The 56,557-nt window shown below is 72.5% G+C and carries 53 protein-coding genes (1 of these 53 cut by a window edge); 24 read left to right on the forward strand and 29 right to left on the reverse strand.

The window, feature by feature from the left end:
• Positions 1-86: 86 nt before the first annotated feature.
• Positions 87-854 carry an NAD(P)H-dependent oxidoreductase gene (locus FCN18_RS14410; protein ID WP_112267280.1) on the reverse strand — a complete coding sequence of 256 codons (768 nt, stop codon included), beginning with the start codon at positions 852-854 and terminating at the stop codon, positions 87-89.
• A 44-nt stretch (positions 855-898) separates the two neighbouring features.
• On the opposite strand from FCN18_RS14410, the gene FCN18_RS14415 reads away from it, so the two are divergent.
• The 5 genes from FCN18_RS14415 to FCN18_RS14435 all read left to right on the forward strand — a co-directional run bounded on the left by FCN18_RS14415 (position 899) and on the right by FCN18_RS14435 (position 6,262).
• Positions 899-1,894 carry a GlxA family transcriptional regulator gene (locus tag FCN18_RS14415; protein ID WP_112267282.1) on the forward strand — a complete coding sequence of 332 codons (996 nt, stop codon included), beginning with the start codon at positions 899-901 and terminating at the stop codon, positions 1,892-1,894.
• A gap of 56 nt (positions 1,895-1,950) precedes the next feature.
• Entirely contained in the window at positions 1,951-2,907 is a 957-nt protein-coding gene (locus FCN18_RS14420; protein ID WP_113643929.1) for a sigma-70 family RNA polymerase sigma factor, read from the forward strand.
• 128 nt (positions 2,908-3,035) lie between these two features.
• On the forward strand, positions 3,036-4,115 hold the full coding sequence (locus FCN18_RS14425) for an ATP-dependent DNA ligase (RefSeq protein WP_137095336.1): 1,080 nt from the start codon (positions 3,036-3,038) through the stop codon (positions 4,113-4,115).
• Positions 4,112-5,116 (forward strand): non-homologous end-joining DNA ligase, encoded by a 1,005-nt coding sequence (gene ligD, locus FCN18_RS14430; RefSeq protein ID WP_137095337.1) that lies wholly within the window; start codon positions 4,112-4,114, stop codon positions 5,114-5,116. Before FCN18_RS14425 ends, ligD begins: the two co-directional genes overlap by 4 nt.
• A gap of 45 nt (positions 5,117-5,161) precedes the next feature.
• Positions 5,162-6,262 (forward strand): FUSC family protein, encoded by a 1,101-nt coding sequence (locus FCN18_RS14435; protein WP_158303100.1) that lies wholly within the window; start codon positions 5,162-5,164, stop codon positions 6,260-6,262.
• Positions 6,263-6,395: 133 nt separating this feature from the next.
• On the opposite strand, the gene FCN18_RS14440 is transcribed toward FCN18_RS14435, so the two are convergent.
• From FCN18_RS14440 to FCN18_RS14450, 3 genes are all read right to left on the reverse strand, one after another.
• The gene (locus tag FCN18_RS14440) at positions 6,396-6,803 is read right to left on the reverse strand and encodes a ChaB family protein (RefSeq protein WP_112267292.1); all 408 of its coding nucleotides are present in this window, start codon (positions 6,801-6,803) and stop codon (positions 6,396-6,398) included.
• Positions 6,804-6,875: 72 nt separating this feature from the next.
• Positions 6,876-8,219: a phosphotransferase family protein gene (locus FCN18_RS14445; RefSeq protein WP_137095339.1), complete on the reverse strand. Its 1,344-nt coding sequence runs from the start codon at positions 8,217-8,219 to the stop codon at positions 6,876-6,878.
• Positions 8,219-9,496: an acyl-CoA dehydrogenase family protein gene (locus tag FCN18_RS14450; protein ID WP_137095340.1), complete on the reverse strand. Its 1,278-nt coding sequence runs from the start codon at positions 9,494-9,496 to the stop codon at positions 8,219-8,221. Before FCN18_RS14450 ends, FCN18_RS14445 begins: the two co-directional genes overlap by 1 nt.
• Positions 9,497-9,607: 111 nt before the next feature.
• Here FCN18_RS14450 and FCN18_RS14455 point away from each other — a divergent pair, with 111 nt between their 5' ends.
• Both FCN18_RS14455 and FCN18_RS14460 read left to right on the forward strand, forming a co-directional pair.
• Positions 9,608-10,444, forward strand: coding sequence for a crotonase/enoyl-CoA hydratase family protein (locus FCN18_RS14455; protein WP_228713951.1), 837 nt, complete (start codon positions 9,608-9,610; stop codon positions 10,442-10,444).
• Positions 10,441-11,205, forward strand: coding sequence for an SDR family NAD(P)-dependent oxidoreductase (locus FCN18_RS14460; RefSeq protein ID WP_228713953.1), 765 nt, complete (start codon positions 10,441-10,443; stop codon positions 11,203-11,205). The genes FCN18_RS14455 and FCN18_RS14460 overlap by 4 nt, the downstream gene beginning before the upstream one ends.
• A gap of 5 nt (positions 11,206-11,210) precedes the next feature.
• Here the strand turns inward: FCN18_RS14460 and FCN18_RS14465 are convergent, their stop codons facing one another.
• From FCN18_RS14465 to FCN18_RS14480, 4 genes are read right to left on the reverse strand one after another with little or no spacing between them, the layout of a single operon-like run.
• The gene (locus FCN18_RS14465; RefSeq protein ID WP_137095341.1) at positions 11,211-12,092 is read right to left on the reverse strand and encodes a crotonase/enoyl-CoA hydratase family protein; all 882 of its coding nucleotides are present in this window, start codon (positions 12,090-12,092) and stop codon (positions 11,211-11,213) included.
• Positions 12,093-12,107: 15 nt separating this feature from the next.
• Complete coding sequence (locus FCN18_RS14470; RefSeq protein ID WP_113643921.1) at positions 12,108-13,217, reverse strand: acyl-CoA dehydrogenase family protein; 1,110 nt, start codon at positions 13,215-13,217, stop codon at positions 12,108-12,110.
• A gap of 11 nt (positions 13,218-13,228) precedes the next feature.
• The gene (locus FCN18_RS14475; RefSeq protein ID WP_137095342.1) at positions 13,229-14,413 is read right to left on the reverse strand and encodes an acyl-CoA dehydrogenase family protein; all 1,185 of its coding nucleotides are present in this window, start codon (positions 14,411-14,413) and stop codon (positions 13,229-13,231) included.
• Between the two features lie 12 nt (positions 14,414-14,425).
• Positions 14,426-15,970, reverse strand: coding sequence for an acyl-CoA synthetase (locus FCN18_RS14480; RefSeq protein WP_137095343.1), 1,545 nt, complete (start codon positions 15,968-15,970; stop codon positions 14,426-14,428).
• 106 nt (positions 15,971-16,076) lie between these two features.
• Between FCN18_RS14480 and FCN18_RS14485 the strand changes: the two genes are divergently transcribed.
• From FCN18_RS14485 to FCN18_RS14500, 4 genes are all read left to right on the forward strand, one after another.
• Positions 16,077-16,715: a TetR/AcrR family transcriptional regulator gene (locus FCN18_RS14485; protein WP_112267309.1), complete on the forward strand. Its 639-nt coding sequence runs from the start codon at positions 16,077-16,079 to the stop codon at positions 16,713-16,715.
• A 141-nt stretch (positions 16,716-16,856) separates the two neighbouring features.
• Entirely contained in the window at positions 16,857-18,419 is a 1,563-nt protein-coding gene (locus FCN18_RS14490; protein WP_407675779.1) for a long-chain-fatty-acid--CoA ligase, read from the forward strand.
• Entirely contained in the window at positions 18,416-19,231 is an 816-nt protein-coding gene (locus tag FCN18_RS14495; RefSeq protein WP_137095345.1) for a thioesterase family protein, read from the forward strand. The genes FCN18_RS14490 and FCN18_RS14495 overlap by 4 nt, the downstream gene beginning before the upstream one ends.
• Positions 19,232-19,283: 52 nt before the next feature.
• Positions 19,284-20,051 (forward strand): tyrosine-protein phosphatase, encoded by a 768-nt coding sequence (locus FCN18_RS14500; protein ID WP_137095346.1) that lies wholly within the window; start codon positions 19,284-19,286, stop codon positions 20,049-20,051.
• Between the two features lie 114 nt (positions 20,052-20,165).
• Here FCN18_RS14500 and FCN18_RS14510 read toward each other — a convergent pair whose 3' ends face one another.
• The 3 genes from FCN18_RS14510 to FCN18_RS14520 are packed head-to-tail and all read right to left on the reverse strand — an operon-like array spanning position 20,166 to position 21,864.
• Positions 20,166-20,948, reverse strand: coding sequence for a 2-keto-4-pentenoate hydratase (locus tag FCN18_RS14510; protein ID WP_112267317.1), 783 nt, complete (start codon positions 20,946-20,948; stop codon positions 20,166-20,168).
• Entirely contained in the window at positions 20,945-21,502 is a 558-nt protein-coding gene (locus FCN18_RS14515; RefSeq protein ID WP_137095347.1) for a class I SAM-dependent methyltransferase, read from the reverse strand. The genes FCN18_RS14510 and FCN18_RS14515 overlap by 4 nt, the downstream gene beginning before the upstream one ends.
• Entirely contained in the window at positions 21,499-21,864 is a 366-nt protein-coding gene (locus FCN18_RS14520; RefSeq protein WP_113643914.1) for a VOC family protein, read from the reverse strand. Before FCN18_RS14520 ends, FCN18_RS14515 begins: the two co-directional genes overlap by 4 nt.
• A 197-nt stretch (positions 21,865-22,061) precedes the next feature.
• On the opposite strand from FCN18_RS14520, the gene FCN18_RS14525 reads away from it, so the two are divergent.
• On the forward strand, positions 22,062-23,240 hold the full coding sequence (locus tag FCN18_RS14525) for an HNH endonuclease signature motif containing protein (protein ID WP_137095348.1): 1,179 nt from the start codon (positions 22,062-22,064) through the stop codon (positions 23,238-23,240).
• A 140-nt stretch (positions 23,241-23,380) separates the two neighbouring features.
• Here FCN18_RS14525 and FCN18_RS14530 read toward each other — a convergent pair whose 3' ends face one another.
• Entirely contained in the window at positions 23,381-23,995 is a 615-nt protein-coding gene (locus FCN18_RS14530; protein WP_112267325.1) for a vitamin K epoxide reductase family protein, read from the reverse strand.
• A 207-nt stretch (positions 23,996-24,202) separates the two neighbouring features.
• Between FCN18_RS14530 and FCN18_RS14535 the strand changes: the two genes are divergently transcribed.
• Genes FCN18_RS14535 through FCN18_RS14545 form a run of 3 tightly spaced genes read left to right on the forward strand, consistent with a single transcriptional unit; the run spans position 24,203 to position 28,265 of the window.
• Positions 24,203-25,300, forward strand: a complete 1,098-nt coding sequence (locus tag FCN18_RS14535) for an MBL fold metallo-hydrolase (protein WP_137095349.1) — start codon at positions 24,203-24,205, stop codon at positions 25,298-25,300.
• Entirely contained in the window at positions 25,297-27,660 is a 2,364-nt protein-coding gene (locus tag FCN18_RS14540) for an acetyl-CoA acetyltransferase (protein WP_170200558.1), read from the forward strand. Before FCN18_RS14535 ends, FCN18_RS14540 begins: the two co-directional genes overlap by 4 nt.
• Positions 27,657-28,265 (forward strand): TetR/AcrR family transcriptional regulator, encoded by a 609-nt coding sequence (locus FCN18_RS14545; protein ID WP_137095351.1) that lies wholly within the window; start codon positions 27,657-27,659, stop codon positions 28,263-28,265. Before FCN18_RS14540 ends, FCN18_RS14545 begins: the two co-directional genes overlap by 4 nt.
• Here FCN18_RS14545 and FCN18_RS14550 read toward each other — a convergent pair.
• A complete protein-coding gene (locus tag FCN18_RS14550; RefSeq protein WP_112267333.1) occupies positions 28,252-29,472 on the reverse strand; it encodes an MFS transporter in 1,221 nt (406 codons plus the stop codon). The genes FCN18_RS14545 and FCN18_RS14550 overlap by 14 nt on opposite strands.
• Positions 29,473-29,599: 127 nt before the next feature.
• On the opposite strand from FCN18_RS14550, the gene FCN18_RS14555 reads away from it, so the two are divergent.
• From FCN18_RS14555 to FCN18_RS14575, 4 genes are all read left to right on the forward strand, one after another.
• Positions 29,600-30,679, forward strand: coding sequence for a FecCD family ABC transporter permease (locus FCN18_RS14555; RefSeq protein ID WP_369973621.1), 1,080 nt, complete (start codon positions 29,600-29,602; stop codon positions 30,677-30,679).
• Between the two features lies 1 nt (position 30,680).
• Positions 30,681-31,442 carry an ABC transporter ATP-binding protein gene (locus FCN18_RS14560; RefSeq protein ID WP_113643910.1) on the forward strand — a complete coding sequence of 254 codons (762 nt, stop codon included), beginning with the start codon at positions 30,681-30,683 and terminating at the stop codon, positions 31,440-31,442.
• 24 nt (positions 31,443-31,466) lie between these two features.
• Positions 31,467-32,459 carry an ABC transporter substrate-binding protein gene (locus tag FCN18_RS14565; RefSeq protein ID WP_228713955.1) on the forward strand — a complete coding sequence of 331 codons (993 nt, stop codon included), beginning with the start codon at positions 31,467-31,469 and terminating at the stop codon, positions 32,457-32,459.
• Positions 32,460-32,845: 386 nt separating this feature from the next.
• Complete coding sequence (locus FCN18_RS14575; protein ID WP_137095352.1) at positions 32,846-33,496, forward strand: winged helix-turn-helix domain-containing protein; 651 nt, start codon at positions 32,846-32,848, stop codon at positions 33,494-33,496.
• Positions 33,497-33,624: 128 nt separating this feature from the next.
• On the opposite strand, the gene FCN18_RS14580 is transcribed toward FCN18_RS14575, so the two are convergent.
• The 4 genes from FCN18_RS14580 to fdh form a co-directional block, all read right to left on the reverse strand.
• A complete protein-coding gene (locus FCN18_RS14580) occupies positions 33,625-34,056 on the reverse strand; it encodes a hypothetical protein (protein WP_137095353.1) in 432 nt (143 codons plus the stop codon).
• Between the two features lie 90 nt (positions 34,057-34,146).
• Positions 34,147-35,079: an NrfD/PsrC family molybdoenzyme membrane anchor subunit gene (gene nrfD / locus FCN18_RS14585; RefSeq protein ID WP_112267341.1), complete on the reverse strand. Its 933-nt coding sequence runs from the start codon at positions 35,077-35,079 to the stop codon at positions 34,147-34,149.
• Entirely contained in the window at positions 35,076-35,978 is a 903-nt protein-coding gene (locus FCN18_RS14590) for a 4Fe-4S dicluster domain-containing protein (RefSeq protein ID WP_137095355.1), read from the reverse strand. The genes nrfD and FCN18_RS14590 overlap by 4 nt, the downstream gene beginning before the upstream one ends.
• Positions 35,975-39,250 carry a formate dehydrogenase gene (fdh, locus tag FCN18_RS14595; RefSeq protein ID WP_137095356.1) on the reverse strand — a complete coding sequence of 1,092 codons (3,276 nt, stop codon included), beginning with the start codon at positions 39,248-39,250 and terminating at the stop codon, positions 35,975-35,977. Before fdh ends, FCN18_RS14590 begins: the two co-directional genes overlap by 4 nt.
• Before the next feature lie 93 nt (positions 39,251-39,343).
• Here fdh and FCN18_RS14600 point away from each other — a divergent pair, with 93 nt between their 5' ends.
• Together FCN18_RS14600 and FCN18_RS14605 are read left to right on the forward strand one after the other, a co-directional pair.
• Positions 39,344-40,975: a RecQ family ATP-dependent DNA helicase gene (locus tag FCN18_RS14600; RefSeq protein ID WP_137095357.1), complete on the forward strand. Its 1,632-nt coding sequence runs from the start codon at positions 39,344-39,346 to the stop codon at positions 40,973-40,975.
• Between the two features lie 40 nt (positions 40,976-41,015).
• Entirely contained in the window at positions 41,016-41,366 is a 351-nt protein-coding gene (locus FCN18_RS14605) for a hypothetical protein (RefSeq protein ID WP_199543221.1), read from the forward strand.
• Between the two features lie 23 nt (positions 41,367-41,389).
• On the opposite strand, the gene FCN18_RS14610 is transcribed toward FCN18_RS14605, so the two are convergent.
• On the reverse strand, positions 41,390-42,457 hold the full coding sequence (locus FCN18_RS14610; protein ID WP_137095358.1) for an enoyl-CoA hydratase/isomerase family protein: 1,068 nt from the start codon (positions 42,455-42,457) through the stop codon (positions 41,390-41,392).
• A 46-nt stretch (positions 42,458-42,503) separates the two neighbouring features.
• On the opposite strand from FCN18_RS14610, the gene FCN18_RS14615 reads away from it, so the two are divergent.
• The gene (locus FCN18_RS14615; RefSeq protein WP_112267351.1) at positions 42,504-43,106 is read left to right on the forward strand and encodes a TetR/AcrR family transcriptional regulator; all 603 of its coding nucleotides are present in this window, start codon (positions 42,504-42,506) and stop codon (positions 43,104-43,106) included.
• Here FCN18_RS14615 and FCN18_RS14620 read toward each other — a convergent pair.
• The 10 genes from FCN18_RS14620 to paaZ form a co-directional block, all read right to left on the reverse strand.
• Positions 43,091-44,461 carry an amidohydrolase family protein gene (locus tag FCN18_RS14620; RefSeq protein WP_170200559.1) on the reverse strand — a complete coding sequence of 457 codons (1,371 nt, stop codon included), beginning with the start codon at positions 44,459-44,461 and terminating at the stop codon, positions 43,091-43,093. The genes FCN18_RS14615 and FCN18_RS14620 overlap by 16 nt on opposite strands.
• Complete coding sequence (locus FCN18_RS14625) at positions 44,458-45,930, reverse strand: CoA transferase (protein ID WP_228713957.1); 1,473 nt, start codon at positions 45,928-45,930, stop codon at positions 44,458-44,460. The genes FCN18_RS14620 and FCN18_RS14625 overlap by 4 nt, the downstream gene beginning before the upstream one ends.
• A gap of 17 nt (positions 45,931-45,947) precedes the next feature.
• The gene (gene folP / locus FCN18_RS14630) at positions 45,948-46,784 is read right to left on the reverse strand and encodes a dihydropteroate synthase (RefSeq protein WP_137095479.1); all 837 of its coding nucleotides are present in this window, start codon (positions 46,782-46,784) and stop codon (positions 45,948-45,950) included.
• A gap of 413 nt (positions 46,785-47,197) precedes the next feature.
• Positions 47,198-48,139, reverse strand: coding sequence for a sensor histidine kinase (locus tag FCN18_RS14640; RefSeq protein ID WP_113643901.1), 942 nt, complete (start codon positions 48,137-48,139; stop codon positions 47,198-47,200).
• Positions 48,140-48,202: 63 nt separating this feature from the next.
• A complete protein-coding gene (paaE, locus tag FCN18_RS14645) occupies positions 48,203-49,285 on the reverse strand; it encodes a 1,2-phenylacetyl-CoA epoxidase subunit PaaE (protein ID WP_137095360.1) in 1,083 nt (360 codons plus the stop codon).
• Position 49,286: 1 nt separating this feature from the next.
• Positions 49,287-49,775, reverse strand: a complete 489-nt coding sequence (gene paaD / locus FCN18_RS14650; RefSeq protein WP_137095361.1) for a 1,2-phenylacetyl-CoA epoxidase subunit PaaD — start codon at positions 49,773-49,775, stop codon at positions 49,287-49,289.
• On the reverse strand, positions 49,769-50,650 hold the full coding sequence (gene paaC / locus FCN18_RS14655) for a 1,2-phenylacetyl-CoA epoxidase subunit PaaC (protein ID WP_112267361.1): 882 nt from the start codon (positions 50,648-50,650) through the stop codon (positions 49,769-49,771). Before paaC ends, paaD begins: the two co-directional genes overlap by 7 nt.
• A gap of 7 nt (positions 50,651-50,657) precedes the next feature.
• A complete protein-coding gene (paaB, locus tag FCN18_RS14660) occupies positions 50,658-50,942 on the reverse strand; it encodes a 1,2-phenylacetyl-CoA epoxidase subunit PaaB (protein ID WP_112267363.1) in 285 nt (94 codons plus the stop codon).
• Positions 50,939-51,874: a 1,2-phenylacetyl-CoA epoxidase subunit PaaA gene (gene paaA, locus FCN18_RS14665; protein ID WP_113643898.1), complete on the reverse strand. Its 936-nt coding sequence runs from the start codon at positions 51,872-51,874 to the stop codon at positions 50,939-50,941. Before paaA ends, paaB begins: the two co-directional genes overlap by 4 nt.
• Positions 51,871-53,919, reverse strand: a complete 2,049-nt coding sequence (paaZ, locus tag FCN18_RS14670) for a phenylacetic acid degradation bifunctional protein PaaZ (RefSeq protein WP_137095362.1) — start codon at positions 53,917-53,919, stop codon at positions 51,871-51,873. Before paaZ ends, paaA begins: the two co-directional genes overlap by 4 nt.
• Before the next feature lie 55 nt (positions 53,920-53,974).
• On the opposite strand from paaZ, the gene FCN18_RS14675 reads away from it, so the two are divergent.
• Entirely contained in the window at positions 53,975-54,760 is a 786-nt protein-coding gene (locus FCN18_RS14675) for an enoyl-CoA hydratase/isomerase family protein (RefSeq protein ID WP_112267368.1), read from the forward strand.
• On the opposite strand, the gene FCN18_RS14680 is transcribed toward FCN18_RS14675, so the two are convergent.
• Entirely contained in the window at positions 54,757-55,977 is a 1,221-nt protein-coding gene (locus FCN18_RS14680; RefSeq protein ID WP_113643896.1) for a thiolase family protein, read from the reverse strand. The genes FCN18_RS14675 and FCN18_RS14680 overlap by 4 nt on opposite strands.
• A 136-nt stretch (positions 55,978-56,113) precedes the next feature.
• Between FCN18_RS14680 and paaK the strand changes: the two genes are divergently transcribed.
• A protein-coding gene (paaK, locus tag FCN18_RS14685) for a phenylacetate--CoA ligase PaaK (RefSeq protein WP_113643895.1) crosses the window boundary here: on the forward strand, positions 56,114-56,557 show its start. It continues 903 nt past the right edge of the window; 444 of the gene's 1,347 nt are visible here — the first part of the coding sequence; the start codon lies at positions 56,114-56,116; its stop codon lies beyond the right edge, outside the window.

The raw sequence follows: 56,557 nt of genomic DNA on the forward strand, positions 1-56,557 counted from the left end.
TCGGTGGCCTTCCGAGTCAGGAGTGCCGGGATCCCGCCCACACACATCATCACTGTGGCCTTCACTGCGGGCGGACGGGTCGGAGGTCAGGCGTAGTGCACCCCGATGCCGCCCCGGCCGGGAGCGAAGCGGGGTCGCAGCACGAGATCGTCGTCGTAGTCCCCGCCGTCCTGGTAGCGGAACGGCACCGGATCAGCCGTGGGCAGCTCGGCGAGCCGGGCCCGCAGGCGTTCGGCGGCGACGGCGAAATCGGCGGGCGTGGCGCGGTCGGCGCCGTACACCGCGAGCGGCGGCAACACGTCCATGCCCGTGTACCAGAAGATGCCGTGCTGGATGGGGAACAGCACGTCGTTGAGCTCGCCGTGGATGCCGCGCGGCCCGAACGACGCCGCCCGCGCGCCGATGGTGGTGACGAGCAGCGCCCGCTTGCCGCGTAGCCCGCCGTCGCCGTAGCGCAGGGTCCGGCCGGTGGCCGGGTCCTTGACGCCGAAGGCGAAGCCGTTGAGGAAAACCCGGTCGAACCAGCCCTTGAGGATCGCCGGCATGCCCATCCACCACAGCGGAAACTGCACCACGAGCGCGTCGGCCCAGCGCAGCTTCTCCTGCTCGGCGACGATGTCGGCCTTCAGCGTGCCGGCGGTGTAGGCGTGCTGGGCGGCCTCGCCGACGAGCAGGCGCTCGCCGGTGTCGTCGCCGAAGTCTCCCGCGCCCACCACCGGGTCCCATTTCATGGCGTACAGGTCTGAGACGAGTACCTCGTGGCCGAGACCGGTGAGCCCGCGCACGCCCTCGTCCTTGAGCGCGACGGTGAGCGAGCGCTGGTCCGGATGAGCCACAACCCACAGAACATGCATGCCTTCGATGGTCGGCGGCGCCCGTGCTCGCAACGAGTGGCCCGATGGTCAATATGTGCAAGAATCGGGCCATGACGCTTCACCGGGTCGCCGTGTTCGTCCGGCACGGCGTGATGCCGCTCGAGCTGGGCCTGGTGCACCAGCTGTTCGGGACAGCGCGCTCGCCGGCGGGCGAGCCGCTGTACGAGGTGGTCACGTGCGCGCTCGAACCGGGCCTGGTGCGCACCGACGCCGACTTCCCCATCCACGTCGCCCACGGGCCGGAGGCGCTGGACGGGGCGGGCACCGTGGTGGTGCCGGCGACCCACGAGCCGGACGAGACGGAGACCGAGGGCAGGCTCGGCGACGCCCTGGCGGGGGCGCTCGCCCGGATCCGGCCGGGCACGCGGATCGCCTCGATCTGCACGGGCGCGTTCGTGCTGGCCGCAGCGGGCCTGCTCGACGGGCGCACGGCCACCACGCACTGGCAGTCGGCCGAGCAGTTCCGCCGCCTGTACCCGCGGGTGGAGCTGGACCCGGACGTGCTCTACACCGACGCCGGCGACATCCTCACGTCGGCGGGCGAGGCGTCCGGCATCGACCTGTGCCTGCATCTGATCCGCCGCGACCACGGCGCCGCGGTCGCCAACGACGTGGCCCGGCGCACGGTCGTGCCGCCGCACCGGGACGGCGGGCAGGCACAGTACGTGCCCAGGCCCGTCGCCGAACCGCACATCTCCTCCACCGGGGCGGCGAGGGCGTGGGCGCTACGGCGGCTGCACCGGCCGCTGTCGCTGCGTGAGCTGGCCGGGCAGGAGTCGATGAGTGTGCGGACGTTCACGCGGCGCTTCCGGGAGGAGGTGGGCCTCTCGCCGGGACAGTGGCTCACGCAGCAGAGGATCTCGCGAGCGCGGCAGCTGCTGGAGGAGACCGACCTGCCCGTGGACCGGGTCGCGGAGGACTCCGGGTTCGGCACCGCGGCGTCGCTGCGCCAGCACATGCACGCCGTCCTCGGAGTGTCACCGAGCGCTTACCGCACGACGTTTCGCGGCATCGGCTGACGTGGAATTACCTCGGCCTGAAAAGCGTTGTCAGCAGCGGAGAGAGGTGACAACGATTGGCCAACGCCACTGTGACGCGCCGCCGCGGCACCCGCGACGACACCGACCTGGTTCGAGTCTACCTCGACGAGATCGGTGCGACGCCCCTGCTGACGGCGACCGAGGAGGTAGAGCTCGCCAAGCGCATCGAGGCCGGCGTGTACGCCGCCGAGCTGATCAGGCAGGCCGACGCAGGCGGCCGCGCCCTGCCCGCCGACCGGCGTGACCTGGAGGCCGTCGCGCACGACGGCGAGCTCGCCAAGGACCACATGATCCGCGCGAACCTGCGCCTGGTGGTGACCGCCGCGCGCAAGAGCCGCAACACCAACCTGCCGCTGCTCGACGCCGTGCAGGAGGGCAACCTCGGCCTGCTGCACGCGGTGGAGAAGTTCGACTACGCCAAGGGGTTCAAGTTCTCCACCTACGCGATGTGGTGGATCCGGCAGGCGATCCAGAAGGGCAACGCGTTCCACAGCAACACCATCCGGTTGCCGCTGCACACCGCGGAGCAGGTCGCCAAGCTCGACCGCCTCGCACGGTCGCTCGAGGCGAGCGGGCAGCAGAGCCCGACCGTGGAGGAGCTGGCCGAGGCCGCCGGGATGCCGGTGGAGAAGGTCGTCGCCCTGCGCCAGGCCGGGCAGTCGACCGTCAGCCTCGACGTGCCGCTCGACGAGGACGGCGAGCTGCACCTCGGCGACCTGGTGACCGCGGGCTCCGTGCCCGAGGTCGGTGACGCGCTGGAGCACGAGCTGATGGTCGCCGACCTCAACGCCGCGCTGGAAACGCTGGAGCCCGCCGAGGCCACGGTCGTGTCGCTGCGCTACGGCCTCACGGACGGCAACCAGCACACGGTGCCCGACATCGCGCGCAGGCTGGGGCTGACCCGCAAGCGCGTGCGCACGCTCGAGGAGCGCGCCCTCGCCCGGCTCCGCGATCCCGAGCAGCACCGGCCGCTGCTCGCCTGGGCAAGCTGACCCCTGCCCGGCCTGACCGCAGTGAAGGCCACCTTGCCTGCGTTCAACGCAGTGAAGGTGGCCTTCACTGCAGTTGTCTGCCCTCGAAAGCGCGTGCCCGGGGTCGCCGCAGGTCATAGGATCGGGTCGTGGATCTTCCCGTGCGGCCGCCGGTCAAGCCGATGCTCGCGACACTCGTGCGCGAGCTGCCGACCGGACCGGGGCTGGTCTACGAGCCGAAGTGGGACGGGTTCCGCTGCATCGTGTTCCGCGACGGCGCGGAGGTGGAGCTGGGCTCGCGCAACGACCGGCCGCTGACCCGGTACTTCCCCGAGCTGGCCGAGCTGCTCGCCGAGGCGCTGCCGCCCCGCTGTGTGGTGGACGGCGAGATCGTGATCGTCACCGAGGCCGGGCTGGACTTCGACGCGCTGCAGCTGCGCCTGCACCCCGCGGCGTCGCGGGTCCGCAAGCTCGCCGCCGAGACGCCGGCGAGCTTCGTCGCGTTCGACCTGCTCGCACTCGGTGACCGCGACCTCACGGGCGAGCCGTTCGCCGAACGGCGGCGACTGCTGGAGGACATCCTCGACACCGCGCAGTCCCGCGTGCACCTCACGCCGCTCTCCGCCGACCCCGAGGTGGCGAGAGACTGGTTCACTCGCTTCGAGGGCGCGGGCTTCGACGGTGTGATGGCCAAGGCCACCGACGTGCCCTACGAGCAGGACCGCCGCGTGATGTGGAAGGTCAAGCACGAGCGCACGGCCGACTGCGTGGTGGCCGGGTTCCGCTGGCACCAGGACGGCCAGGGGGTGGGCTCGCTGCTGCTCGGCCTTTTCGACGACGAGGGCACCCTGCACCACGTCGGTGTCGCGAGCGGGTTCTCCGTGGCGCGGCGGAGGGAGCTGGTCACCGAGCTGGAGCCGCTGCGGGAGAACGCGCTCGCGAACCACCCGTGGCGCGAGTGGGCGGCCGCGCACGCCGAGGCGGGCGGCCGCATGCCCGGTGGGCTGAGCCGGTGGAGCGCGGGCAAAGACCTGTCGTGGGAGCCGCTGCGCACCGAGCTGGTCGCCGAGGTGCGCTACGAGCACCTGCAGGCCGGCCGGTTCCGTCACGGCGGCAGGCTCGTGCGGTTCCGGCCGGACCGCACGCCCGAGTCGTGCACCTACGCCCAGCTGGAGGAGGCGCCGCCCGCCGAGCTGGCGGCCCTGTTCGAGGAGGTGGCGTCCCGGTGAGCGAGGCGGTGACGCTCGACGTCGACGGCACCGAGGTGACGGTGTCCAGCCCGGACAAGGTGTTCTTCGCCGAACGCGGGGAGACCAAACTGGAGCTGGTGCACTACTACCAGGCCGTGGCGGGACCGCTGCTGGCCACGCTCGGCGGCAGGCCACTGCTGATGGAGCGCTACCCGCAGGGAGCCGGTGGGAAGTCGTGGTTCCAGAAACGGGTTCCGAAGTCGGTGCCGGACTGGCTGCGCACCACCGTGGTGTCGACGCCGAACGGCACCACGAGCGACGCGCTGGTGGCCGCCGACCTCGCTCACGTGCTCTGGGCGGTGAACCTGGGCTGCCTCGGGTTCCACGTCTGGCCATACCACGCCGATCGGCCCGAGGTCACCGACGAGCTGCGCATCGACCTGGACCCCTCCCCCGGCGTCACGTTCGACCAGGTGCGGGAGGCGGCGGTGCTGACGAGGGAACTGCTCGGCGCGCTCGGCATCGAGCCGCACCTGAAGACCACGGGCTCGCGTGGTCTGCACATCTACGTGGCGCTGGAGCCGCGCTGGGACAGCTACGAGGTGCGCGCCGCCGCGGTCGCGCTCGCGCGCGAGCTGGAACGGCGCCACCCGTCGCTCGTCACCGCGCAGTGGTGGAAGGAGGAACGCGGCGCCCGCGTGTTCGTCGACTTCAACCAGAACGCCCCGCACAAGACGGTCTTCGGAGCCTGGTGCGTGCGGCCGAGGGCGGGCGCGCAGGTGTCCACGCCGATCGGCTGGGACGAGCTGGCCGCGGTCGAGCCCGCCGAGCTGACGATCGCGACCGTGCCGGCCCGCGTCGCCGAGCGAGGCGATCCGTGGGCGGGGATGAGCGAGCGGCCGCAGTCGCTGGAGCCGCTGCTGGAGTGGTCGCGCCGCGACCTGGCGTCGGGACTGATGGACGCCCCGTGGCCCCCGGTGTACCCGAAGCAGCCCGGTGAGCCGCCAAGGGTGGCGCCCAGCAGGGCGAAACGCGGCTGACCCCGGCGCGGGTTTGCCGATCCGGCGCCCGGGTAGCAGGTTCTGGTGCGTATCCGGCAGTCCCTGAGCGCGCCGGTCGCCTGGCTCGGCCGGGCCGCGCGGTACAACGGCACCGAGCGCGGGGCCTTCGCGCAGAGCGCCAAGGCCGCCATCGCGGCGGTGATCTCGTGGGTCATCGCCGCCGAGCTGCTGTCGCTGCCCCAGCCGTTTCTCGCCCCGTACACGGCGGTGTTCGTCGTCGAGGCGACCGTCTACCGGTCCGTGCGCTACGCGGCCCAGCAGCTCGCGGCCATCGTGGGCGCGGTCGTGGTCGCCGGGGTGACGAACCTGCTGATCCCGTCCACCATCGCGAGCATCGGCGTCGCGACGCTGGCCGGGCTGCTGATCGGGCAGTGGCACCGGCTCGGCTCCTCGGGCCCGTGGGTGGGCATCACGGCGCTCGTCATCATCACGTTCGGCACGTCGACGAGCGCACCCCTGCTGCTGGACCGCTTGCTGGAAAGCGCGCTCGGCGTTGCGGTGGGCACGTTCGTCAACGCCGTGCTGTTCCCGCCCGTCTACGCGGGTGGGGCGCGGGAGGCCGTCCAGCGCCTCGCCGACCGGCTGGCCGAGCTGCTCACCGGTGTCGCCGAAGGGCTGCGCCGCGACGAGGTCGCCGACCGCGCGCAGGACTGGGTGAGCGAGGCCGAGCACGTCGAGCGGTTCGTCGTGCAGGCGGAGCAGGCCGTGCAGTGGGGGCAGGAGAGCCGCAGGCTCAACATCCGCACCCACAGCTCACGGGTGAAGGTGCCGGACGACCAGTACCGGTTCCCGTTGGCGACGCTGCGTTCCCTCGCGCCCTACGTCCGCCAGCTGACCGACGCGCTGCGCGCGATGGCGGACGAGGAGCTGCCGAGCCGACATCCCGGCGAGGACGAGCGGCGCCGCTTCGCCGAGCTGCTCGACGCGGTCGCCCGGACCGTCCGCCTGCGCGGCGACCCCGAGGCGTCCGAGGAGGACCTGACGAAGTCGCTCGAGGACAGCCGCGAGCGGCTGGACGAGCTGGACGGGTACCTGACGGCGGACTCGCCGATCGGCCCGGCGATGGGCCTGGTCGGCATGCTGATCCCGGTGCGCCGCACGCTACGCGAGCTCGAAGCCCGCTGAGGCGCCCGCCGAATCGGCCCCGCGAAAGTCCCCCAAGGCCACCTTTGTTGCGTTGAACGCAACAAAGGTGGCCTTGGGGGACAGACACCTGAGGGGCCTTGCGGGGCGGACGCGTGCCCGCGGAGTGTGGGGCTCACCTGCCCTTGTCGCGGGCCTTCGCGGTCTCGCGCTCGCTGGCCTTCTCGAGGGCCCGCACGAGCTCCGGCTTGCTCATCCTGGAGCGGCCGCTGATGCCGAGTTCCTTGGCCCGGCGGTACAGGTGCTCCTTGCTGGCGGAGGTGTCCACACCTCCGGCGGTGGGCTTCGGCCGCTGACCCGCGCCCCCCTCGGCCTGCGCGTCGGACGGCCCCTCGTGCTGCTTGGGCTCCCAGCGGTCGCCGACCTTCTCATAGGAGTGCTTGAGCGCGGCGTACGCGGTCTGGTGCGCGCGCCTGCCCTCGCCGTAGCTCTCCACCGCGGAGTCGTGTGCCTTGACCCAGGTTCGCCGTGCTTTCTCCGGAGAGCGGCGTACCGTACTCGGGAGTTCCTCACGTCCAGGCATCGCAACCTCCTCGCCTCTGGCAGAAGGTTTGCCACGCAGCTCCGGTCCAAACGTGCCATCGCCCCGGCCTGGTTACGCCGGGTGCTCGAAGTAGCGCGGATCGGCGACGGCCAGCCGGTCGGTGACGTCGGCGCGGACGGCCGCGAGCACCGACGGATCGGCCGGGTCGAGCTTCCCTGCCCGCAGGGCGGCCGCGAGCTCCGCCGTGCTGCCCACGCCGAGCGCGGCGAGCCGCCGAGCGTGCCGCCGCTCCTGCTCCTCGCCGAGACGCAGCTGCCGCGCCACGATGCCCAGCACGTTGGCGGCGACCCTGGCGTGGAAGCTCAGCGTGCCCCCGGTGCCGGGAACCACGTCTGAGCGCAGGAACTCGGCGACCGAGGTGACCAGCTCCCCCGCCGTGGGCCTGCCGTGCAGGTCGGACGGCGGTGCCGTGACCTCTCCGGGGATCTCACCGGGGCCGGCTCCCAGCGCGAGCAGCAGGTCGTGCTCCTGCTCGCACGCCCGCCTGCCCACGGCCGCGAGCTCGACCGACCGGGTCTGGCCGCTCAGGTGCCGTTCGGCCTGCGCGCGGCAGAGCACGGCCCACTTCGCGGTGCCGTAGACCTCCCACCAGCGCACGGCATCAGGGTCGGGACGTCTCCCTGCCACCTCGGCGTAGCCGTCGAACAACTCCTCCCGCCGCCCGAACCCCCCAACCGGTGGCGCGGTGCCGAAGCGCCACGCCTTGACGCAGAGCCAGCCGAGATCCTCGAGCGGATCGCCGCGATGCGCCAGCTCCCAGTCGAGCACGGCGCGGAGCCCGTCGTCGCCGACGATCAGGTTGCCGTTGCGGAAGTCCCCGTGCACCACGGCGTCGCCGAAGGACGCGGGCCGGCTCTCGCGCAGCCAGCGCAGCGCGATCTCCACGGCGGGCAGCGGCTCGCCCGTCTCGTCGTAGCGGGCGGTGAGCCAGTCGAGCGGGTCGAACGCCGGCAACCCGGGCACGTCCGCCACGGGAACGCGGTGCAGCCGTGCGAGCACGCGCCCCAGATCTCGCGCCAGCCCGGCTCTCGCCGCCGCGTAACGGGGTTCGCGCAGCAGGCGCCTGGGGATGGTCTCGCCGTCGAGGAACTCCGTGAGCACGTACGGCACGCCGAGCACACCGTCGTCCGCGCAGTGGTCGACGAGCGCGGGCACCGGCACCCCGGCCGCGGTGGCGGCCCGCAGCAGCGCGGCCTCAAGCGCCGGTTCGCCCGGTCTCCCCTGGCCCGGCTGGTCGCAGCGCAGCACGAGCCGGACCGGCGAGCCGCCGCGCGGCAGGGCCTCGAACACCCACGTCTGCTTGCTGGCGCCGCCGCTGAGCCTGCGCAGCCCGGCGATCTCGGTCGGGGTCGCCCACAGCTCGCCGAGCCGCGCGCCGAGCCGTTCCGCGTCCATCAGCGCTCACCGGTCGCATGTGGACGCCGCTGCCGAGGGCCGGCGAAGCCGAAGAGGTACCCGGCGACCTTGCGCAGCTGGATTTCCTCGGAGCCCTCGGTGATGCGGTAGCGGCGGTGGTGCCGGTAGAGGTGCTCGAACGGGGTGTGCCGCGTGTATCCGAGGCCGCCGTGCACCTGCATGGCGCGGTCGGCCGCGTCGCACGCGAGCCGGTTGGCGCGGTAGTTGCACATCGACACCCTGTCGCTGAGCAACAGGTGGTCGGTGCGGTCGAGCTCCCATGCGGTCTTGCGGACGAGCGTGCGCACCAGCTCGGCCTCGGTGTGCAGCTCGACGAGCGGCCACTGGATGGCCTGCCGGGTGGCGAGCGGGCTGCCGAACGCCACGCGCTCGCGGGCATAGGCGACGCTGCGGTCGATGCAGTACTGCGCGACGCCGACCCCGGACGCGGCCTGCCGGATGCGGTTCTCGTGCACGAAGTGCTGCGCGAGCGCGAGCCCGGCGCCGACCTCGCCGAACACGGCCGAGCCGGGCACGCGCACGTCGCGCAGGGTCACCTCGGCGTGGTCGGTGGGCATGTTGAACGTCCACCAGTGGAAGTCGACGGAGAAGCCCTCGGCGTCGGTCGGCACGATGAACGCGGTGATCCCCCTCGCGTCACCGGCCTTGCCCGACGTGCGGGCGAAGATGACGTCGTGGGTCGCCGAGTGCAGCCCGGAGTTGAACCGCTTCCGTCCGTTGAGGACCCAGTCACCGCCGTCGGAGACGGCGGTGGTCTCCAGCCATGTGGCGTCGCTGCCGTGGTCCGGTTCGGTCAGTCCGAACGCGACCCGCCGCGTGCGCGTGATCATGCCCTCGACGAACTCCTCGCGCTGCTCCGGGGTGCCGAACGCGAGGAACATGTGCACGAACGGGAAGTTGCCGACGACGGAGGACTCGTTCTGCAGGTCGTTGTGCAGGCCGAGCCCCTTCGCGGCGAGGTGCTCGCGGATCACCGCCATGTCGAGGTTCGAGCCACCGCTGCCGCCCACCTCTTCCGGAAGTCCGTAACGCAGCCAGCCCGCGCGGTCGGCGTGGTCGGACATCTCGCCCAGCAGCGCCTCCCATTCCGGACGCGGCGTGCCGCCGTTCTCGAAGTCGGTGCGGGAGAACTCCCTGCGGTGGTCGAAGAACCGCTCGTTGTCGTCCTGCTCCTGCAACGGGCGGATCTCGGTCTCGATGAACTCGTCCAATGCCGACAGCCGATCCCGGAGGCCGGCGGGCAGTTCGAAGTCCATGCACGCTCCTTTCGTGAGTTGACACGCCTTGCCCTCGCGACCGGACGGAGGCCAGACTACGAGCGAAAGCCGTGGCACAGCATGGTTCTGCCGATCAAGTGGGAGGGCACCGTGACCGATCCGGATGAGCGGCGCGTGAGCTGCACCGTCACCGACGGAGTCGCCGACGTGCGACTCGACCGGGAGGCGAAGCTGAACGCGCTCGACCCCGCGATGGCGTCGGCGCTCATCACCACGGGCGAGCGGCTGCGGCGCGACACCGGCGTGCGCGCGGTCGTGTTGTCGGGCAACGGCCGCGCGTTCTGCGCAGGCCTGGACATGAGCTCGTTCCAGGCCATGGCCGACGACGAACCGGTTCGCCTGAACCACCAGGAGGAGTACCCGTACACCGGACCCGCTCGGGCGACGGGACAGCGCGCCGCGTACGTGTGGGCCGAGCTGCCGGTGCCGGTGATCGCCGCGGTGCACGGCGTGGCCTTCGGCGGCGGTCTGCAGATCGCCCTCGGTGCCGATATCCGAGTGGTGGCACCGGATGCGCGGCTGTCGGTGATGGAGATCCGCTGGGGACTCGTCCCCGACATGACGGGCTCGCAGCTGCTACCGGAGCTGGTGGGCCGCGACGTCGCCAAGGAGCTGACCTTCACCGGCCGGGTCGTGAACGGCGAGGAGGCCGCGCGGATCGGGCTGGCGACGAAGGTCGCCGACGACCCGAGGAAGGCGGCGCTGGCGCTGGCGGCCGAGATCGCGGGGAAGAATCCGGACGCGATCCGGGGAGCCAAGCGGCTGCTCGACCTCGCGGGCCGGACCGGGCTGGCCGACGGCTTCACCGCCGAGCAGCGCGAGATCGGCGCGTTGATCGGCAGTCCCAACCAGGTGGAGGCGGTGCGGGCCAACCTGGAGGAGCGGGCCCCCGTGTTCACCGACCCCGGCGAGGAGGGGTACGCGTGAACCCGTTCGACCTCACCGGACACGTCGCGGTGGTCACCGGTGGCAACTCCGGCATCGGGCTCGCTATGGCGGACGCGCTCGCCGCGGCCGGGGCGGGCGTGTGTGTCTGGGGCACCAGCACCGAGCGCAACACCGATGCGGCCGGGCGGCTGCGCCGCCACGGTGGCGAGGTTCTCTCGGTGCCCTGCGACGTCGGCGACGAGGAGCAGGTCGACGCGGCCATGGAGCGAGTCACCGGCCACTTCGGACGGCTGGACTCGTGCTTCGTCAACGCGGGCGTCACCGGGGTGCCTGCGAGGCTCGTCGACACGGAGCTGAGCGAGTTCCGCCGCGTGACCCGGGTCGACCTCGACGGCGCGTTCCTCACGCTTCGGGCCGCCGCGCGGGTGCTCGTCGCGCAGGGCGAGGGCGGCAGCCTCGTCGCCACGTCGAGCGTCGCGGCCAGGCAGGGTCAGCCGCGCGGGCACGCCTGCGCGGCGGCGAAGGGCGGGCTGATCTCGATGGTCAACGGCATCGCGGTGGAGCTGGCCCGGCACGGGATCAGGGCCAACAGCATCCTGCCCGGGTGGGTCAGCACGCCGCTGGCCGATCCCGCACTGCGGTCCGAGGGTTTCCAGCGGAAGGTACTGCCGCGGATGCCGGTCGGCCGCTGGGGCCGCCCCGGCGACTTCAGCTCCCTCGCCGTGTACCTGGCGAGCCCGGCGAGCGCGTTCCACACCGCCGACAGCATCACCGTCGACGGCGGTTACCTGGCCTTCTGAGCGCGTCAGTACTCCTCGGGCCGAAGGGGCCAGCGAGGCACTGTGGACGGAACATCCTCGCTGACCCGCAGGGGGAAATCGGGCTTGCGCTTCTCGAGGAACGCCGTCACGCCCTCGGCGGCGTCCGCGGCGGCGCCGAGCTCGTACAGCGCGCGGGAGTCGTGGCGGTGCGCCTCCCACGGAGTCGGGGAGCCCAGCATGCCCCACAGCAGCTGCCTGGCCACGGCGACCGACACGGCGGAGGTGTTGTCAGCGATCTCCGCGGCGAGCCCGCGCGCCTCGGTCAGCAGGTCGGCATCGGGGACCACGCGCGAGACGAGTCCACCGGCCTTCGCCTCCTCCGCGTCGAACACGCGGCCCGTCGCCACCCACTCCATTGCCTGCGAGATGCCCACGATCCGGGGCAGGAACCACGTCGACGCCGCCTCGGGCACGATGCCACGGCGGGTGAAGACGAAACCGAAGCGCGCGGACTGCGCGGCGATCCGGATGTCCATCGGCAGCGTCATGGTCACCCCGACCCCCACGGCGGGGCCGTTGACCGCGGCGATCACGGGTTTGCGGCTCGCGGCGATCCGCAGGGACACGGCGCCGCCGGAGTCCCTGGGCACGCCGCCGATCTCGCCGAGGAGCTCACGGACGTCGTGGTCCTTCTTTCCCGCGTTGAACGTGTCAGCGCCGCGGCCGAGGTCGGCTCCGGCGCAGAAGCCTCTGCCCGCACCGGTCACGAGCACCACGCGCACGCCGTCGTCGGCGTCGACGCGGTCGAAGGCGTCGATCAGCTCCCGCGCCATCGTGATCGTGTAGGCGTTGAGCCGGTCGGGCCGGTTCAGGGTGACGGTCGCGATGCCGTCGGTGACGTCGTAGTCGATCTCTCGGTAGGTCAAGTCGGTGCTCCCGGCTCAGAGGGCGAGGCGGTCGGCGAGGCGTGCCCGCTGCTCCTCGGGCGCTCCGAGCAGCAGCTCGCTGGTCTTGGCGCGCTTGTAGTACAGGTGCGCGTCGTGCTCCCACGTGTAGCCGACCCCGCCGTGCAGCTGCACGCCCGCCGCGGCGGAGTCGAAGTAGCCGGGGCCGAGCACCACCTGTGCCAGCGCGGCGGCCACGGGTAGCGCGCCGGGATCGTGGTCGGCGGTCCACGCCGCGTGGCGCACCACCGAGCGCGCCTGCTCCGCGGTGGAGTACAGGTCGGCGCAGGCGTGCTTCACGGCCTGGTAGGAGCCGATGGGCCTGCCGAACTGCACGCGTACCTTTGCGTAGTCCACAGTGGTCTCCAGCACGTGGTCGAGCCCGCCGAGCTGCTCGGCGGCGAGCGCGAAGGCGGCGCGGTCGCGCACGGCCTCCAGCACGGCGGCGGGGTCGGCGGCGGCGACGGCCCGCGCGGGAGTGCCTGCGAAGTCGAGACGGGCGAGTGCCCTCGTGGGGTCGAGGGTGCGCAGGCGGGTGGTGCGCAGCCCGGCGGCCTCGCCGGAGACCACGAACCAACCCGGGCCGTCGGGCGTGCCCGCGTAGACGAGCACGAGGTGCGCGGCGTCGCCGGAGACCACGAAGGACGCGTGCCCGTCCAGCGCGAAGACCCCGTTGCGGCGCGTCACCGCGATGCTGTGCGCGGCCGAGCCCCACGTGCCCTCGTCGCCCGCAACCGCCACGGCGGCAACCAGCTCCCCTGTGGCGAGCTGCGGCAGCAGCTCCGCCGACAGCTCCGCGTCGCCCAGCGCCAGCACGGTGTCCACGGCGAGCACGGCCGAGGCGAGGAACGGCACGGGTGCGAGCGCCCTGCCCAGTTCCTCCAGCACCACGCACCGCTCCACGTGGCCCGCGCCCGACCCGCCGTGTTCCTCCGGGATCACCAGCCCCGCGACGCCCAGCCCGGCCAGGCGGGACCACAGTGCACGGTCCCAGCCCTCGTCGCCCCCCATGATCTCGCGCACGCGCGCGGGCGGGCAGTGGTCGGCGAGCAGCTCCCGCACGGCCTCGCGCAGCTGCCGCTGCTCGGAGTCGAGCACCAGTTCCATGCCAACGCCTCCTAAGCCTGTGTGCCGACGCGCAGCTCGCGGAACGGCACGTCGCGGTCGACCTGTGGTTCCTTCGGCAGGCCGAGCACGCGCTCGCCGATGATCCCGCGCTGGATCTGGTTGGTGCCGCCCGCGATGCTCGACGCGGGGGTGGCGTTGATCGCGATGGCCAGCTCTTCGGCGGCGGGGTCGCCCTCGTCCCATGCCGCCGCCCGCACACCGGCGATCAGGCCGGCGACGCGCACGGCGCGCCACAGCAGCTCCGCACCGGCCAGCTTGGCGACCGAACCCCGCGCGCCGGGCGGGGAGCCCGCGTCGGCCTCCTGCCGCAGGCGGGTGTTGAACAGCGACAGGGCCCGCTCGGCGGCGTAGAGCCCGGCCAGTTCCGTGCGCACCACGGGATCCCGCGCGCGGCCGAGCCGCCGCGCCAGGTCCGCGAGGTTGGTATAGGTGAGCGGGTCGTAGCGGCGGCGCACCGAGCCGCCGATCGACACGCGCTCGTGCCCCAGCATCGTCACCGCGGCGAACCAGCCCGCGTCCACCTCGCCGAGCACGGCGTCGGCGGGCAGCCGCACGTTGTCGAAGAACACCTCGTTGAACGGTGCCTGGCCCGTCATGTCCTTCAGCGGCCGCACGGTCACGCCCGGCGCGTGCATGTCCACGATGAACATCGTGATGCCCTTGTGCTTCGGCACGTCGGGGTTGGTGCGGGCGAGCAGCGCGCCGAAGTCGGCGTGCTGGGCGCCGGACGTCCACACCTTCTGCCCGTTGACGACCCAGCTCTCGCCGTCACGCACGGCCCGCGTCTGCAGGCTCGCGACGTCGGAGCCCGCGCCCGGCTCGGAGAACAGCTGGCACCAGATCTCCTCGCCGCGCAGCAGCGGCCGGACGTAGCGGGCCTTCTGCTCGTGGGTGCCGAGGTCGACGATCGTCGGGCCGCACATGCCCATGCTGATCATGAACACGTCGGTCGGCAGGTCGTAGGCCGCGGCCTCCTCGTCGAACACCTGCTGGTCGGCGGCCGTGCGGCCTTGCCCGCCGTACTCGGCGGGCCACGTCAGGCCCGCGAGCCCCGCGTCGTGCAGCGCGGCCTGGAACCGCTTGGCGGTCGCGATCCGCTCCTCGGCGGACGCGTTCTCGACGGTCTTCGGCACGTTCTCCGCGAGCCAGGCGCGCACCGTTTCCCGGAACGACATGTGCGTCTCCTCTCAGCGCGCGGTGGTGGCCGCGTACCGTTCCTTGAGCTTGCCCTTGACGAGCTTGCCGGTGGGCGTCCGTGGCAGCTCGTCGACGAAGTCCACGCTGCGCGGCGCCTTGTAGTGGGCGATCCGTTCCCGCACGTAGGCCAGCAGCTCGTCGGCCAGCTCCGGCCCCGGTTCCACCGTGGACGACGGTTGCACGACGGCCTTGACCGACTCGCCCATCTCCGGATCTGGCACGCCGATCACGGCGACGTCGTCAACGGCGGGGTGGAGCGTGAGCACGTTCTCCACCTCCTGCGGGTAGATGTTCACGCCGCCGGAGATGATCATGAACGCCTTGCGGTCGGTGAGGAAGAGGTAGCCCTCTTCGTCCACGTAGCCGACGTCGCCGTTGGTCGCCCACGTCGGGTGCGCCGGATGCTGCGCCTCGCGGGTCTTCTCGGGCGCGTTGTGGTAGCTGAAGGGCACTTCGTCGCGTTCGAAGTAGACGGTGCCGATCTCGCCGGGAGGCAGCTCGTCGCCGTTGTCGGCGCACACGTGCAGGATGCCGAGTCCTGCCCTGCCGACGGAACCCGGCTTGGCGAGCCACTCCTGTGGCGAGATGAACGTCAGCCCCGCGCCCTCGGTGGAGCTGTAGTACTCGTAGAGGATCGGCCCCCACCAGTCCATCATGGCGCGCTTGACCTCCTCGGGGCACGGCGCCGCGGCGTGCACGGCGACCCGGTGGCTCGACAGGTCGTAACGCGTGCGCACGTCCTCGGGCAGCTTGAGCATGCGCACGAACATCGTGGGCACCCACTGGCTGTGGGTGACGCGGTGGGTTTCAATCGCGCGCAGGGCGGCCTCGGGCTCGAAGCGCTCCATCATCACCAGCGTGCCGCCGACGGCGTGCACGCACGCGCCGAACCGCAGCGGCGCGGCGTGGTAGACCGGCGCCGGTGAGAGGTACACGATGCCCGAGTCGAAGCCGTACATCGCCTCCAGCAGCGGGCGCAGCAGGTCGCCCGGCTCGTCGATCTGCCGTTCGGGCAGTGCGACGCGGACGCCCTTGGGCCGCCCGGTGGTGCCAGACGAGTACAGCAGGTCGGCCCCGGCGGGCTGGTCGTCGGGAACCGCGGCCGACGCCGCGGCGAGCACGGCGTCGTAGTCGTCGAACCCGGGGACCTCGCCCCCGTAGGCCAGCCGGACGCCGACGCCGGGGACGAGCTCCGCGACCTCGCGGGGCAACTCCCCCAGCGCGGCCGAGACGACGAGCGCCTTCGCACCGGAGTCCTCGACGACGTAGGCGACCTCGGACGGCGAAAGGTGGTTGTTCACCGCGGCGATGTAGCAGCCGGAGCGCACGACGGCCCAGTACACCTCGTAGGCGCGCATCGTGTTGTCGGTGAGCAGCGCGACGGTGTCGCCGGGCCGGAAACCCTTGTCGCGCAAGGCGTTCGCGAGTCGCGCGGAGCGCTCGTCGAGCTCGCGGTAGGTCAGTGTCTCCCCGGAGCCCGCCATGATCACGGCGGGGTGGTCGGGCCGTACGGCCGCGTGGGTGCCCGGATACATTCGGCTCCTCCTCGAACCGGCGTGTTCCTCCTCGCAGCCTGTCAGTCCCGGACCCGGACAGTCAATGCCGACTGTTTTTCTCGCACGCGGTGGGTAGGCTGTCCCGATGACCCGATCCGTGTCCACGGCTCCGCGCAGCCGTAAGGAGCGCACCGAGGACAGCCGTGCGCTGATCCTCGACGCCGCCGTGGACTGCCTCGTGGAGCTGGGCTACGCGGGCGCCTCGACGCTGGCGATCCAGGCGAAGGCTGGCGTCTCGCGGGGCAGGCTGCTGCACCACTTCCCCTCGCGCGACGGGCTGCTCGTCGCGGCGGCGCAACACCTTGCCACCGGAAGGCTCGCCCGGACCGAGGAGCGCGTCGCCGAGGCGCTCACCGGTGAACCCGAGGGCCCCGCGCGCGTCGAACGGTGCATCGAGCTGCTGTGGGTGACCTTCCATGAGCCGCACTTCTGGGCGGCGATGGAGCTGTGGACGGCGGCGCGGACCAACCCCGCGCTCGCCGAGGCGCTGCGGCCTGCGGAACGCGCGCTGCGCGAGGCGATCCGGGGCGTCGCCGACCGGATCTGGGGCCCCGAGGTGTGCGCCCACCCGCGTTACGACGAGCTGCGCGAGCTGCTGTTCACGAGCATGCGCGGCGCGGCACTGCCGTACGCGTTCGAGGACCGCTCCCCCGCCGGCGACAAGCACGTCGCGATCTGGAAGTCGGTGGCACGCACGTTGCTCTTCGCCGACGGCCCCGAATAACAGTCAGGGTTGACTGCGCGCTGGCGGCCGCGTCAGCATGAGGTCCGCCACTCCCGACCATCGCCGAGGTTGCCGATGTCAGAGTCCAGCACCGCCTCGTCCCCCGTCTCCCCCGAGATCCCGCGGCTGCTCGGCCGCGGCATGACCATGGGCGACCAGCTCGCCCGGCACGCGCGCACCATCGGCGACGAGGTCGCCTTCACCTTCGAGGGCACCAACCGCACCTACGCCGAGCTGGACGAGCGCGTCAGCAGGCTCGCGGGCGCACTGCGTGACCGGGGCGTGTCGGCCGGCGACCGCGTCGCCGTGCTCGGGCTCAACACGCTCGAGGTGATCGAGACGTTCTTCGCCTCGACCCGGCTCGGCGCCGTGTGCGTGCCCGTGAACTTCCGGCTCGTCGCCGACGAGATCGCCTACGCGCTCGAGGACAGCGGCACCACGGCGATCGTCGTGCACGCGGCGCTCGCGCAGGCGATGGCCAAGGCGCGCGAACAGCTGTCGGCCGACACGGTGTGCCTCACCTTCGGCGGCCCCGCCGAGGCCGCGGGCCCGGGCGCCGAGGACTACGAGCGCGCGCTCGCCGACGCACCTGCCACGTTTCCCGAGCGGAGGGTGAACGAGCACGACGCCGCGTTCATCATGTACACGTCGGGCACCACGGGCAGGCCGAAAGGCGCCGTGCTGACGCACTTCAACCTGCTCATGCACGCGTTCAGCAACATGGCGACACTCGGCTCACCGCCGGAGGACCGCGTGTGGCTCGCCGCCGCGCCGCTGTTCCACATCGCGGGGCTCTCGGGCATGCTGCCGTGCCTGCTGCGCGGCGGGCGCACGGTGCTGCTGCCCTCCGGTCAGTTCGACCCGGTGGCGACCGTGGACCTCCTCGAGCGCGAGCGCGTGTCGGCGGTCTTCTTCGTTCCCGCGCAGTGGCAGGCGATCTGCGCGGTGCCGGGGCTGGCCGAACGCGACCTGTCCGCGCTGCGGCAGGCGTCCTGGGGCGCGGCGCCCGCGTCGACCACGCTGCTGCGCACGATGATCGACACGTTCCCCCAGGCCGAGATCACCACAGCGTTCGGGCAGACCGAGTGCAGCCCCGTGACGACGCTGCTGCGCGGCGAGGACTCCATCCGCAAGATCGGCTCGGTCGGCACGCCCATGCTCAACGTCGAGGTGCGCGTGGTGGACGACCACATGAACGACGTGCCGCGGGGCGAGGTCGGCGAGATCGTCTACCGCAGCCCCATGGTGATGAAGGAGTACTGGAACAAGCCCGAGGAGACGGCGGAGGCGTTCCGCGGCGGCTGGTTCCACTCCGGCGACCTGGTGCGACAGGACGGGGACGGCTACTACTTCGTGGTCGACCGCAAGAAGGACATGATCATTTCCGGTGGTGAGAACATCTACTGCGCCGAGGTGGAGAACGTACTCGCCGCGCACCCGAAGATCTCGGAGGTCGCGCTCATCGGGATGCCGGACGAGAAGTGGGGCGAGACCCCGCTCGCAGTCCTCGCGCCCCGCGAGGCCGACGACCCGCCCACTGTGGCCGACCTGCACGAATGGTGCGCCGACCGGCTCGCCGGGTACAAGCGGCCGCGCCACATCGCGGTCGTGCCCGCACTGCCCCGCAACCCCAGCGGCAAGGTGCTCAAGACACAGCTGCGCGCCGACCGCGCGGCGGGCAAGCTCGGTGTGGAGGGCGCTTGAGCACGCCCTCCCGTCACGCGCTCGATCACTTCCTGACGCTGACACCCTCCGGCGACGGCTGGGCGGTGGACGTGCCACCGGCGTGGACACCGGCGGGCGCGGCGCATGGCGGCGTCCTGTTCGGCATGGCCGTCACCGCGATGGGGCGCCGCGCGCTGCATCCGGACCTGCTCACGGCGACCGCCCACTTCCTGCGCCCGACGATGCCCGGCGCCGCGCACGTGACCGCCGAGGTGCTGCGCTCCGGCAGGGCGCACGCGACGACGCAGGCGACGCTGAGCCAGGACGGCAAGGAGACCGTGCGCGTGCTCGCCGTGTTCGGCACGCTGCCGCCGGGACCGCCGGACACCGAGCTGAAGCCTCCGATCCTGCCGCCGCCGCAGGAGTGCGTGCAGGTCCACGGCGCGCCACCCGGGGACGGGCCGCCCGACTACCCCTCGACGCTCGACGTGCGGATCCACCCCGACGTCGGGTGGCCGCACGGCAGGCCGAGCGGGCGCGCCGAGGTGACCGGGTGGGCTCGCATGTCCGACGACCGGCCCCACGACGACGCGTCGCTGGCCGTGCTCGCCGACGGGTTCCCGCCCGCGATCTTCGACGCCCTGCCCGTCGCCCACGTGCCGACGCTGGAGCTGACCGTGCACGTGCGCGCCAAGCCGTCGAGCTCGTGGCTCGCCGGGCGGTTCACCACACGGGTCGTCAACGAGCCGTACCTCGAGGAGGACGGACTGCTGTGGGACGAGAGCGGCAGGCTCGTCGTCATGTCCCGCCAGCTCGCCCTCGCCGACGCGAACTCGGCGCGGCGGTTGTGAGATGGGCCGGAAACCGGGTGGGGCCGGGGCGGGAAGCTGCCAGACTGACGACGTGCTGTGGCTCGAGCTCGAAGGCGCCGTCAACATCCGCGACGTCGGGGGCATCCCCACCGAGGACGGCGGCACGACCGCCCGCAACCGGCTGCTCCGCGCGGACAACCTCCAGGACCTGTCGCGCGGCGACCTCGACTACCTCGTGGACACGATCGGCCTGAGCACCGTGGTCGACCTGCGCACCGCGTCGGAGATCGAGGCGGAGGGTCCCGCGCCGCTGACCAAGTACGCCCACGTGGCGCACGTCCACCACTCGCTGCTACCCGAGCAGGCGTGGGGCGACAATTCCCCGGACGCGCTGCTCACGCGCAGGCGGGAGGACGAGGCCCGCTACGCGGGTGACCGCACCTGTTCGCACTACCTCGGCTACGTCGAGAAACGCCCGGACAGCATCGTCGGCGCCCTGCGCGCGATCCTGCGCTCCGAGGGGCCGGCGCTCGTGCACTGCGCGGCAGGCAAGGACCGCACCGGCGTGGTGACGGCGTTCGCACTCAGCGTGGCCGGTGCACGGCGGGAGGCCATCGTCGCCGACTACGCCGCGACCGCCGAGCGGATCGAGGCGATCGTCCGACGGCTGACCGCCTCCCAGACCTACGCCGAGGACGTCATGCGCGTGTCCCTCGACCGGCACACCCCGAAACCGGAGTCGATGGCCGAGTTCCTCGAGCAGATCGACGTCCGCTACGGCGGGGTCACCGAGGTGCTCACCGCCAACGGCTTCACCGCCGAGGAGACGAGCGCCCTCCGCACGAAACTGCGCAGCTGACCGCGCGAGTCCCCCGCTCCCGACCGCGAGTCCCCCGCTCCCGACCGCGAGTCCCCCGCTCCCGACCGCGAGTCCCCCGCTCCGAACCGCGAGTTCTGCGCTCCCGCGCGGCGTCTACCGACCCGTGACGCTCAGCGAGCCGAGGCTGGTGAAGTCCGCCGTGACCTCCTGGCCGCGTTCCACGAACACCGCGTCGGTCAGGCCGCCGGTCAGCACGATCCACCCCGGTTCCAAGGCGACACCCCTTCGGCCGAGCGCGTTGGCCGCGAGAGCCAGCGCTTCGGCGGGGTGGCCCTGCACGGCGGCCCCCGTCGCCGACGCCACCACCTTGCCGTCGACCCCGAGCAGGCACGCCTCGAGTCCGAGATCGATCGCCGACGGCGGGAGTCCCTTGGCGCCCACCACGAACCGGGCCGACGACGCGTTGTCCGCCACGACGTCCGGGAGCGCGAAACTGAAGTCCCGGTACCGGCTGTCGATCACCTCGAAGCCCGCGTGCACGCTGCGCACCGCCGCGAGCGCGGTCGCGGCCGTCACACCGGGGCCGCGGAGCTGCTCACCCAGCACGAAGACGATCTCGGGCTCCACCCGGGGATGGATCAGCTCGCCGAGCGGCACCGGTTCCCCCGCTGGCAGCACCATCGCGTCCGTGAGCCACGCCGTGAGCGGCGAGTCGATGCCCATCCGCTCCTGCTTCGCGCGCGACGTCAGGCCGAGCTTCACCCCGACCACGCTCTCCCCCGCGTCGACCTTGCGCCGCACCAACGCGTCCTGCACGTCGTACGCCGTCGCAAGGTCGAGGCCGGGCCATTCGGTGGTGATCCGGCCGCCGACGCGGCGCGTCGCCTCGCGGTCGAGGAGTTCCGTCACGGCGCGCTCGATGCCCCACTCGGTCATGTCCGCACCCTAGCCCGGCGCGCCAGCAGCCGGGTCGTGTGCTCGCCGGGCTGTTCGGTGACGACCTCGAAGCCGGGTGGTAGTCGCCTGCCCAGCTCGCCGTGGGGGACGCGGAACGGGCGGTCCGATTCGCCGGGTTCGAGCGCGAGCGCCTCCCACGCCAGGAGGCCACCGTCCGCGACCGCGTGGCATGCCGCTTCGAACGCCGCCGCGTCCCAGTACCGGGTGGCCAGGACGAGTGCGTAGCGGCCGGGGTCGGCGGCGATGTAGGTGGGCACGTCGGCTTCGACGAGCCGGATCGCGTGCCGCAGGCTTCGGTTGACCGCTTCCTCGCGGAGTTGCGCGAGGGCGACGCCCGAGATGTCCACGGCCGTCACGGTCCGGCCCGCGACGGCGAGTGCGAGCGCGTTTCCCGAGCGGCCGCAGGCTAGTTCGAGGACAGGCCCTTCGGGGATGCCGGCTTCGAGGACCTGGGCGAGCATCGGGTGCGAGGCGAAATCGGGCGGGTTGGCGGCGTACCGCTCGTTCCAGCGCAGCCGGTCTGCGTCGTTCACAGCTTCTGGGCGAACTCGACGACGTTGCCATCCGGATCGGCGACGTGAAGGGTCCGTTCGCGCCACGGGCGGTCGACCGGGCCGGTCAGGATGTCCGCTCCCGCGGCGCGGAGGCGAGCCGCTTCGGCGTCCACGTCCTCGACGATGAAACCGATCTCTCCGCATGGCGCTCGGCCCGGCTCCCGGTTGATCAGCTCGGGCAGTCTCGAACGTTCGAAGAGCGAGAACTTGGTGTTCTCCATGGAAAACTCGACGTAGCCGTCGCCTTCCTTACGGACGTCCAGTCCGATGACGTCGCGATAGAAGGCGGTGGAGCGGCTGAGCGATTGCACGTACCAGATCACGTAGTCGATGCGGCGCATGCCGATACGGTAGCCCTTTGCGAGGCGGCGAGGCGTTTCCAGCACGAATCCGGCGCGCCGCGGGAAACCGTCGCTCCACGGGTCGGCGTACGCTCACTGTCCACTATCGACAGTCATACACGGAGGGGCACGCACATCACCTTGTTCACCCGGATCGACTAATGGTAGGCGGCTACGTGTGGTGTTATGGTTGTGGCATGGGGGAAATCATTGAGATCATCGCGCTTGAACGACAACGCGCGAAACTGGAAGCCTTGCAGTACAAGGCAATCGCCATGCTTGCCGAGCAGCGGGATGACGTGGCCGAGGAGCTGGCCCTGGTGTTGGCGGTCACCGTCCACAAGGCACAGCGGATGGTAGACCTCGCGACCACGCTCGTTCATCGGCTGCCACTCACGTTCGCGGCCATGCGGCGTGGGGACGTCGACTCGGTGAGGGCCGGCGCCATTGCCGGGCCCACTGCCTGGCTGAGCGACGAGCACGCCCGGCAGGTCGATGTCCTGATGGCCGATCGGCTGGAGGGCAGGAATCCCGGGCAGCTGCGTCGAGCAGCTGCACGCGCGGTGCACCGGGTCGATCCTGATGGTGCTGCGGCCCGGGCTCAGGCCCGTCGCCAGGAGCGAAAAGTCGAGCTGTTACCCGGTTTCGACGGCATGTCGACGCTCGTGGCCGAGCTGCCCGCCGAGGTCGCTTCAGCCGCCTATGCACGGGTGGATCGCCTTGCGCGGCAGCTTCGGGGCGACGGTGAAGGCCGGACATTGGATCAGTTGCGGGCCGACGTGTTCGCCGATCTCGTTCTCGGCTCGTCCGGCGGCGGCGGCGCGAAGGCGGAGATCTTCGTCTACGTCGACGCCAAGACGCTGGCCGGAGCCGATGAGCAGCCGGCCGAGCTGGCCGGGTACGGGCCGATTCCCGCATGGCTGGCGCGGCAGATCGCCCACGATTCCGGAAGTACCTGGAGGCGGATCGTCACCGATCCGCTCAACGGCCGACCAATCGACGTGGGGCGGCAACGCTATCGTCCACCCGCTGTCACGGACCGGTTCGTGCGGGTGCGGGACCGGGAGTGCCGCTTCCCTGGCTGTAACCGGCCCGCCCAGTTCGGAGACAACGACCATCACCGGCCGTGGGGCCGTCACGGTGATACCGACACCGACCAGCTCGTCAACTACTGCCGACGGCACCACCGCCTCAAGGACCGGCCCGGCTGGCGCTACGAGTTGGAGCGCGACACCGGCGTGCTGACGATCACCACACCCGCGGGAATGCGATACGCCAGCACGCCGGGCGCTCAGGAACCGGTCTGCCTCAGTCCCAATAGACGACCGGGTCCATCAGCTCGACGCCGTTCTTTCACTGTTCGGGCTGGAGCGTGAACATCAATGCCTCGTTCGCGCAGTCACTGGCCGGCACTTGTAGAACCGCCACGCCTGGTCGTCGCGGTTGTAAACCGAGCCAGTCGGGCCAGGGTTGCTCCGGCGACAGCGGCCAGAGTGGACAAGGCCGTTCGACCGGCTCAGCTGAACAGGCCCGACCAGTACGACCAGAAGCGCTGCACGATGAGGATCACGATGAGCAGCAACCAGAACAGCAGGGGTGCGAGGTGCCGCCTGACGAGCGTGGAACCGCCGGGGAGGTGACCGGCCGCGAGGTTGTGCACGGTGGTGTACCAGAAGATCGGGATGGTCACCGCCCACACGACCACGCAGTACGGGCAGAGCGCGCCGATGTTGTAGAGGCTCTGAGCGATCAGCCAGTGCACGAACCCGACGCCGAACAGGGTGCCCGCTTGGAGACCGAGCCAGAACCAGCGTGGCAGGCGGGCGCCGGCGAGGAGTGCGACGCCGACGGTGGCGACGACGGGGAACGCCGCGAGGCCGATGAGGGGGTTGGGAAAACCGAACGCGGCGGCTTGGTCGCTCTGCATTACGGAGCCGCAGGAAAGAGTGGTGTCGATGGAACACGACGGCTGGTAGAACGGGTCCTCGAGCAGCGCCATCTTCTCGACGGTGAGCACGAGCGCGGCAATGGTTCCGATGAGGCCGCCGACGACGAGCACCCAGGCGACGATCGTGCGCAGGCGCGGCGGCACGCCGGTCTCGACGAGCGGTTCCGTCGCCGGTGCGGACATGCCGGGAACTCCCTCGCGTCGCAGGTCAACGTCTTTCGCCTACGAAGGTACGCACTCGGTGCGCGGGGCGCCGAGGCAGGGCTTCGGGTACCCCCTCGAGCACCGGCCACAGGGGTGACGTGATCGAGGACTCGTTGATCGGCCTCACCACGGCACGTTATGTTCGAGGTCATTACAGACGAAGGCCGTCTAGGAAGTCGGTGAGCCATGACAGCGGACCCCACCGATCCCGGGGTGCCCGGGATCAGCGTCCTCGGGACGGCGCAGCGCGCCGCCTGGCTCGACCGGACGCTGCCGCCGGTCGAACGACTTCCCGGCGGGCTGTGGTCGGTGCCGGTGCCGATTCCGGACAACCCGCTGCGGTACACGCTCTGCTACCTGGTTCCCGGCGACGACGGCATCGTGGTGGTGGATCCCGGCTGGAACACGCGCGAGGGCTGGGACACGCTGCTCGCCGGACTGGCCGAGGCAGGTGCGACGACGGCCGACGTGACGGGCATCGTGGCGACCCACGTGCACCCCGACCACCACGGCCTCTCCGGCCGCCTGCGCGAGGAGTCGGGCGCCTGGGTGGCGATGCACCCCGCTGAGCGCGACACGCTGCCGCAACGCATCGCCGTGGCGGCGAGCCGGAACTCCCTGCCGACCGCGGGTGGCTGGCTGCGGCTCTCCGGGGCGGACGAGGACGAGATCGCGGAGCTCGTGAGCCCACTCGACGAGTCGGCCACCGCCGACGACCGCGCGGCGATGGCTGAGCCGGACGTGCTGCTGGAGGACGGCGACCTGGTGCCGATGGCGGGGCGCAGGCTCCGCGCCGTCTGGACGCCCGGGCACACGCCGGGCCACCTCTGCCTGCAGGAGCCCGACGCCCGGCTCCTGCTTACGGGCGACCACGTGCTGCCCCGGATCACGCCGAACATCGGGCTGTACCCGAACTCGGCCGACTCCCCGCTCGGCCGGTTCCTCGAGTCGCTGGAGCGAGTGGGCGAGTACGACGACCACGACGCGCTGCCCGCGCACGAGTACCGCTTCCGGGGGCTCGCCGCGCGCACGCGGCTCCTGCGGGAGCACCACGAGGAGCGCTGCCGCGAGGTGGTCGCGGTCGTCGCCGGGCTGGGCGAGCCCACGGTGTGGGAGGTCGCCCGCCACCTCACGTGGTCCCGGCCATGGGAGCGGATCGGCCGCATGCGCTTCGGCGCCCTCGCGGAGACGGGCGCCCACATCGACCACCTCGTGCGCCGGGGAGAGCTGGCCTGGCGGCACGGGGAGAACGGCAGCCCGATCCGCGTCAGGAGCACCACGTGACCGATCTCGACGCCCGCACCCCCGTCCTTGTCGGCGTGGGGCAGTCCTCCGAGCGCATCGGGGAACCCGGCTACCGCGGGCTGTCGGCGGTGGAGCTGGCCGCCGCGGCCGCTCGGGAGGCGCTCGCCGACACGGGCGCCGAAACCGCGGCGATAGCCGACGCCATCGACACCGTGGCCGGGATCCGGCAGTTCGAGATCTCCACGCCGGGGGCGTTCGCTCCGCTGGGCCGCTCGGACAACTACCCACGGTCGGTGGCGAACCGGCTCGGCGCGTCGCCGGCGAGGGCGATCCTGGAGGTCGTGGGCGGGCAGGAACCGCAGCATCTCGTGACCGAGCTGGCCGCCACGATCGCCGGCGGTGGCGCGGAGGTGGCGCTCGCGTTCGGGTCCGAGGCGATCTCCACCGTGGCCCACCTGCTCGGCGCGGAGGACAAGCCGGACTTCACCGAGCACGTCGAGGGCAGCCTCGAGGACCGGGGGCTCGGGCTGCGGGGGCTGGCCACACGGCAGCAGGTGCTGCACGAGCTGATCGACCCACCCACCCAGTATTCGTTGTTCGAGAACGCGCGCAGGGCACGGCTGGGACTGTCGCGTGTGGACTATGCCGCGGCGATGGGCGAGTTGTTCGCGCCGTTCAGCAAGATCGCGGCGACCAACCCGCACTCGGCGGCGCCGGTCGAGCGGACCGTGGCCGAGCTGGTGACGCCGTCGGAGTCGAATCGGCCGATCACCGACCCGTACCCGCGCTACGTCGTCGCGCGCGAGAAGGTGAACCAGGGCGCCGCGGTGCTGGTGATGTCCGTGGCCGCCGCGCGAAGGCTCGGGATTCCGCGCGAGAAGTGGGTCTTCCTGCACGGGCACGCGGACCTGCGTGAGCGGGACCTGCTGCGGCGGGCGGACTTCAGCGCGGCACCTGCCGCCGTGCTGGCCGTGCGGCACGCGCTGGAGGTCGCGGGCATCGATCTCGACGACGTCGCGGCCATGGACCTCTACAGCTGCTTCCCGATCGCGGTGTTCGCCCTGTGTGACGGGCTCGGCCTCGCGACCGACGACGCACGCGGCCTCACGCTCACCGGCGGCCTGCCGTTCTTCGGCGGCGCGGGCAACAACTACTCGATGCACGCCATCGCGGAGCTGGTGCAGCGGCTGCGCGAGCAGCCTGGCGCCTACGGACTCATCGGGGCCAACGGCGGACTGCTGAGCAAGTACTCGGCCGGGGTCTACTCCACGACGCCAACGGAATGGCGGACGAGCCGCGACGCCGAGCTGCAGGCCGGGATCGACGCGGGGGCCGCGCCCGAGGACGTGATGCACGCCGACGGGTGGGCGACGATCGAGACCTACACCGTGAAGTACGGCCGCGACGGCTCGCGCACGGGCGTGGTGATCGGGCGCCTCGAGTCCGGTGAGCGGTTCCTGGCCAACACCCTGCGCGGCGACGACGAGATGCTCGACCTGCTCGGCACCGGTGAACCCATCGGGACGAGGGTGTTCGCGCGCTCGTTCGGCTTCGGCAACCGTGTCACCACGAGCGAGGCGCGGATGGCCGAGCTGTTCCCGCCGAGACCGGCCGTGCTGCGCGAGTCCTACGAGCACGTGCTGGTGCGCCGCGACGGGCACGTGCTGGAGGTGACGATCAACCGGCCGCAGGCCCGCAACAGCCTGCACCCGGAGGCCAACACCGAGCTCGACGAGATCTTCGACGCCTACTTCGCCGACGACGAACTGTGGGTCGCGATCCTCACCGGCGCCGGCGAAAAGGCGTTCAGCGCGGGCAACGACCTCGCTCACACCGCGTCCGGGAAGTCGTTGTGGATGCCCAAGAACGGCTTCGCGGGGCTCACGTCGCGCCGCGAGCTGCCGAAGCCGGTGATCGCGGCGGTGAACGGCTACGCACTCGGCGGCGGGCTGGAGATCGCGCTCGCCTGCCACCTGGTCGTGGCCGACGCGACGGCGCAGTTCGGGCTCACCGAGGTGAGGGTGGGGCTCGCCGCCGCGGCGGGCGGGCTGGTGCGGCTGCCGAGGGCGATCCCGAAGGCCGTGGCGACGGAGCTGATCCTCACCGGCAGGCGGATGGGCGTGGACGAGGCGCGCTCGTACGGGCTGGTCAACCGGGTGGTGGAGGCGGGCACGGCGCTGGAGGGAGCGCGTGCGCTCGCCGCCGAGATCCTGGAGGGCTCCCCCACCTCGGTTCGCGCGTCGCTGCGCATGATGGCCGAGACCGAGGGCATCGCTGACACAATCGAGGCCGTGAACCACCCATCGGCAGCGCTCGACGACCTGCTCGTCAGTGAGGACACCATCGAGGGCGTCACCGCCTTCGCCCAGAAACGCCCGCCGCGGTGGCGGAACCGATGACCGCGTCCGCCTCTCCGCACACCGGCCGGCCCCGTGACCCGGAGGTGGACCGGCGCATCGCGCTCGCCGCGGTGGAGTTGTTCGGCGAGGCGGGCTGGGCCGGGTTCAGTGTGGAGTCGGTCGCGCGCCTTGCGGGTGTCGGCAAGGCGTCGATCTACCTGCGCTGGCAGACGAAGGAGAAGCTGCTGCTCGACGCGCTCGCCGCGCACGTCGCGAACGTCGCCGACGCCGACACCGGGACGCTGCGGGGCGACCTGGTGGATCTGGCGAGGCAGTTGCTGCGGCTGTACGTGGGAACGAGCCGCAAGGCGGCACTGCGCATGAGCCTGGAGGCGCCGACGATCCCCGGACTCGCGCAGCGCTGCGAGGAGCTGCGGCATGCGCAGATCAGGGCCGCGCGCGCGATGGTGAAGCGCGGGATCGCCAGGGGTGAGCTGCCTGAGGGCACATCGGTGACGCTGCTGCTCGACACCCTGTGCGGCGGCGTCGTCATGCACGTCATGTCGACGCCCGCGCACCTGCAGTCCACGCTGCCAGGGCAGATCGACACCTACGCCGACCAGCTCGTCGACTTCCTCCTGCGCCCGCCGCTCACGGCTCCCTGACGCTGAACCGGCGACTGCTGGGCACCAGGGCCGCCGCGGCGGGCGCGAGGAAGCACACCAGCGCGCACGCACCGAGCACCGCCGGGGCCCCGAACGCATCCAGCGCGGGCGCGATCAGCGCGAGGCCCACGGGCGCGAGGCCGTAGGAGAGCAGGAAGTCCAGTGACGAGACGCGGGCCAGCTTGTCGGGCGCGACCTCGCGCTGCGTGGCCGTGAACCACGGGACGTTGAACAGCTCGATGCCCACACCGGCGAGCACGTAGGCGCCCACGACCACGGCAGGGTGCACGGGCAGCAGCAGGCTCAGCGGCGCGAAGCCGTAGCAGGCGAGCCCGGCGAGGGCGACCCGGCCCTGCGCGCGGGGGCGCCAGCGCGCGACGAGCAGAGCGCCCGCGAGTGCACCGGCCGTGTAGGCGGTGAGTGCGGCGGCGAGCACGGCCTCGGTGTCGTAACGGTCGCGGCTGACCAGCGGCAGCAGCACACCCGTCGCGGAGTAGCCGGTGGCGATCACGGCCGTGAGCGCGCCGAGCCCGGCGAGTAGCCACGGGTGCCTGCGCGCCTCGCGTACCCCGTCGGCGAACTCGGTGACGAAACGCGCGCGCGTACGGGCGGGCGACGGCGCGTGCGGGGTGACCCACGGCGGGACCACCGCGGCGATCAGCCACAGCGCACCGGTGGCGATCAGCAGGGCCGCGGTGTCGACCACCGTGGCGAGCAGTGCGGTGAGCGCGGGGGCGACGAGCGTGGTGACCCGCACGGCGAACGTCTGGGCGGCGTTGGCCTGCTGGCGGCGCGGCTCGTCGACCACTTCGGCGGTGAGCGCCTGGAAGGCGGGCCTGCATGCGCCCTGACCCGCGCCGACCACGGCCGCGGCGACGGCCATGAGGGCCAGCGACCGGTCGAGCCCCAGCGCGATCAGCGGGGAACCGACGACCGCGGCGAGCCCGGACCACCACACGACCTTCCTGCGGGAGTAACGGTCGGCGAGCACGCCGCCGACCGGGACGGCGACGAGAAAGCCCGCGGTGCGCGTGGCCAGCACGAGTCCGAGCCCGGTCGCGCTGAGGGAACGATCGAGCACCGCGAGGCCGAGGATGAACGGTAACGCCCAGGTCGCGAGCCCGGATGCGGTGGTGCCCGACCAGAGTCGCAGGAACGACGTGTCGCGCAGGACGGATGTGGTCGCCGCGCCGGCTGTCTGTGTCACGGGGTGGTGGCTCCTCCGGGGTCTCGCTCATTCTGGCACGCACAGGCTAGACGACAATGATTTTCATTTGTAGTATCGCTGCGGCCGGGTGGCGACCATCCGGACAAGTCCACTGTGGAGGATTCGCGTGACGGTGACGGAGGCGGCGCCCGGGGTGGCTCCGCCGGAGAACTCCCGGGCCCGCGGTCCGCTGACCGTGGCGGCTCTGGTGGTCGTGCTGGTGGCGTCGGCGATCGCCGGGATCTCACTCGGTCCCGCGGTCGTCCCACTGCCGGACACACTCCGCTACCTCGGGGCCGCCCTCACGGGCGGCACGATCGGGCCCGAGGACGTCACGGGGTACTCGATCATCTGGCAGGTCCGCACGCCACGGGTGCTGCTCGCCATCGTGGTGGGCGCCGGGCTGAGCGTCATCGGCGTCGCGGTGCAGGCCATGGTGCGCAACGCACTCGCCGACCCGTTCATCCTCGGGGTCTCGTCGGGCGCCTCGGTGGGCGCGAGCGCGGTCGTGTCGTTCGGACTGTTCGCGAGCCTCGGAATCTACGCGCTGTCGGCGGCCGCGTTCCTGGGCGCGCTCGCCGCGTCCGTGCTGGTGTACGTCGCCGCACACGGCCGGGCCGGGCTCACGCCGCTGCGGCTCGTGCTCACCGGCGTGGCACTGGCCTACGGCTTCCAGGCGCTGATGAGCGTGATCGTGTTCTTCGCTCCGTTCGGCGAGGCCGCGCGCTCGGTGCTGTTCTGGCTGCTCGGCAGTCTCGGTGGGGCGGCGTGGGGCTCGCTCCCCATCGCCGCGGCGACCGTCGCGGTGGCCGTCGCCCTGCTGCTGAGGCAGTCCAGCGCGCTCGACGTGCTGGCGATGGGTGACGAGTCCGCGGCGAGCCTCGGTGTCGACGCGGCGGCCGTGCGCCGCAGGCTGTTCCTGCTCACCGCCGTGGTCACCGGCGCGCTCGTCGCGGTCAGCGGCGCGGTCGGCTTCGTCGGGCTCGTCATGCCGCACCTCGTGCGCATCCTCGTCGGCGCGAGCCACCGCCGCGTGCTGGTGATCGCCCCGCTCGCCGGCGCCATCTTCCTGGTGTGGGTGGATCTCGCCTCGCGCACCCTGTTCGCCCCCCGTGAGCTGCCGCTGGGCGTGATCACGGCGTTGATCGGCGTGCCCGTGTTCGTGACACTGCTGCGCCGCCGCGGCTATCTGTTCGGAGGCCGCTGACATGGAGCTGACCCTCGACGCGGTCTCCGTGGAGATCTCGGGTGCCAGGCTGATCGACGAGCTGAGCCTCAAGGCGGGCGACGGCGAGGTGGTGGGCCTCGTCGGGCCGAACGGCAGCGGCAAGTCGACCGCGCTGCGCTGCGTGTACCGGGCGCTACGGCCCAGCTCGGGCGCCGTGCTGGTGGACGGAACCGACCTGACGACGCTGTCCATTCGCGACAGTGCGCGCTCGGTCGCAGCGCTGACTCAGGACGGCACGGCCGATCTCGACTTCACCGTCGCCGAGGTGGTGGCGTTGGGCCGGTTCCCGCACCAGCGCGGCAACCCGGTGCTGAGCGATCGCGAGCGGGAGCTCTGCGCCGAGGCGATGCGCCGCACGGGCGTCACCCACCTCGCGCGGCGCGGCATCCTGTCGCTCTCCGGCGGCGAACGCCAGCGCGTGCTCATCGCCCGCGCGCTGGTGCAGGAACCGGAACTCCTCGTGCTCGACGAACCCACCAACCACCTCGACGTGCGGCACCAGGTCGAGCTGCTCGCGTTCCTGCGCGACTGCGGGCTCACCGTGCTCGTCGCGCTGCACGACCTGAACCTCGCCGCGTCGACGTGCGACCGGCTCGCCGTGCTGCAGAACGGAACGCTCGTCGAGACCGGGCCACCTGCCGACGTGCTCACGCCGGAGCTGGTGCGGCGCGTGTTCGGCGTGACCCCCACGGTGGTGCGCCATCCCCGCACCGGTGTCCCCCAGCTGCTCTACACCCTGTAGTCCCCGACAAGGAAGGCCGTCCCCGTGAACCGGCTCCCCGCCACATTGTCCGCGCTGCTCGCCGCCGGCCTGCTCGCCACCGCGTGCGGCGCCGACGTAGCGCCGCAGGCCAAGCAGGGCCCGAAGCCCGTGACGATCGAGAACTGCGGCGAGCGCATCACCTATCCCCGGCCGGAGCGCGCTGTCGCCTACGACATGAGCAGCACAGAGAAGATGTTCGCGCTCGGCCTCGCCGACCGCATGCGCGGCATGGTCATGCCCAGCACCGCCGACCCCGCGGTCGAGCGGTCCCCGTACCTGCGGGACTACCGGTCGGTGGAGACGTTGTCCACCGACGTGCTGAGCTTCGAGACTGTGGTCGCCGCCGAGGCCGACTGGGTGCTGGCGGGCTGGAACTCCGGCTTCAGCGAGGAGCGGGGCATCACCCCCGCCCGGCTCGACGAGGTCGGCATCCGCAGCTACCAGCACACGGAGAGCTGCTTCAACTACGGCGACCGGCCCGTGAAGGTGCCTCCGCTTGAGGCGCTCTACACGGACCTGCGCCAGATCGGGCAGATCTTCGGCGTCCCCGACCGTGCGGAGGAGCTCGTCGCCGATCTCGAACAGCGGGCGTCCACATTGGAGGGGAACCGGCCCGAGGGCGAGCCCGCGCGGGTGTTCATCTACGACTCGGGAACCGACCAGCCGTTCACCTCTGGCGGGCAGGGCGCGCCCGACGTGATCGTCTCCCTCGCCGGAGGGCGCAACATCTTCGGCGACCTAGCCGAGCGGTGGACCACGGTCGGCTGGGAGCCGGTGGTGGAGGCACAGCCCGAGGTGATCGCCGTGGTGGACTACGGCGACCAGCCGGTGCAGGAGAAGATCGCGTTCCTCAAGTCGTTCCCGCCGCTGGCCGACTCCCCCGCCGTGCGGAACAACCGCTTCCACGTCCTCGACTACGGCGAGGCCGTGAGCGGACCGCGCAACCTCGACGCCGCCGAGAAGCTCGCCGAGTACCTGCGCTCCATCGGCCGCTGACCCACCGAGAGGAGGCAGCTGTGGGCACGATCGGCCGGCCGCCACCGCCGCTTCCGGCCGAACAGATCATCGCGCTCAACCAGCCGAAGGCCGACCCGCACACCCTCCGGGCCTACGAGTGGAACGGTGGACGTTCGACGTGCCGCCGGGCGTGTTCCTGCCCGGAGCGACGAGCCGCGTGATCCACGAGCGCGTGCTCGACGGGCGCATCGAGGTGCGCGGCCGCGAGTGAGCGACGATTCCCGCCGTGGTGCGCAACGTGTGCGCCGGCGCCGGCGTCCACGCGGGACGAGCTTGCGCTGCCGTGGTCACGCATGGCCTGCGGCCGCGCTTCGTTCCCGTGACCTGCGCGTACGCGGGCGGGCACGGACCGCTACCGTTGAGGGGTGCGCGTGCTGGTCACGGAGGACGACGAGAACCTCAGGGTGGCCGTCGAGGCTTCGCTGCGCGGCGCCGGCTTCGCCGTCGACGCGGCCACCGACCTCCCCGAGGCGGACGAGGCGCTGGCCGTCAACGCCTATGACGGAGCCGTGTTCGACCGGATGCTGCCGTCGGGCGACGCGCTGCGGTACGTCGAACACCGCCGGCGGGCCGGGTGGCCCGTGCCCGTGCTGTTCCTGACCGCGCGCGACGCGGTGACCGACCGGATCGCGGGGCTGCGGTGGGGCGACGACTACCTCGTGAAGCCGTTCGCGGTCGCCGAGCTCGTCGCGCGGGTGCGCAGCCTCTGCCGCCGCGGTGCCACGTTGCCCGCGCCGGTGCTGCGGGCCGGGGATCTCGAGCTCGACACGGGGCGGCACGAGGCGCGCCGCGCCGGCACGCTGCTGACCCTGACAACCAAGGAGTTCCTGGTGCTGGAGCGGCTGGTCGCGAAGGGCGGGCCGGTGCCGAGGGCCGAGCTGATCGCCGCGGCGTGGGACGAGCTGGTGCCGCCGGCTTCGAACGTGCTGGAGGTGCTCATCGCGCAGCTTCGCCGCAAGCTGGGACCGCCGCCGGTGCTGCACACCGTGCGCGGTGTCGGCTACGTGCTCAGGTGAGGTGACGGCAGTGAAGGCCACCATGCCTGCGTTGAATCGAACACCGCGGCGCGCCAGCGTCTCCGTTCGGGTGGTGGTGGGAGACGGGTGGGCGCAGTGAAGGTGGCCTTCACCGCGGACGGGGTGACTCAGGAAACGGCGCGGGCCACGCGGGCCTGGGCCGGGAACACCGGCCGGCGCGATGGCGCGCTGAGGTCGAAGTCGGCGCGCACCGTGTGGCCCGTGCCGCCGTCGAGACCGCTCACCGCCGCGAGGGCGCGAACCAATTCGAGGCCGCAGCGTTCCTCGGGCGTGCGCGCCGCGACCGGCGTGGCGAGCCGGTCGAGCTCGACGCGCAGGCGGCGACCCGGTGCGTGGGACAGGCGCAGCCGGACGGAGCGGGAAGCGCCGGTCAGCGCCAGCGTGATCAGCTCGTTGACCAGTAGCTGAGCGTCGGTCACCAGTTGGTGGTCGTACCGGGAGAGCATGGCCCGCACGCGATGTCGTAACGCCGGGAGATCACGTACGCGAGCCGCCCGCCATCCGGTGTCGTCGGCCCACGCCTCATCCGTTTCCGCCACGGTCAATCACCCATCCGCTGTTCGCTCAACGCACGAGAAACCGGAGTACCCTGCCCCACTGATCAACAAACGCGCTCGGTGAGACATCCGTCACACCTTCCGTTGCCGCTGGGGAACCACGACGTACTTCGGATCCTTCGTGGACTCGACGCCGGCCTCGAAGATGCCGAACCGCTGCAGCGCGCTGCCCGCCAGCAACGCCAGACCGGACGCCACGGCCGCGGCGCGGCTGCGCCGGGCGGGAAGCAGCGCCCCGAGCGCGCCGCCGATGGTGAGGCACTCCGACCATTTCCGCAGCCGGTGAGCCTTTCCCGTGCGGTACGCCTCCCCCGCGAGCCCAGAGCGGTGCTCGACGAGCCTGGCCGCCACGCTCTCCAGCGCGGCCCCCGCGACAGCGAGCCTGCGCGCGGGCGCCGCCTCGCTCACGGGCGCGCAAACCAGGCCGAGGCCCGCGCCCGCGGCCGCGGCTGAGCCGGTGAACACGAACGGCAGCTGGCGGTGTGCCTCGTGCCAGGCCGGCACGGCGGTCTGCGAGAGCAGCACCGCCGTGTAGGACGCCACCGCGGGTGCGACGGCGGCGGAGGACAGTCCCGCGGGCCGCGCCAGGCGGCGCAGCAGCCGCCCTGGCAGCCTCTTCCGCCATCCGCGCGGCACCAGCTCGGCGACGGCCGCCACGCCGGTGCCAGGCCCGTAGGCGACGAGGATCCACGTGCCGACGCTCATCGGCGAGCTCGGCTTGGCCACCCGAAGCATGTGGAGGAAGCGCTCCGGCCTGCCGAGGTCGGCCACCAGCAGATACATGCTCGCGCCGAGCGCGCCCAGCGCGCCGAGCCTGCCCGCCCTGCGCAGGGCGGGGCGGCCCGTCAGGTCGGCCCCGGCGCCGAGCAGCGCCGAGCTCGCGGACAGCCCACCGGTGAACAAGTAGGCCGCGATCTTCCACTCCCAAACCGGCGGTTTGAGCACCGGCTGCCCGTAGTAGGAGCGGAACGTCGCCTCGGGCACCACGCTCTCCTGCTGCTTCACCGCGAGCCCCTTCCGAGAAACACCGACACGGCGGCCGCGGCGAAGGCCGACGCCGCCATGCCCGCGTACTTCCACATCGACGGCGCGTCCCTGGTCGGGACCACGGGGTCCGGTGGGAGGCCGTACACCTCGGGTTCGTCCAGCAGCAGGAAGAACGCGCCGTCGCCGCCGACGCCGTCGTCCGGGCTCTCCCCGTAGAGCCGCGCCTCGGGCACGCCGGAGTCGTGCAGGTGCTCGACGCGTTCCCGTGCCCGCTCGCGCAGCTCGTCGAGCGGTCCGAACTGGATGGAGTCGGTGGGGCACGCCTTGGCGCAGGCGGGTTCCAGCCCGTCGCGCAGCCGGTCGTAGCAGAGCGTGCACTTCCAGGCGCGGCCGTCGTCCTCGCGCCGGTCGATCACGCCGTACGGACAGCCGGACACGCAGTAGCCGCAGCCGTTGCAGATGTCGGGTTGCACCACCACGCTGCCGTACTCGGTGCGGAACAGCGCACCGGTCGGGCACACGTCGAGGCAACCGGCGTGGGTGCAGTGCTTGCACACGTCGGAGCTCATCAGCCACCGGAAGTCGGTGCGGCCCTCCTCGCCGGTGCCCGCGCCGGGCAGGTCGAACGACGGCAGGCCGAGGTCCACGGCCTCGGCGCGCCGGGGCTCGGGCGGCGCGGGCTGCTCGACGAAAGCGACGTGGCGCCACGAGTTGGCGCCGAGCGTGCCGGTGTTGTCGAACGACATGCCGAGCAGGTCGAATCCGTCGTCGGGGACGCCGTTCCATTCCTTGCACGCCACCTCGCACGCCTTACAGCCGATGCACACCGAGGTGTCGGTGAAGAACCCGACCCTCGGTGGGTGCTCTCCGTAGCCGGTGGCGGTGGCCGGGTCGGTGCGCGCGGCCTCCTCGGTCATCGGTCCTCCTCCAGGTGCGCGGTGTCGTGCCGGGTGACGGTGTCGATTCGCGTGCCGGTCTCCGGCGTGACGCCCGCCCGCTGCCGGTACCCGGCGACGTAGTCGAGCAGCGCGGGCCCGCGCGGGCGCCTGCCCGGCCGGACGTCGCACGTGGCGACCTTGGTCTCCTGGATGAAGACGTTCGGGTCGAGCACCACGCCGATCAGGTCGTTCACCACGTCGCCGTCCACCAGACCGGTGTGCCCCCAGTGGTAGGGCATCCACACCTGGTGCACCTCCCTGCCCTCGAGGCGCAGCGGCCGCATCCGGTCGGTGACGAACACGCGCGCGTCCACGGCCGTCCTGCTCGTGATCACGTGCGCCCAGCCGAGATGCGTGAGCCCGCGCTCGGCGGCGAGCCGGGGAGAGACCTCCATGAACAGTTCGGGCTGCAGCTCCGAGAGGTACGGCAGCTGCCTGCTCATCCCACCCGCGGTGTGGTGCTCGGTGAGCCGCGCAGTGGTGAACACGTACGGGAACACCTCGCCACCGCGTTCGGGAGGCGACGGGTTGGACGGGTTCTCCGCGCGGCCGAAGACCTTGCGCGCCGGGTTGCCCTGCTGTGCGTACAGCCGGTTGCGCACGGGCGACTCGTGCGGCTCGTAGTGCGTCGGCAGCGGACCGTCCACCACGCCATTGGGCGCGAACAGCCAGCCCTTGCCGTCGGCCTGCATGACGAACGGGTCGTCGCCGCTCAGCGCGGCCGGGCCGACGGCGTCGTCGGCGGGCCGGTAGTCCGGCGGCTTGTTCTTCTCGAAGTCCGGCACGTCGTGACCGGTCCACTCGCCGCGCTCGGCGTCCCACCACACGAGCGCCTTACGCTCGCTCCACGGTCTTCCGTCGAGGTCGGCGGAAGCCCTGTTGTAGAGCACGCGCCGGTTCAGCGGCCAGGTCCAGCCCCACTCGTTCTCGTAGGGTCCCTGCTCGTCGTGCGGTTCGCGGCGCGCGGCCTGGTTGACGCCGTCGGCGAACACTCCACTGTAGATCCAGCAGCCGCACACGGTCGTGCCGTCGGCCCGCAGGTCGAGGTAGCCGTCGACCTCCTTGCCGGTGCGCAGGTCGATGCCGTTGATCCGGCGCAGCACGTCCTCCGCGGACGGTTCGTCCTCTCCCTCCAGCTCGTAGTCCCAGGCGAGGTCGAGCAGCGGGCGGTCGCGCTCGTCGGCGGAGCCCGCGAGCTTCTCCCGCAGCAGGCGCCCGAGGTGGTAGATGAACCACAGCTCCGAGCGCTGGTCGCCGCGCGGCTCGACGGCCTTGTCCCGCCACTGCAGCATCCGCTGCGTCTGCGTGAACGTGCCCGCCTTCTCCACGTGCGCGGCGGCCGGGAAGAAGAACACCTCCGTGCGGCACCGCTCGGGCACGATCTCGCCCGTCTCGATCTCCGGGGAGTCCTTCCAGAACTCGGCGCTCTCGATCATCGTGAGGTCGCGCACCACCAGCCAGTCCAGATTGGACATCCCGAGCCGTTGCAGCCGCCCGTGCGCTGAACCGACGGCGGGGTTCTGGCCGAGGAGGAAGTAGCCGAACACCTTGCCGTCGAGCATGTCCAGCACCGTCCGGTAGGTGCCGTGGTCGCCGTTGATGCGCGGCAGGTAGTCGAAGCGGAAGTCGTTCTCCGGCGTCGCCGCCTCACCCCAGTACTCCTTGAGCAGCGAGACCAGGTACGCGTCGGCGTTGCGCCAGAAGCCCTTCTGCCGGTCGCCCCGCACCTTGTGCAGGTAGCTCGGCAGGTCCTCGTGCGAGGTGTCTGGCATCGGCAGGTAGCCGGGCAGCAGGTTGAACAGGGTGGGAATGTCGGTGGAGCCCTGGATGCTCGCGTGCCCGCGCAGCGCGAACACCCCGCCACCCGGCCTGCCGATGTTGCCGAGCAGCAGCTGGATGATCGAGCCTGCCCGGATGTACTGGGCGCCGAGGGTGTGCTGGGTCCAGCCGACGCTGTAGACGAGCGCAGCGGTGCGCTCGCGGCCCGAGTTGGCCGTCCACGCCCGGCACACGCGCAGGAACGTCTCGGCGGGCACGCCGCAGATCTCCTCGACGGCCTCGGGCGTGTAGCGCGCGAAGTGCCGTTTGAGGATCTGGAACACGCAGCGCGGGTGCTTGAGCTCGGGGTCGGCCGCGATCTTGCGCGCGCCTCCCTCGACGCCGGGTCCGCCGGAGCCGAGCTGGTCGGGCCGGGACTGTTCCTTGGCGCGGGTGCCGCCCTCGCCGCTGTCGGTCTGGCTCTCGTACTGCCAGGTGGTGTTGTCGTAGGAGGCGGTCCCTGAGTCGTACCCGCTGAAGAGCCCGTCGAGGTCCTCGGTGTCCTGGAAGCGTTCGTCCACCAGGTACGGCGCGTTGGTGTAGGCGCGCACGTACTCCCGGAAGTCGAGATCGTGCTCCAGGATGTGGTTGATCACACCGCCGAGGAACGCGATGTCGGTGCCGGCGCGCAGCGGCACGTGCAGATCGGCAAGCGCACTGGTGCGCGTGAACCTCGGGTCGATGTGGATCACCTCGGCGCCGCGCGCCTTGGCCTCCATCACCCACTGGAACCCGACCGGATGGGCCTCGGCCATGTTCGAGCCCATGATGACGATGCAGTCGGAGTTGACGAGGTCCTGCTGGTAGTCCGTCGCCCCGCCGCGACCGAAGGAGGCTCCCAGACCGGGAACCGTGGCGGAGTGTCAAATACGCGCCTGGTTCTCGATCTGGATGGCGCCGAGCGCCGTGAAGAGCTTCTTGATCAGATAGTTCTCTTCGTTGTCCAGCGTCGCGCCGCCGAGGCTCGCGAGGCCCATCGTGCGGCGCAGGCGGTTGCCGTCCTCGTCGGCGTCCTGCCAGCCCTTGCGCCGCGCGTCGAGCACGCGGTCGGCCACCATGTCCATCGCCGTGTCGAGGTCGAGCTCCTGCCACTCGGTGCCGTACGGCGGCCGGTAGAGCACCCGCTCGGCCCGCTGCGGCCCGGTGACCAGCTGCTTGCTCGCCGAGCCCTTGGGGCACAGCCTCCCCCGCGAGATGGGGCTGTCCGGGTTGCCCTCGATCTGGACGACGCGCTCGTCCTTGACGTAGACATGCTGGGCGCAGCCGACAGCGCAGAACGGGCACACCGAGCCGACGACCCGGTCGGCATCGGTGGTGCGTGCCGCGAGCGCCGCCGAGCGCCCCGACTGCGCGGCCTTGCCCCGGCCGGTCCGATCACGTCCGGTCAGCTGCCGGTACACCGGCCACGAGCGGATCCAGTCCGCCAGCCCCATGCTCACATCCTCCTCACTCGCCGTAACGCCTTTCCCCGTGATCACGAGTCCCAAACCCGGGTTTCCGGGGGCGGACCAGGGGAACACCGGGCCATGCCCGACACCTCGATCCCGGGAAGGCTGCGGCGGCTCGCCAGGAAGACCTTCGGCTGGCGCGAGCTGAGCCCCGAGCAGCTCACGGCCATGGAGCACGTGCTCGACGGCGACGACGTGCTCGTGGTGATGCCGACCGGCTCCGGCAAGTCGGCGATCTACCAGCTGCCCACGATGCTGCTGCCCGGGCCCGCGATCGTGGTGTCGCCGCTGATCGCGCTGCAACGCGACCAGATCGGCAGCCTCGGCGAGGCGGACGCACCCGAGGCCGTCGCGGTGAACTCCGCGCAGGGCGCCCGGGACACCGAGGAGGCGTTCGAGGCGGCCACCGCCGGCGACGCCGAGTACCTGTTCCTCTCCCCCGAGCAGCTGGCCAAGGACGACGTGCTCGACCGCCTCGCGGACAGCGACCCCGCCCTGTTCGTCGTCGACGAGGCGCACTGTGTGTCGGCGTGGGGGCACGACTTCCGGCCCGACTACCTGCGGCTGCGCCACGCCGCCGAGTACGTGGGCAGGCCGCCGGTGCTGGCGCTCACGGCCACCGCGGGCGGACCGGTGCGCGACGACATCGTGGAGAAGCTCGGCCTGCGCGACCCCGCACGGGTCGTGGCCGGCTTCGACCGGCCGAACCTGCACCTCGCGGCACGCGAGACCGCCGACGACGACAGCCGGGTCGAGATCGTCGCGGGGCACGTCACCGGCGCGGCGAAGCCGGGCCTCGTCTACACGGCGACGCGGGCGGACACCGAGCGGCTCGCGGAGGTGCTGCGGGAGCGGGACGTGCGCGCCGAGGCGTTCCACGCCGGGCTCCGCGCCGTCGAGCGCCGGCGCGTGCAGGACGCGTTCATGGCGGGCGACGTGGACGTGGTGGTCGCCACCTCGGCGTTCGGCATGGGCATCGACAAACCCGACGTCCGGTTCGTCGTCCACGCCGCGCCGCCCGACTCGCTCGACTCCTACTACCAGCAGATCGGCCGCGCCGGGCGCGACGGCGAACCCGCCGGGGCGCTGCTGGTGCACCGCGGCGAGGACTTCGGACTGCAGCGCTTCCTCGCCTCGCAATCGCTGGACGAGGCCGCGGTGCGTGAGCTCGCCGACGTGATCCGGCGGCACGAGGGACGGCTCCGCCTCGCCGACGCCGAGGCCGCGACCGGGCGGTCGCACCGCCGCGTGACCCGCGACCTCAACCTTCTCGAACAGGCCGGCGTCGTGCGCAGGACCCGGCGGGGCGAGCTGACGTGGGCAGGCGACGGCACCGACCCGGTGCGCGCCGCGGCGGCGGAGCTGGAGCGACGGCAGCGGCTCGACCGCTCGCGGGTCGAGGTGCTGCGCGAGTACGCCGAGACCAGGACGTGCCGCAGACGGTTCCTCCTCGGCTACTTCGGCCAGGACCTGCCGCGGGCATGCGGGCTCTGCGACCGGTGCGACGCGGGCACCGCCGTCGAGCACGCCCCGGCGGAGGACACCCGTGCGGAGTTCCCGCTGCGCTCGCGGGTCCGTCACCCCGAGTGGGGCGCGGGCAACGTGGTGGCCCAGGAGGCCGACAGGATCACCGTGCTGTTCGACGACGCGGGCTACCGCACCCTGTCACTCGCCGCGGTCCGCGAGCACGGCCTGCTCACGCACGGGTGAACCTCGGTTGACGTTCCGGCGCCGCGGGTAGGCCCTGCCCATGCCCGACACTCCCCCGGACAACGGCGGCAGGCGACCCGTCCCGGCCGGCCGCCGGTGCCACCCCGGCTACGACAACCAGAACCGGCGCACCGCGGGCCGTCGCGGGCCCGCCGCGACGCTCGAGAACGCCCGGTCCCCCGAGAAGATCGGCCACCGCGAGCGCATCCCCGAGCGCGGCAAGCCCACCGACGTAGCCGTGCGTTTCTCCACCGTGATCGGCGGCAGGCACTCCGAGGGGGCCCGCGACCGGCGGCGGCTGCGGAACCTGGGCCACAACGGGCCGCGCGAGGTCAGCGATCTCGTGCTGACGCACTGCGTGCCGGACGAGCGCGCGGCCGTGCCCAGGTGAGGGGGCTCAGAGCACGGGCGCGATCAGGACGGTCCGGACTCGACCGCGTCGACCAGTCCCCACTCCAGTGCCGTGTCCGTGTCGATCGCGCCTCCGGACAACGCCGCGAACAGGGTGCGCCAGCGGCCGATGCGGCGCGGGATGCTCACGGTGCCGCCCGCGCCGGGGAGCAGGCCCATCGACACCTCGGGCAGCCGGAACGTGGTCCCCGGTGCCGCCACGACGCGTCCGGCGAACGCGGGCAGCTCGATGCCGGCGCCGACGCAGCTGCCGTGCACGCGCACCTCGGCGCGCTCCGCCAGCGTGTGCAGCAGCGGCCCGGCGCCCGCTCTCGTGCGCACGAGGTGGGCGGTGGCGAGGTCGGGAGTGGTGCCGAACTCGTCGAGGTCACCGCCCGCGCAGAACGACGGGCCCGCGCCGTCGAGCACGACACGCGTGATCGTGTCGTCCACTGTGGCCAGACGCAGCGCGTCGGTGAGCGCGTCGCGCAGTTCGCGGCCGTAGGCGTTGCGCCGCTCGGGACGGTTGAGCGTGATCCGCAGCAGGCCGTCGGCGCGGGCGAGGAGCACGGGCTCGGCGGCGGGAGGCGGCAGCGGACGCGTGCCCCTGGCGGAGAGCCAGCGGGCGAACTCGGCGCCGCCGAGCAACGTCGAGTAGGCGAACGACTCGACGTCGAGCGCCGCGCGCACGCCCAGCGGTTCCGTGGCACGCAGCACCTGCGCGAGCGTGAGCGTGGCCCTCGGGCACGCCGTGGCCGCCGCGTGCAGGGCCGCGGCGTCGGCCACCGGGTCGCCGCCGCAGGCGAACTCGGGGCCGAGCCGGGCCGCGCCGCCGGGCACGAGCGTGACATCGAGCGCGCGGGCCAGCCCGCGCCACCTCTCGTCCGGCTCGCCGGTCACCACGCCGACGAGCACACGGTGGGCCGTGGCCGCCGCGTGCGTGGCGGCGCCGAGCGTGCCGGCGTCCGCGGGGCCGAGGTCCACGAAGAGAAGTGGGTCGATCACCTCGCCGTTCTCGCCGAGAAGCGGCCCCGCCGCGGCGCCCTCGGCGAGGTCGGCGACCGAGCACCGCGGCACGGGAATGCCGTCCATGCGGCGACTGTATCGTCGCGGCCGCCGCCGAGTCTGGGGAGACACCATGACGTGGACTGAGTCATCGGAACGCGGCCGGATCATGGAAGCCGCGTCGCACTGCCTGGCGACGGGCGAGAGGCGAGGAGTGTCGGTGACCGACATCCTCGCGGCCTCGGGTCTGTCCACGCGGGCGTTCTACCGGCACTTCCGGTCCAAGGACTCGCTGCTGTTGGCGATGTTCCGCCGGGACTACGAGCGGGTGCTCGCCGAGCTGCGCGACGCCGCCGCCACAGCCTGCCCCCGGCAGGCGCTCGCGAACTGGGTCGAGGGCATGCTGCGGGTGGCGACCGAGGCGCGCGAAGGGCGGCGCGTGATGTTGCTGGGTTCCCCGGACCTGGCCAGTGCCAGGGGTTTCACGGCGGAGGCGGCGCGCGCGGCGACGGCGCACCAGGCGGCGCTGGCGGAGATCCTGCGCCGGGGCCGCGACGACGGCTCGTTCCCGCTGACCGATCCCGAACCGGACGCGAAGGCCATCCGGGCCGCGCTGCAGGAGACGTTCACCGAACTGCTCTCGGGCGCGTCCACGATGAGCGCCGACGACGCCGCGGCCGAGGTCACGCGCTTCGCCCTGCGCGCGCTCGGGGCGGTGCCTCAGCCCGCGTCGTAGACGAGCGCGCCGCGGCACACCGTCGCCCGCACCGCCCCGGCGCCCGGCTCCCGCAACGCCACGTCCACCGGCACCCGCAACACACACAGGTCCCCGGGGACGCCCACCGCCACCCGCCTCGGTGCCCCACCCGGATCCTCCAGCGGCGCAAGCAGGCCCGCGAGCACCTCCCCCGCCGCCACCCGCTCGCCTTCGCCCACCACGGCGCCACCGGCCGTGCGGCGGTGCACGGCGGACGCGATCGTGCGCCACGGGTCCTCGCTCGCGAACGGCGCGTCGCTGCTGGGCGCCACGCGGATCCCGGCGCGCCGCAGGCTCGCGTAGCGGTACAGCTCGGTGTGCTCGGCCTCGGGCAGGTCGCGGCGGTACTCCTCACCCCGCTCGGCGACGAACCCCGGCTGGGTCACCACCACCGGCCCCGTCCGGGCCAGCAGCGGCAGCAGGTCGTCGCCCACGATCGCGGCGTGCTCGATCCGGTCGCCGGGCAGCGGGCCTGCCTCGGCCAGCACGGCGAGGGCCACCACCAGCGACTCGCGCGTGACGGCGTGGATCGCCACGGCCCTTCCCACCGCGTGCGCCGCGGTGACCTCGGCGTGCAGCGCGTCCCAGTCGGGCGGCACGTGGTCGGGCGGCAGGATCTTGTGCGGGCCCACCGTCACGCGCTCCGGCAGGACGGCCCCGGCGGGCGCCCCGAGCAGGTGCAGGCGCTGTGGCAGCGCTCCTCCGGCGAGCAGCGCCACGGTGTCGTCGTCGAGGCGCGGCGTCGCGTCGGTGACCCCGGTGATGCCCAGCGCCGCAAGCCGTTTCCCCACGGCCGCCAGGTCAGGGGGCGGGGACGCGCCGAGGCGTTCGCGCAGCAGCGCGTCGGCCCGCCACACCCGCCCGGTGGGCTCCCCGCCGGGGCCCAGCTCGACGCCAGGCTCGTCGCGCAGCCGCAGCGCGGCGAGGGCTTGCGAGTTGAGCATCCACAGCGCGCCGCCCCGGTGCTGCACGCGCACCGGCCTGCCCGGCTCGAGCCGGTCGAGCACCGTCCGGTCCAGGATCCCGGCGACGCTCTCGTGGTAGCCGACGCCGCGGACCCACTCGCCGGGCGCGGCCCGCAGCACCACCGCGAGCTCATCGAGGCTCGTGACCTCGGGCGGGCCGCAACGCACCGACTCCCGCGCCGCCGCCAGCGCCAGCAGATGCAGGTGGTGGTCGTGCAGGCCAGGCAACACCGCGCCCCCAGCCGCGTCGAGCACCGTCTCCCCCGGCTCGGGCCGCAGCGTCCCGATCGCGGTGACGCACCCACCGGCGACGCGCACGTCCACGCGCCGTCCGCCGACCTCCCCATCCCGCACCAGCAGCCCGCTCACGCCAGCCCCAGCTCATGGAGGACCGCGGCGGTGTGCTCACCCAGCGCGGGCGCGGGCCGCTCGGGGCGCCTCGGCACGGGGGTCACCTCCGCGGCGGGCTCCGCGGGCGCCGCGCACACGGTCGCCGCGGCCTGCTCCCGCAGGGCCAGGTCGGCCAGCCACGTGCCGCCGCCGAGGCGGCAGGCCACCGCCGCGAAAGCGGCGTGGACACCCGTGAGCGGATCGGCGATGGCGTCCCCGCACGGCGCGGGCGTTCCGGTGTCCCGGTCGAAGGCCACCAGCCCGCCCGCGATCGCGGCGTCGTCGCCGAAGCCGACGGCGTTGTCCCACGGACCCGTGCGGCCGTAGGCCGTGATGCTCACCCAGCACCCGGCCCGCGCGTTCGCCAGCACGTCCTCCGCGACCACGCCCAGCTGGCACAGAGCCCGTGGCCGTGACCCCTCGATCACGATGTCGGCGGCCCCCACCAGCCCGGCGAGCGCGGTCCTGCCCTCGGGTGTGCCGAAGTCGAGCGCCACCGACTCCTGCCCGCCGTGCAGCAGGTCGTAGAAGGCGGCGGAGCCGTAGCGGGCTCCGTCGGGGCGGTGGGTGCTCTCGACCTTGATCACGCGTGCGCCGAGCAACGTCAGCAGGTGCCCGCACAGCGGGCCCGCCCACAGCGACGACAGGTCGACCACGAGCGTGGGCTCCAGCGTCCACGCCCGCCTGCGCGGCTCGTACCCACCGCCGCCCACCGCGCGACGCACCTCGCCGTTGAGCACGAGGGGCGAGACGGGTGCGGTCTGCCCGCGCGCCGCGAGCTGCTCGTCGGCGGGAGCCGGATGGGCGCCGACCGGCAGGCCCAGCAGGCGGGCGCGCTCGGCCAGCGGCGCGGCGGCCCGCTCGGCGACCAGCTCGGCCAGCATCGGCCACGGGTCGTCGAGTGGCACGGGCGCTTCCAGCCACGCCGGGAGCAGCTCGGCGTCGGAGGCCCTGGCGACGTTGACGCCGAGCCAGCCGTCGGCGGTGCGCAGCAGCCGCAGCGCACCGCCCGCCGACCGGGGAGCGTCCCGGCGCAGCCCGGCCAGCGCGGCGCGCTCGGAGAGCACCTCGGCTCCGGGCAGGGTCACCGGCGAGCCTGCGATGCGGGCGAGCAGCTCGGTGGCCAGCAGAGCACCCCGGGCGGCGCTCGCCGGGATGCCGGGAGCCGCGAGCGGCGGGCCGTCGCGGCGGCCGGTGAGCGCCAGCGCGCCGGAGGCCGCCCAGTCCCCGGCCGCGCTGGTGTCCTCGGTGCGGACGACGGCTCCGTCGTGGCCGGTGCCGGTCGCGTCGAGGACGCCGTCGACGTCGTCGTCCGGTGCGGGCAGGACCGTGGCACCGGCGGCGGCGAGCAGGCGCGCGGCGTGGCGGAGCGCGGGCCCTTCGCCCGTCACCGCCACCCGCATTCCCGTCAGCGGGCCGCCGCTCCGCTGTGCAACCAGGCCCCGCATGCCCCGATTCTGCCCGGTCAGCGCAGACCCCTGAGCACCATGGCGGGCTGCCTGGTGCCCTTGATCACCGAGACCATGTCCAGCGTCTGGCACGTCTCGGCGACGTTGTGGGCCCGGAACACCGCCACGCCCTCCCACGCGCACACGGCCGTGGCGGCGAGCGTGCCGTACAGCCGCTCCCCCACGTCGGCGCCGAGCGACTCGCCCACGAAGTCCTTGTTGGACAGCGCGACCAGCACGGGCCAGCCGGTGGCGACGAGCCTGCCGATCTCGCGCGTGAGCGTGAGCGAGTGCCACGTGTTCTTGCCGAAGTCGTGGGTCGGGTCGATGAGGATGCCCTCGGCGGGCACCCCGCGGGCCACCAGCTCGCCCGCTCGCCGGGTGACCTCGTCGACGACGTCGGCGACCAGCTGGGGGTAGGTGACCCGGTGCGGGCGGGTGCGTGGCACGGCGCCGCCGGTGTGGGAGCAGACGTAGCCCGCGCCGAACTCGGCGGCCACGTCGGCGAGCCGTGGGTCCGCACCGGCCCACGTGTCGTTGAGCAGGTCGGCGCCCTCCTGGCAGGCGAGCCTGCCGATCTCGTGGCGCCAGGTGTCGACACTGATGACGAGCTCGGGGAAACGGGCGCGCACCTCCGCGACGAAGGGCACGACGCGGCGGCTCTCCTCGGCCACGTCGACGTCGCTGCCGGGTCCGGCCTTGACGCCGCCGATGTCGATGATGTCCGCGCCGCCCTCGACGGCCCGTTCGACGGCCGCCATGGCCTCGCCGGTGCCGTACGTGGCGCCCCGGTCGTAGAACGAGTCGGGTGTGCGGTTGACAATCGCCATCACCAGCGGGCGGTCCCGCCTCATCGGACGGCCCCGGAACCGGATCTCGCGCGGCGTGACGCCTTCCATACCACTTCCTTGCGACGTTGCGGACGACCAAACCGAGTATGCCCGCGCGAGTCGTGCACCCCCGCACGCGAGTCCCCCGCTCCAGACCGCGAGTCCCCCGCTCCAGACCGCGAGTCCCCCGCTCCGGACGGCGAGTTCTGCGTTCCGGATCGCGCCCGCCGGCTTCCGCCCGTCCCGGCAGGTGTGCGCGTAGCCGAGCGAGCGCATGACTCGTCGTCTGAAGCGCACGACTCGCGGTCCTGAGCGGGGAACTCGCGGGCCTGAACGGGGGACTCGCCGGCCTAAGCGGGGAACTCGCCGGCCTGAGCGGGGGACTCGCCGGCCTGAGCGGGGGACTCGCCGGCCTGAGCGGGGAACTCGCGGAGCCGTCAGCGGAGTGGCGGCAGCGCTCGGCCACCGCGGAGCCGGACGGTGAAACCGTCGGGAGCGGCGATGAGCGCGACATCGATGTCGAGCTGGTGGGTGAGCCAGAGCCCGAGGCCGGAGCGGGTCACGGAATCGGCGACGGGCATGAGCCCGGCGAGCCGGTCGCGCGGGCCAGGGCCGCTGTCGTGCACGTGCACGACAACGCGCCCGTCTGCCGCCCAGATCCGGACCGTTGTCGGCGCCACCCCGTGGATCTGGGCGTTGCTGGTCGCCTCGGAGATGCCGAGCACGAGATCGTCGACCACGGCGTCCGCCACCTGCGAGCGCGCGACACGTTCCAGCGCGTGCCGCGCCTGGGCAGGCGCCGGGTCGGCCAGCTCCACCAGGGGCTGCGTCTCCTCCAGCGGATCCGGTTCGGCGGGCAGTCCCACGAACGACGCCGGGTCCTCGTAACGCCCACTCGGCACGCGCCCGCCAAGGGGTGTCACCAGGTGCCGGTGGGTCCGCTCCACCACGTCGCGCACCTCGGGAGCGACTGTCGTCGCGTCGTAGAGGCAGACGCTGCGCACGGGGAGGTCGTCCCACACCACGTTCACCGCGGCCTCGTAGCGGTCCCAGCCGTCGAACCGGCCCCCGTTGCCCGCATGCGGCACGTCACCCGCGACGCGGATCTGCCGTGCGCCCTCCGCGACGTGCCGCTCGAACAGCCGCCGGTACTCCGCGATCGCCTTGGCGGGGCTCGCGTACACGCTCCGGTCGGCGACGAAGGTGACACCCGAAGGGTCGGCCAGCCACGACCGCAGCAGTTCGGACTTGTGCTCGTCGTAGCCGATCACCACCGGCGCGCCCTGAGCGAGACCTTCCTCGACGAACGGAACGATCAGCGCGCGGAACTCGTCCTCGGACGAGTAGAAACCGGCCTGGTGAACGTGCCCGACACGCATCGCCCCACCATATCCGCGCACTCCGCACGGGGCATCTTCTACAAGGGACGTGATGGCCGTCACTCACGCGTCGAAGTCGACCGTGAGCCTCTCCGACACCGGTAGCGACTGGCAGGTGAGGACGAAACCGGCGTCCACTTCGGACTCCTCGAGCGCGAAGTTGCGCCGCATGTCCACCTTGCCCGTGGTGACCTTGGCCCGGCAGGTGCCGCACACGCCGCCCTTGCAGGCAAATGGCAGATCGGGCCTTGCACGCTGGGCGCCGTCGAGCACCGAGCGGTCCTGCGGCACGGCGACCGTCGTGGACCTGCCGTCGAGCACGATCGTCACGTCGCTGGCGATGCCGTCGACGGGCGCCTCCTCGTGCCGGACCGGCGTGGGCGGCGTGCCGTCGACGAAGAACAGCTCCTGGTGGATCCGCTCCGCGGGCACGCCCGCGGCCCGCAGCTCCTGCTGCGCCGTGGTGACCAGCTCGAACGGTCCGCACAACCACCAGTGGTCCACCCGCATGAGATCCCCGAGCAGAGGCCGCAGAGCGGCGAGCTTCTCCGCGTCGAGCCGGCCGGTGAACAGCTCGACCTCGCGTGGTTCCCGGGAGAGCACGTGCACCAGTTCCAGCCTCGCCGGGTAACGGTCCTTGAGGTCGGCCAGCTCGTCGGCGAACATCACGGTGTCCGTGCGCCGGTTGCCGTACAGCAGGGTCACGGTGGCGTCGGGCTCGCGCAGCACCGTCGCGGCGATCGAGAGCACGGGCGTGATCCCGGAACCCGCCGCGATCAGCACGTGGTGCCCCGGCACGGCCGGGTCCGGCGTGAAGCTGCCCGTGGGCGTGCCGACCTCGATCACGTCGCCCGGCCGGACGTCGCGCACCAGCCATGTGGAGAACAGGCCGTCGGGCACCTCGCGCACGCCGATCCTCGGCGCCGCCCCCTCGGGCGCACAGATCGAGTAGGACCGCCGTTCCTCGCGGCCATCGACCGCGCGCCGCAGCGTCAGCGACTGGCCCGCGCGGAACGCGTAGCGCTCGGCCAGCTCACCGGGGACGTCGAAGCTGATCGCCACCGCGTCGTCGCACAGCGGCGTCACCTCGGCCACGGTCAGCGCGTGGAACTCGCCTCGCAGCCGGGACTTCGTGCTCGCGGTCAACTCAGATCTCCTTGACGTGTTCGAACGGTTCGCGGCACGCGCGGCAGCGGTGCAGCGCCTTGCACGCGGTGGCACCGAACTCCGAGAGCCGCTCGGTCTCGGCCGACCCGCAGCGCGGGCAGCGCACGCGCCGGGCAGGCGGGCCGAGCGTGAGGGGGACCGGCACCGACCGCCTCGGGGCGGCGCCGGGCGGTGAGATGCCCGCCTCGGCGAGCTTGCGGCGGCCGTCCTCGGTGATCCAGTCGCTCGACCACGCGGGCCGCAGCACCGTGCGCACCTCGACCTCGGCGTAGCCGGCCGCCCGGAGCGCGTGGACGAGATCGTCGCGCATCGTGTCCATGGCGGGGCAGCCGCTGTAGGTCGGGGTGATCGCCACGACCACCTTGCCGTCCTCTTCGGACACCTCCCGTAGCACGCCGAGGTCGGCGAGGGTGAGCATCGGCAGCTCCGGGTCGGTCACCCGAGAGGCGACGGCCTGTGCGGTCACCATGTCGCCTCCGGGTGCGCCCTCGCGACGCTCTGCAGCTCGGCGAGCAGGTAGCCCATCGCCTCGGTGTGCACGCCGTGGCGGCCGGCTTTGCCCGCCACACCGGGGATCGCGGCGGCCTCGGGAACCTCGAGCGTCGCCGCCCGCAGCACCTGCCCGAGCACGTCGTCGAACTCCGCCCGCGTCGCCGAGGGGTCCACCGCGACACCGGCCCCGGCGAGCCGCAGCTCCACGGGGTGCGGGGTGAACAGCTCGTCCGCGTACGGCCACACCGACGCCAGCCCCGCCGTCATGCGCTCACGGGAGTACTCGGTGCCGTCGCCGAGGCGGACGGCCCACTGCGCGGCGTAGTCGCGGTGGTAGGTCACCTCCTTGACGCCCTTGGCCGCGATGGCGGCCAGCACGGGGTCGCGGGACTCCACGAGCCGCTGCAACAACGCGAGCCGCCACGTGGAGAACACCAGCAGACGCGCGATCAGCTCGCCGAAGTCGCCGCGCGGCAGCTCTGCCAGCCGCACGTTGCGGAACTCGTTCTCCGCGCGGAAGAACGCGTAGTGGTCCTCGCCCCGGTCGCCGCCCTCGGCTTTGCCCGCACGGGCCAGCAGCAACCGTGCCTGACCGAGCAGGTCGAGGCCGATGTTGGCGATCGCCACCTCGTCCTCCAGCTCGGGCGCGTTTGTGCACCACTCCTGCAGCCGGTGCGAGAAGATCAGCGCGTCGTCGCCGAGCATCAAGCAGTACGCCGCGAGGTCGGCACCGTCCACTCCGGACGGAACGGTGGCGTCGACCCCGGACAGCGGGTCCTCGAAGCCGGTGCCGAAGGCCCAGCGGGAGTCGTTCTCCTCGGTGATCGCCTCGTAGGCGTTGTCAAAGGACATCGCGGGCTCACATGTGGGGGACGTGGTCGGGAATGTCGTAGAACGTGGGGTGGCGGTACACCTTGTCACCGCTCGGCGCGAAGAAGGGGTCCTTCTCGTCCGGGCTGGACGCGGTGATGTCGGCGGCCTTGACCACCCAGATGCTCACTCCCTCGTTGCGCCGCGTGTAGAGATCGCGCGCGTGGTGCAGCGCCATCTCGTCGTCGGCGGCGTGCAGCGAGCCGACGTGCACGTGGTTGAGGCCACGCTTGCCCCGCACGAACACCTCGTACAACGGCCATTCGCTCCTCATGCCGCACTCCCCTGTCGTTCGTCGATCTTGCGGGCGTGGGCGGCCGCTGCCTCACGCACCCAGGCGCCCTCGTCGTGCGCGGCCTTGCGGTGCGCGATCCGCTGGGCGTTGCACGGTCCGTTGCCGGAGACGACCTGCTTGAACTCGGCCCAGTCGATCTCGCCGAAGTCGTGATGCCCGCGCGCGGCGTTCCACTTCAGCTCGGGGTCGGGCAGTGTCACGCCGAGCGCATCGGCCTGCGGCACCGTCATGTCCACGAACCGCTGGCGCAGCTCGTCGTTGGTGTGCCGCTTGACCTTCCACGCCATCGACTGCGCCGTGTGCGGCGAGTCGGCGTCGGGCGGGCCGAACATCATCAGCGACGGCCACCACCAGCGGTTCACCGCCTCCTGCACCATCTCGCGCTGGCCCCGCGTACCGCGCATCATCGTCATCAGCAGCTCGTAGCCCTGCCGCTGGTGGAACGACTCCTCCTTGCAGATGCGGATCATCGCCCGCGCGTAGGGCCCGTACGACGACCGGCACAGCGGCACCTGGTTGCAGATGGCGGCGCCGTCCACGAGCCAGCCGATCACGCCGACGTCGGCGAAGGTCAGCGTCGGGTAGTTGAAGATCGACGAGTACTTCTGCCCGCCGGTGATGAGCTTCTCGGTCAGCTCAGCGCGGTCGGCGCCCAGCGTCTCGGCGGCGGAGTACAGGTACAGCCCGTGCCCGGCCTCGTCCTGCACCTTGGCGAGCAGGATCGCCTTGCGCCGCAACGACGGCGCCCGCGTGATCCAGTTGCCCTCTGGCTGCATGCCGATGATCTCTGAGTGCGCGTGCTGCGCGATCATGCGCACCATCGTCGAGCGGTAGGCGTCGGGCACCCAGTCCCTCGGCTCGATCCGCTGGTCGCGGGCGATGGTCTCCTCGAACGTCAGTTCCAGGCTCACTGCGTGACCTCCTTCGCGACGAGGGTGAGCACGTCGTATTTCGCCACCGACTCGCCGTCGGCGTTGGTGACGTCGGTGTCCCAGCGCACCTCGCCGTAGTCGGCGTTCTCGCGCGGGGTGATCTGCTTGCACGTCAGCGTCACGGTCAGCTCGTCCCCGGGCTTGACGGGCGTGAGGAACCGCAGGTTCTCCAGCCCGTAGTTGGCGAGCACGGGACCCGGCTCCGGCGAGACGAACAGGCCGGCCGCGAACGACACCACGAGGTAGCCGTGCGCCACGATCCCGCCGAACAGCGGGTTCGCCGCGGCGGCGGCCTCGTCGGTGTGGGCGTAGAACGTGTCGCCGGTGAACTCGGCGAAGTGGGCGATGTCCTCGGGCGTGACACGGCGCGGGCCCGCCACCACGGTGTCGCCGACGCGCAGCTCGGCCAGCGACTTGCGGAAGGGGTGCGTGCCCTCCTGCCGGGGTGCGCCCGCGACCCACTGGCCGGTGACCGCCGACAGGACCTTCGGGCTGGCCTGCACGGCGGTGCGCTGCATGTGGTGCAGCACGCCGCGGATGCCGCCCATCTCCTCGCCGCCGCCGGCGCGGCCGGGTCCGCCGTGCACGAGCGCGGGCAAGGGCGAGCCGTGCCCGGTGGACTCCTTGGCGTCGTCGGCGTCGAGCACCAGCAGCCTGCCGTGCCACGGCGCGACGCCGAGCACCACGTCGCGGGCGAACGCCGGGTCGCCGGTCACCACCGACCCGGCGAGGCTGCCCTGGCCGCGCGCGGCCAGCTCGACCACCTGCTCGGTGGACGTGTAGGGCATCAGCGTCGACACGGGGCCGAAGGCCTCGACCTCGTGCGGCTCGGCGCGGTCGGGGTCGTCGGCGCGCAGCAGGACCGGGGAGATGAAGGCCCCGCGCTCGGCGTCGGCGTCGACCACGTCCACGTGCTCGGGGTCGCCGAAGACGAGGCGACCCGCCTCGCTGAGCCCCTTGAGCGAGCGGCGTACCTCCTCGCGCTGCTCGAGGCTCGCGAGCGCGCCCATCCGCACGCCCTCGCTCGACGGGTTGCCGACGGTGGTCTTCGCCAGCCGGGCGCTGACGGCCTCCGCGACGTCGTCCAGCAGTTCGGCGGGGACGAACGCGCGCCGGATCGCGGTGCACTTCTGGCCCGCCTTCACGGTCATCTCGGTGACCAGCTGCTTGACGTAGAGGTCGAACTCCGCCGTGCCAGGCTTCGCGTCGGGGCCGAGGATCGAGCAGTTCAGCGAGTCGGCCTCGGCGTTGAACCGCACCGAGTGCCGCACGATCGCCGGGTGCGCGCGCAGCCGCTGCGCGGTGGAGGCCGAGCCGGTGAACGACACGAGGTCCTGGCCGGTGACGTGGTCGAGCAGGTCACCGGCGCCGCCGCACACGAGCTGCAGCGTGCCCTCCGGCAGCAGGCCGGAGTCGATGATCAGCTCGACGAGCTTCTGCGTCAGGTACGCCGTCTGGCTCGCGGGCTTCACCAGGCTCGGCACCCCGGCGAGGAACGCGGGAGCGAACTTCTCCAGCGGCCCCCACACCGGGAAGTTGAAGGCGTTGATCTGCACCGCGACGCCCCGCAGCGGGGTCGCGATGTGCCTGCCGGCGAACGTGCCGCCCTTGCTCAGCGGTTCGACGGCGCCGTCGACGTAGACCGTGTCGTTGGGCAGCTCGCGGCGGCCCTTGCTCGCGTAGGCCAGCAGCACGCCGATGCCGCCGTCGACGTCGAACTTCGAGTCGCCGAGCGTGGCGCCGGTGCGCGCCGAGAGCGCGTACAGCTCGTCCCGGTGCTCGCGCAGGTGCCCGCCGAGCGCCTTGAGCAGCGCCGCCCGCTGGTGGAACGTCAGCTCCCGGAGCGCGGGGCCGCCGACCCTGCGGCCGTGCTCCAGAGCGGCACCCATGTCGATGCCCTCCGAGGAGATGCGGGCGACCTCCTCACCCGTCACCGCGTCGTGCAGCGGCGCACCGTCCCCGGACGGGGCGTGCCACCCGCCGCTCACGTAGCTGCGCAACAGCGCCGTCGCGTGCTCACCCATCGAGCCTCCTCGAATTACCAACCGAACGTTCAGAAAGTGATGGTAGCGTGCTCGCATGGCTGACGAAAGCAGGAGCACCGAAGTCCGCGTCGAAACCGAGCACGCGGTGGCCACGGTCACCCTGAGCACCCCGGCGCTGACCAGGCGGAGCAAGACCGCGCTGCGCGAAGCGCTGGAGAGCCTCGCCGCCGACGACGCCGTGCGGGCCGTGGTGCTCACCGGCAGTGGAAAGGCGTTCTGCGTCGGGCAGGACCTCGCCGAGCACGCGGAGGCGCTGCGCGCCGACCCCGCGACCGCGTTCGCGACCATCGACGAGCACTACAACCCGATCGTGACCGCGCTCGCGACCATGCCGAAGCCCGTGGTCGCCGCCGTCAACGGCACGTGCGTGGGCGCGGGGCTCGGGCTCGCGCTCGCGTGCGACGTGCGCGTGGTGGCCGACACGGCCCGCTTCGGCACGGCCTTCACCGGCATCGGCCTGGCCCCCGACTCGGGCCTGTCCGCCACACTGGCGCGGGCCGTCGGCGTCGCGAGGGCGAGCGAGCTGATCCTGCTCGCCGAGCCGTTCACCGCGGAGCAGGCGCGCGACTGGGGCATCGCGGGCCGCGTGGTGCCCGCGGCCGAGCTGGCGGGAGAGGCCGCCAGGCTGGCCGCCCGCCTCGCCGGGGGCCCGACTCTGGCCTACGCCGAGGCCAAGCGCGCGCTGGCCTCGGCGTTCCCGCTCGCCGACGCGCTCACCACGGAGGGGGCGGCGCAGGCCCGGCTTGGCCTCACCGCCGACCACCGCGGAGCCGTCGAGGCGTTCCTCGCCAAGGAGAAGCCGACCTTCGCAGGTCACTAGACGCGTTCGACGAGCAGCGCGACGCCCTGACCGACGCCGACGCAGAGCGTGGCGAGCCCGCGCCTGCCCTGCTCGCGCTCCAGCCTGCCGAGGAGGGTGACCACGAGGCGGGCCCCCGAGCAGCCGAGCGGATGCCCTAGGGCGATCGCGCCGCCGTCGGCGTTGACGCGCTCCTCGTCGAGCTTGAGCCGCCGCAGCACCGCGAGGCTCTGCGCGGCGAAAGCCTCGTTGAGCTCCACGGCATCGAGGTCGGCGACGCCGAGCCCGGTGCGGCGCAGGAGCTTCTCCGTCGCGGGGACGGGCCCGAGACCCATCAGGTGCGGGGCGACGCCCGCGCTCGCCCCGGCGACCACGCGAGCCCTCGGCGTGAGCCCGTGCCGGCGGACGGCCTCCTCACCGGCGAGCACGAGCGCGGCGGCGCCGTCGGACAGCGGCGAGGAGGAGCCGGCCGTGACGATCCCGTCCTTGCGGAACACCGGGCGCAGCGAGCCGAGCTTGTCCAGCGTGGTCCCCCTCCGCGGCCCCTCGTCGACGGCGAACTCGCCGTCGCCGACGGGCACGGGCACGATCTCGCCGGCGAAGCGGCCGGCGTCGATCGCCGCGATGGCCCGCTGGTGGCTGCGCAGGGCGAACTCGTCGCACTCCCGGCGCTCGAGCCCGTCGAGCAGGGCGACCTCCTCGGCCGTCTCCCCCATCGGCAGCGTCACCTTGCGCACGTCCGGGCCCGCGCCCGGCGCGACGGCGCGGTCGTGGGCGGTGAACTCCGGGTTGGTGAAGCGCCAGCCCAGCGACGTGTCGGCCACCTCGCCCGGGCGCGCCCACGGCGTGCCCGGCTTGGCCATCACCCACGGCGCACGCGTCATCGACTCGACGCCGCCCGCCACCACGACGTCGGCCTCGCCGGCGCGGATCGTCGCCGCCGCGGTCGCGACGGCGGTGAGCCCGCTGGCGCACAGGCGGTTGACGGTGTAGCCGGGCACCTCGTCGGGCAGCCCCGCCAGCAGTGCGGCCATGCGGGCGACGTTGCGGTTGTCCTCGCCGGCCTGGTTGGCGGCGCCGAGGATCACCTCGTCCACCGCCTCGCCGTCGACGCCTGCCCGCCGCAGCGCCTCGGCCACGACGTGCCCGGCGAGGTCGTCGGGTCGCACCCCGGCCAGCGCCCCGCCGTACCGCCCCTGTGCGGTACGGACCCCATCGACCACGAACACCTCGGACATGGCTCTCCTCTTGACATCCACTTACGCGCTGACCTTTACTGAAGTGCCATTAATAACCGTCCATTCGGTCAGTTAGCAAGGCGGCGCAGGCTCCGGAGTCCGGGGTCACACCCGCCACGCGGAGGAGTTCCCGAGCATGACCACCACGCACAGCGAAGTGCCGAGCACCCGGCGACTGGGCACCGCCCCGGCCGTCGACGACTTGTCACCCGCCGAGCGGACGAGCGTCGACGAGCTGCGCGCGATCCAGCTCGAGCGTCTACAGTGGACACTCCGCCACGCTTACGAGAACGTGCCCTTCTACCGCCGGAAGTTCGACGAGGCCGGCGTGCATCCCTCCGACTGCCGCGAGCTGGCCGATCTCGCGAAGTTCCCCTGCACCACCAAGCACGACCTGCGCGACAACTACCCGTTCGGAATGTTCGCCGTCCCACAGGACCAGGTGCGCCGCATCCACGCCTCCAGCGGCACCACCGGCAAGCCCACCGTCGTCGGCTACACCGAGGACGACATCGACACGTGGGCGACAGTGATGGCCCGCTCGATCTTCGCCGCGGGCGGGCGGCCAGGCCACAAGGTG

The organism is Prauserella endophytica (assembly GCF_005146945.1).
GTDB lineage: Bacteria > Actinomycetota > Actinomycetes > Mycobacteriales > Pseudonocardiaceae > Prauserella_A > Prauserella_A endophytica.

Excerpts from the sequence above, each read along its gene's own strand:
- FCN18_RS14410 (WP_112267280.1), bottom strand. The coding sequence starts at position 854 with ATGCATGTTCTGTGGGTTGTGGCTCATCCGGACCAGCGCTCGCTCACC.
- FCN18_RS14415 (WP_112267282.1), top strand. The coding sequence starts at position 899 with ATGGTCAATATGTGCAAGAATCGGGCCATGACGCTTCACCGGGTCGCC.
- FCN18_RS14440 (WP_112267292.1), bottom strand. The coding sequence starts at position 6,803 with ATGCCTGGACGTGAGGAACTCCCGAGTACGGTACGCCGCTCTCCGGAG.
- FCN18_RS14445 (WP_137095339.1), bottom strand. The coding sequence starts at position 8,219 with ATGGACGCGGAACGGCTCGGCGCGCGGCTCGGCGAGCTGTGGGCGACC.
- FCN18_RS14450 (WP_137095340.1), bottom strand. The coding sequence starts at position 9,496 with ATGGACTTCGAACTGCCCGCCGGCCTCCGGGATCGGCTGTCGGCATTG.
- FCN18_RS14470 (WP_113643921.1), bottom strand. The coding sequence starts at position 13,217 with ATGGAACTGGTGCTCGACTCCGAGCAGCGGCAGCTGCGCGAGGCCGTG.
- FCN18_RS14475 (WP_137095342.1), bottom strand. The coding sequence starts at position 14,413 with ATGTCGTTCCGGGAAACGGTGCGCGCCTGGCTCGCGGAGAACGTGCCG.
- FCN18_RS14480 (WP_137095343.1), bottom strand. The coding sequence starts at position 15,970 with ATGTATCCGGGCACCCACGCGGCCGTACGGCCCGACCACCCCGCCGTG.
- FCN18_RS14485 (WP_112267309.1), top strand. The coding sequence starts at position 16,077 with ATGACCCGATCCGTGTCCACGGCTCCGCGCAGCCGTAAGGAGCGCACC.
- FCN18_RS14490 (WP_407675779.1), top strand. The coding sequence starts at position 16,857 with ATGACCATGGGCGACCAGCTCGCCCGGCACGCGCGCACCATCGGCGAC.
- FCN18_RS14510 (WP_112267317.1), bottom strand. The coding sequence starts at position 20,948 with ATGACCGAGTGGGGCATCGAGCGCGCCGTGACGGAACTCCTCGACCGC.
- FCN18_RS14520 (WP_113643914.1), bottom strand. The coding sequence starts at position 21,864 with ATGCGCCGCATCGACTACGTGATCTGGTACGTGCAATCGCTCAGCCGC.
- FCN18_RS14525 (WP_137095348.1), top strand. The coding sequence starts at position 22,062 with ATGGGGGAAATCATTGAGATCATCGCGCTTGAACGACAACGCGCGAAA.
- FCN18_RS14530 (WP_112267325.1), bottom strand. The coding sequence starts at position 23,995 with ATGTCCGCACCGGCGACGGAACCGCTCGTCGAGACCGGCGTGCCGCCG.
- FCN18_RS14535 (WP_137095349.1), top strand. The coding sequence starts at position 24,203 with ATGACAGCGGACCCCACCGATCCCGGGGTGCCCGGGATCAGCGTCCTC.
- FCN18_RS14545 (WP_137095351.1), top strand. The coding sequence starts at position 27,657 with ATGACCGCGTCCGCCTCTCCGCACACCGGCCGGCCCCGTGACCCGGAG.
- FCN18_RS14560 (WP_113643910.1), top strand. The coding sequence starts at position 30,681 with ATGGAGCTGACCCTCGACGCGGTCTCCGTGGAGATCTCGGGTGCCAGG.
- FCN18_RS14590 (WP_137095355.1), bottom strand. The coding sequence starts at position 35,978 with ATGACCGAGGAGGCCGCGCGCACCGACCCGGCCACCGCCACCGGCTAC.
- FCN18_RS14600 (WP_137095357.1), top strand. The coding sequence starts at position 39,344 with ATGCCCGACACCTCGATCCCGGGAAGGCTGCGGCGGCTCGCCAGGAAG.
- FCN18_RS14605 (WP_199543221.1), top strand. The coding sequence starts at position 41,016 with ATGCCCGACACTCCCCCGGACAACGGCGGCAGGCGACCCGTCCCGGCC.
- FCN18_RS14610 (WP_137095358.1), bottom strand. The coding sequence starts at position 42,457 with ATGGACGGCATTCCCGTGCCGCGGTGCTCGGTCGCCGACCTCGCCGAG.
- FCN18_RS14615 (WP_112267351.1), top strand. The coding sequence starts at position 42,504 with ATGACGTGGACTGAGTCATCGGAACGCGGCCGGATCATGGAAGCCGCG.
- FCN18_RS14625 (WP_228713957.1), bottom strand. The coding sequence starts at position 45,930 with ATGCGGGGCCTGGTTGCACAGCGGAGCGGCGGCCCGCTGACGGGAATG.
- folP (WP_137095479.1), bottom strand. The coding sequence starts at position 46,784 with ATGAGGCGGGACCGCCCGCTGGTGATGGCGATTGTCAACCGCACACCC.
- FCN18_RS14640 (WP_113643901.1), bottom strand. The coding sequence starts at position 48,139 with ATGCGTGTCGGGCACGTTCACCAGGCCGGTTTCTACTCGTCCGAGGAC.
- paaD (WP_137095361.1), bottom strand. The coding sequence starts at position 49,775 with ATGGTGACCGCACAGGCCGTCGCCTCTCGGGTGACCGACCCGGAGCTG.
- paaC (WP_112267361.1), bottom strand. The coding sequence starts at position 50,650 with ATGTCCTTTGACAACGCCTACGAGGCGATCACCGAGGAGAACGACTCC.
- paaB (WP_112267363.1), bottom strand. The coding sequence starts at position 50,942 with ATGAGGAGCGAATGGCCGTTGTACGAGGTGTTCGTGCGGGGCAAGCGT.
- paaZ (WP_137095362.1), bottom strand. The coding sequence starts at position 53,919 with ATGGGTGAGCACGCGACGGCGCTGTTGCGCAGCTACGTGAGCGGCGGG.
- FCN18_RS14675 (WP_112267368.1), top strand. The coding sequence starts at position 53,975 with ATGGCTGACGAAAGCAGGAGCACCGAAGTCCGCGTCGAAACCGAGCAC.
- FCN18_RS14680 (WP_113643896.1), bottom strand. The coding sequence starts at position 55,977 with ATGTCCGAGGTGTTCGTGGTCGATGGGGTCCGTACCGCACAGGGGCGG.